Source organism: Lentzea xerophila (assembly GCF_051094245.1).
In the GTDB taxonomy this organism is placed as follows: Bacteria; Actinomycetota; Actinomycetes; order Mycobacteriales; family Pseudonocardiaceae; genus Lentzea; species Lentzea xerophila.
The window spans coordinates 4160298-4217968 of sequence record NZ_CP194934.1; the positions used below are offsets into that span (position 1 = coordinate 4160298).

General features: G+C 69.8%; 50 protein-coding genes (1 of these 50 only partly in view). 20 read left to right on the forward strand and 30 right to left on the reverse strand.

The annotated features are described in order from the left end of the window. Positions 1–388: the 3' portion of a MarR family winged helix-turn-helix transcriptional regulator gene (locus tag ACRSBM_RS19810; RefSeq protein WP_434445099.1), read on the forward strand. The gene continues 56 nt to the left of window position 1, outside the view; only the last 388 of its 444 coding nucleotides appear in the window; its start codon lies beyond the left edge, outside the window; it ends in the stop codon at positions 386–388. Here the strand turns inward: ACRSBM_RS19810 and ACRSBM_RS19815 are convergent. Further along, a complete protein-coding gene (locus ACRSBM_RS19815; protein WP_434445100.1) occupies positions 381–995 on the reverse strand; it encodes a maleylpyruvate isomerase family mycothiol-dependent enzyme in 615 nt (204 codons plus the stop codon). The genes ACRSBM_RS19810 and ACRSBM_RS19815 overlap by 8 nt on opposite strands. A gap of 35 nt (positions 996–1030) precedes the next feature. Here ACRSBM_RS19815 and ACRSBM_RS19820 point away from each other — a divergent pair, with 35 nt between their 5' ends. The 3 genes from ACRSBM_RS19820 to ACRSBM_RS19830 are packed head-to-tail and all read left to right on the forward strand — an operon-like array spanning position 1031 to position 2946. Then, complete coding sequence (locus tag ACRSBM_RS19820) at positions 1031–1969, forward strand: RNA polymerase subunit sigma-70 (protein ID WP_434445101.1); 939 nt, start codon at positions 1031–1033, stop codon at positions 1967–1969. A gap of 9 nt (positions 1970–1978) precedes the next feature. Beyond that, positions 1979–2332, forward strand: a complete 354-nt coding sequence (locus ACRSBM_RS19825) for a VOC family protein (RefSeq protein WP_434445102.1) — start codon at positions 1979–1981, stop codon at positions 2330–2332. A 47-nt stretch (positions 2333–2379) separates the two neighbouring features. Then, entirely contained in the window at positions 2380–2946 is a 567-nt protein-coding gene (locus ACRSBM_RS19830) for a GNAT family N-acetyltransferase (protein WP_434445103.1), read from the forward strand. A 162-nt stretch (positions 2947–3108) separates the two neighbouring features. Here ACRSBM_RS19830 and ACRSBM_RS19835 read toward each other — a convergent pair whose 3' ends face one another. Beyond that, a complete protein-coding gene (locus tag ACRSBM_RS19835; RefSeq protein ID WP_434445104.1) occupies positions 3109–3648 on the reverse strand; it encodes a hypothetical protein in 540 nt (179 codons plus the stop codon). 140 nt (positions 3649–3788) lie between these two features. After that, positions 3789–4400: a TetR/AcrR family transcriptional regulator gene (locus ACRSBM_RS19840; protein WP_434445105.1), complete on the reverse strand. Its 612-nt coding sequence runs from the start codon at positions 4398–4400 to the stop codon at positions 3789–3791. 58 nt (positions 4401–4458) lie between these two features. Here ACRSBM_RS19840 and ACRSBM_RS19845 point away from each other — a divergent pair, with 58 nt between their 5' ends. Continuing rightward, the gene (locus ACRSBM_RS19845; protein ID WP_434445106.1) at positions 4459–5415 is read left to right on the forward strand and encodes an NADP-dependent oxidoreductase; all 957 of its coding nucleotides are present in this window, start codon (positions 4459–4461) and stop codon (positions 5413–5415) included. A gap of 61 nt (positions 5416–5476) precedes the next feature. Here ACRSBM_RS19845 and ACRSBM_RS19850 read toward each other — a convergent pair whose 3' ends face one another. From ACRSBM_RS19850 to ACRSBM_RS19880, 7 genes are all read right to left on the reverse strand, one after another. Then, a complete protein-coding gene (locus tag ACRSBM_RS19850; protein WP_434445107.1) occupies positions 5477–7096 on the reverse strand; it encodes an IS1634 family transposase in 1620 nt (539 codons plus the stop codon). A gap of 401 nt (positions 7097–7497) precedes the next feature. After that, positions 7498–8145, reverse strand: a complete 648-nt coding sequence (locus ACRSBM_RS19855; protein WP_434445108.1) for a response regulator — start codon at positions 8143–8145, stop codon at positions 7498–7500. Then, positions 8142–9404, reverse strand: a complete 1263-nt coding sequence (locus ACRSBM_RS19860) for a sensor histidine kinase (protein WP_434445109.1) — start codon at positions 9402–9404, stop codon at positions 8142–8144. The genes ACRSBM_RS19855 and ACRSBM_RS19860 overlap by 4 nt, the downstream gene beginning before the upstream one ends. A 165-nt stretch (positions 9405–9569) precedes the next feature. Next, positions 9570–9992, reverse strand: a complete 423-nt coding sequence (locus tag ACRSBM_RS19865) for a VOC family protein (RefSeq protein WP_434445110.1) — start codon at positions 9990–9992, stop codon at positions 9570–9572. A gap of 10 nt (positions 9993–10002) precedes the next feature. Then, a complete protein-coding gene (locus ACRSBM_RS19870) occupies positions 10003–10437 on the reverse strand; it encodes a helix-turn-helix transcriptional regulator (RefSeq protein WP_434445111.1) in 435 nt (144 codons plus the stop codon). 163 nt (positions 10438–10600) lie between these two features. Then, on the reverse strand, positions 10601–12865 hold the full coding sequence (locus ACRSBM_RS19875; protein WP_434453136.1) for a glycosyl hydrolase family 18 protein: 2265 nt from the start codon (positions 12863–12865) through the stop codon (positions 10601–10603). Positions 12866–13169: 304 nt separating this feature from the next. Further along, entirely contained in the window at positions 13170–13622 is a 453-nt protein-coding gene (locus tag ACRSBM_RS19880) for a DUF4396 domain-containing protein (RefSeq protein ID WP_434445112.1), read from the reverse strand. 82 nt (positions 13623–13704) lie between these two features. On the opposite strand from ACRSBM_RS19880, the gene ACRSBM_RS19885 reads away from it, so the two are divergent. Together ACRSBM_RS19885 and ACRSBM_RS19890 are read left to right on the forward strand one after the other, a co-directional pair. Then, positions 13705–14037: a hypothetical protein gene (locus ACRSBM_RS19885; RefSeq protein ID WP_434445113.1), complete on the forward strand. Its 333-nt coding sequence runs from the start codon at positions 13705–13707 to the stop codon at positions 14035–14037. Positions 14038–14089: 52 nt separating this feature from the next. Then, positions 14090–14605, forward strand: a complete 516-nt coding sequence (locus ACRSBM_RS19890) for a DUF305 domain-containing protein (protein ID WP_434445114.1) — start codon at positions 14090–14092, stop codon at positions 14603–14605. A 19-nt stretch (positions 14606–14624) separates the two neighbouring features. On the opposite strand, the gene ACRSBM_RS19895 is transcribed toward ACRSBM_RS19890, so the two are convergent. Genes ACRSBM_RS19895 through ACRSBM_RS19910 form a run of 4 tightly spaced genes read right to left on the reverse strand, consistent with a single transcriptional unit; the run spans position 14625 to position 16739 of the window. Continuing rightward, positions 14625–15620 carry a YdcF family protein gene (locus ACRSBM_RS19895; RefSeq protein ID WP_434445115.1) on the reverse strand — a complete coding sequence of 332 codons (996 nt, stop codon included), beginning with the start codon at positions 15618–15620 and terminating at the stop codon, positions 14625–14627. Positions 15621–15642: 22 nt separating this feature from the next. After that, on the reverse strand, positions 15643–15810 hold the full coding sequence (locus tag ACRSBM_RS19900) for a hypothetical protein (RefSeq protein ID WP_434445116.1): 168 nt from the start codon (positions 15808–15810) through the stop codon (positions 15643–15645). Between the two features lie 16 nt (positions 15811–15826). Beyond that, positions 15827–15979 (reverse strand): hypothetical protein, encoded by a 153-nt coding sequence (locus tag ACRSBM_RS19905; protein ID WP_434445117.1) that lies wholly within the window; start codon positions 15977–15979, stop codon positions 15827–15829. Between the two features lie 22 nt (positions 15980–16001). Beyond that, positions 16002–16739: a phosphotransferase gene (locus ACRSBM_RS19910; RefSeq protein ID WP_434445118.1), complete on the reverse strand. Its 738-nt coding sequence runs from the start codon at positions 16737–16739 to the stop codon at positions 16002–16004. Positions 16740–16838: 99 nt separating this feature from the next. On the opposite strand from ACRSBM_RS19910, the gene ACRSBM_RS19915 reads away from it, so the two are divergent. Both ACRSBM_RS19915 and ACRSBM_RS19920 read left to right on the forward strand, forming a co-directional pair. After that, positions 16839–17600: an IclR family transcriptional regulator gene (locus ACRSBM_RS19915; protein ID WP_434445119.1), complete on the forward strand. Its 762-nt coding sequence runs from the start codon at positions 16839–16841 to the stop codon at positions 17598–17600. A 30-nt stretch (positions 17601–17630) separates the two neighbouring features. After that, entirely contained in the window at positions 17631–19076 is a 1446-nt protein-coding gene (locus ACRSBM_RS19920; RefSeq protein ID WP_434445120.1) for an aldehyde dehydrogenase family protein, read from the forward strand. A 70-nt stretch (positions 19077–19146) separates the two neighbouring features. Here the strand turns inward: ACRSBM_RS19920 and ACRSBM_RS19925 are convergent, their stop codons facing one another. The 7 genes from ACRSBM_RS19925 to ACRSBM_RS19955 all read right to left on the reverse strand — a co-directional run bounded on the left by ACRSBM_RS19925 (position 19147) and on the right by ACRSBM_RS19955 (position 25979). Then, positions 19147–19782 carry a response regulator gene (locus ACRSBM_RS19925; RefSeq protein ID WP_434445121.1) on the reverse strand — a complete coding sequence of 212 codons (636 nt, stop codon included), beginning with the start codon at positions 19780–19782 and terminating at the stop codon, positions 19147–19149. Then, complete coding sequence (locus ACRSBM_RS19930; protein ID WP_434445122.1) at positions 19779–20642, reverse strand: sensor histidine kinase; 864 nt, start codon at positions 20640–20642, stop codon at positions 19779–19781. Before ACRSBM_RS19930 ends, ACRSBM_RS19925 begins: the two co-directional genes overlap by 4 nt. Further along, positions 20639–21850: a serine hydrolase domain-containing protein gene (locus ACRSBM_RS19935; protein WP_434445123.1), complete on the reverse strand. Its 1212-nt coding sequence runs from the start codon at positions 21848–21850 to the stop codon at positions 20639–20641. The genes ACRSBM_RS19930 and ACRSBM_RS19935 overlap by 4 nt, the downstream gene beginning before the upstream one ends. Before the next feature lie 96 nt (positions 21851–21946). Continuing rightward, entirely contained in the window at positions 21947–23500 is a 1554-nt protein-coding gene (locus tag ACRSBM_RS19940) for an MDR family MFS transporter (protein ID WP_434445124.1), read from the reverse strand. Continuing rightward, entirely contained in the window at positions 23497–24126 is a 630-nt protein-coding gene (locus ACRSBM_RS19945; RefSeq protein WP_434445125.1) for a TetR/AcrR family transcriptional regulator, read from the reverse strand. The genes ACRSBM_RS19940 and ACRSBM_RS19945 overlap by 4 nt, the downstream gene beginning before the upstream one ends. A gap of 73 nt (positions 24127–24199) precedes the next feature. Continuing rightward, the gene (locus ACRSBM_RS19950) at positions 24200–24952 is read right to left on the reverse strand and encodes a DUF427 domain-containing protein (protein ID WP_434445126.1); all 753 of its coding nucleotides are present in this window, start codon (positions 24950–24952) and stop codon (positions 24200–24202) included. A 43-nt stretch (positions 24953–24995) separates the two neighbouring features. After that, positions 24996–25979 carry a ribose-phosphate diphosphokinase gene (locus ACRSBM_RS19955; protein ID WP_434453139.1) on the reverse strand — a complete coding sequence of 328 codons (984 nt, stop codon included), beginning with the start codon at positions 25977–25979 and terminating at the stop codon, positions 24996–24998. A 422-nt stretch (positions 25980–26401) separates the two neighbouring features. On the opposite strand from ACRSBM_RS19955, the gene ACRSBM_RS19960 reads away from it, so the two are divergent. Then, the gene (locus ACRSBM_RS19960; protein WP_434445127.1) at positions 26402–27889 is read left to right on the forward strand and encodes an alpha/beta hydrolase; all 1488 of its coding nucleotides are present in this window, start codon (positions 26402–26404) and stop codon (positions 27887–27889) included. Positions 27890–27926: 37 nt separating this feature from the next. Beyond that, a complete protein-coding gene (locus ACRSBM_RS19965) occupies positions 27927–29417 on the forward strand; it encodes an alpha/beta hydrolase (RefSeq protein ID WP_434453142.1) in 1491 nt (496 codons plus the stop codon). Positions 29418–29550: 133 nt separating this feature from the next. Here the strand turns inward: ACRSBM_RS19965 and ACRSBM_RS19970 are convergent, their stop codons facing one another. The 4 genes from ACRSBM_RS19970 to ACRSBM_RS19985 all read right to left on the reverse strand — a co-directional run bounded on the left by ACRSBM_RS19970 (position 29551) and on the right by ACRSBM_RS19985 (position 36676). Then, positions 29551–32331, reverse strand: a complete 2781-nt coding sequence (locus ACRSBM_RS19970) for an AAA domain-containing protein (RefSeq protein WP_434445129.1) — start codon at positions 32329–32331, stop codon at positions 29551–29553. A gap of 55 nt (positions 32332–32386) precedes the next feature. Further along, entirely contained in the window at positions 32387–34201 is a 1815-nt protein-coding gene (locus ACRSBM_RS19975) for a S8 family peptidase (protein WP_434445130.1), read from the reverse strand. Positions 34202–34362: 161 nt separating this feature from the next. Further along, positions 34363–35301 carry a sigma-70 family RNA polymerase sigma factor gene (locus tag ACRSBM_RS19980; protein WP_434445131.1) on the reverse strand — a complete coding sequence of 313 codons (939 nt, stop codon included), beginning with the start codon at positions 35299–35301 and terminating at the stop codon, positions 34363–34365. Positions 35302–35380: 79 nt separating this feature from the next. Then, positions 35381–36676, reverse strand: a complete 1296-nt coding sequence (locus ACRSBM_RS19985) for a hemolysin family protein (protein ID WP_434445132.1) — start codon at positions 36674–36676, stop codon at positions 35381–35383. Positions 36677–36767: 91 nt separating this feature from the next. Here ACRSBM_RS19985 and ACRSBM_RS19990 point away from each other — a divergent pair, with 91 nt between their 5' ends. From ACRSBM_RS19990 to ACRSBM_RS20005, 4 genes are all read left to right on the forward strand, one after another. Next, complete coding sequence (locus ACRSBM_RS19990; RefSeq protein WP_434445133.1) at positions 36768–37163, forward strand: ATP-binding protein; 396 nt, start codon at positions 36768–36770, stop codon at positions 37161–37163. A gap of 79 nt (positions 37164–37242) precedes the next feature. Further along, positions 37243–37983 (forward strand): hypothetical protein, encoded by a 741-nt coding sequence (locus ACRSBM_RS19995; RefSeq protein ID WP_434445134.1) that lies wholly within the window; start codon positions 37243–37245, stop codon positions 37981–37983. 10 nt (positions 37984–37993) lie between these two features. Then, the gene (locus ACRSBM_RS20000; RefSeq protein WP_434445135.1) at positions 37994–39055 is read left to right on the forward strand and encodes a sensor histidine kinase; all 1062 of its coding nucleotides are present in this window, start codon (positions 37994–37996) and stop codon (positions 39053–39055) included. Then, positions 39052–39657, forward strand: a complete 606-nt coding sequence (locus ACRSBM_RS20005) for a response regulator (RefSeq protein WP_434445136.1) — start codon at positions 39052–39054, stop codon at positions 39655–39657. The genes ACRSBM_RS20000 and ACRSBM_RS20005 overlap by 4 nt, the downstream gene beginning before the upstream one ends. A 59-nt stretch (positions 39658–39716) precedes the next feature. On the opposite strand, the gene ACRSBM_RS20010 is transcribed toward ACRSBM_RS20005, so the two are convergent. Together ACRSBM_RS20010 and ACRSBM_RS20015 are read right to left on the reverse strand one after the other, a co-directional pair. Beyond that, positions 39717–40799, reverse strand: coding sequence for an oxygenase MpaB family protein (locus ACRSBM_RS20010; protein ID WP_434445137.1), 1083 nt, complete (start codon positions 40797–40799; stop codon positions 39717–39719). Positions 40800–41081: 282 nt separating this feature from the next. Further along, entirely contained in the window at positions 41082–41723 is a 642-nt protein-coding gene (locus tag ACRSBM_RS20015; protein ID WP_434445138.1) for a GntR family transcriptional regulator, read from the reverse strand. A 50-nt stretch (positions 41724–41773) separates the two neighbouring features. Here ACRSBM_RS20015 and ACRSBM_RS20020 point away from each other — a divergent pair, with 50 nt between their 5' ends. Further along, positions 41774–42190, forward strand: a complete 417-nt coding sequence (locus tag ACRSBM_RS20020; RefSeq protein ID WP_434445139.1) for a VOC family protein — start codon at positions 41774–41776, stop codon at positions 42188–42190. 97 nt (positions 42191–42287) lie between these two features. Continuing rightward, a complete protein-coding gene (locus tag ACRSBM_RS20025; RefSeq protein ID WP_434445140.1) occupies positions 42288–43529 on the forward strand; it encodes a cytochrome P450 in 1242 nt (413 codons plus the stop codon). A 6-nt stretch (positions 43530–43535) separates the two neighbouring features. On the opposite strand, the gene ACRSBM_RS20030 is transcribed toward ACRSBM_RS20025, so the two are convergent. Continuing rightward, complete coding sequence (locus tag ACRSBM_RS20030) at positions 43536–44126, reverse strand: TetR/AcrR family transcriptional regulator (protein ID WP_434445142.1); 591 nt, start codon at positions 44124–44126, stop codon at positions 43536–43538. Positions 44127–44230: 104 nt separating this feature from the next. Here ACRSBM_RS20030 and ACRSBM_RS20035 point away from each other — a divergent pair, with 104 nt between their 5' ends. Then, the gene (locus tag ACRSBM_RS20035) at positions 44231–47311 is read left to right on the forward strand and encodes a S8 family peptidase (RefSeq protein WP_434445143.1); all 3081 of its coding nucleotides are present in this window, start codon (positions 44231–44233) and stop codon (positions 47309–47311) included. Here ACRSBM_RS20035 and ACRSBM_RS20040 read toward each other — a convergent pair. Next, positions 47289–48119 carry an NmrA family NAD(P)-binding protein gene (locus tag ACRSBM_RS20040; RefSeq protein WP_434445144.1) on the reverse strand — a complete coding sequence of 277 codons (831 nt, stop codon included), beginning with the start codon at positions 48117–48119 and terminating at the stop codon, positions 47289–47291. The genes ACRSBM_RS20035 and ACRSBM_RS20040 overlap by 23 nt on opposite strands. A 745-nt stretch (positions 48120–48864) precedes the next feature. On the opposite strand from ACRSBM_RS20040, the gene ACRSBM_RS20045 reads away from it, so the two are divergent. Both ACRSBM_RS20045 and ACRSBM_RS20050 read left to right on the forward strand, forming a co-directional pair. After that, positions 48865–52635, forward strand: coding sequence for a discoidin domain-containing protein (locus ACRSBM_RS20045; protein ID WP_434445145.1), 3771 nt, complete (start codon positions 48865–48867; stop codon positions 52633–52635). Between the two features lie 24 nt (positions 52636–52659). Further along, positions 52660–55989 (forward strand): CARDB domain-containing protein, encoded by a 3330-nt coding sequence (locus ACRSBM_RS20050; RefSeq protein ID WP_434445146.1) that lies wholly within the window; start codon positions 52660–52662, stop codon positions 55987–55989. A 376-nt stretch (positions 55990–56365) separates the two neighbouring features. Here ACRSBM_RS20050 and ACRSBM_RS20055 read toward each other — a convergent pair whose 3' ends face one another. Beyond that, positions 56366–57625 (reverse strand): IS701 family transposase, encoded by a 1260-nt coding sequence (locus tag ACRSBM_RS20055; protein WP_434445147.1) that lies wholly within the window; start codon positions 57623–57625, stop codon positions 56366–56368. Positions 57626–57671: the final 46 nt, after the last annotated feature.

Here is a 57671-nt window from a genome sequence, read left to right on the forward strand (position 1 = left end):
GTCGAACCGGTTCCTGGAGATCTTCAGCGCCGCCCACGAGTTGCATCCCACGGACATGACCGCGCTAAACCTGATCATGACGACCCCGATGACGCCGGGTTCGCTCGCGAAGGCCCTGAACCTCAGCGCGTCGGCCACGACGTCCGTGCTGGACCGCCTGGAGAAGGCCGGTCACGTGGTCCGCGACCGCGACCCCGGCGACCGCCGCCGGGTCGAGCTCCGGGTGCTCGACAAGGCGACGGCATTGGCCGCGACGTTCTTCCAGCCGCTCGCGCGTGGCTACGCCGCCGCGTGGGGGCGGATGAGTGCCGAGGAGCGTCAGGTCGTCGCGCGGTTCCTCACCTCGACGATCGAGGCGACGACCCGCGTGCGTGAAGAGGTCAGCTGAGCCGACCCGGTGGCAACCGCCGCCCGCACACGAGCAGCAGCAGGTCCTGCGCCTCGCCTCTGACCGGCGTGCCCTCGCCGAACGTCCAGTCCAGGTCGGTGGCCTCCAGCCGCTTGCCCTTCAGGTCCGCTCCGAAATACCTGATGTGGCCGGGCTTCACGCCCCCGAGCACGATGCTCAGCCGGTCCGCCGGGACCTTGCGGTCCAGGCCGAGCGCGACCGTGATGTCGAGGCCGTGGATGACGTCGTGCGAGAGCGCGCCCTCCGGCCCGCCGCCGGGTGGCGTCCACGGGTGGTCGATGTTGGCTTTGAGTGCGTCGAGCAGGTCGCTGGTCGAGCACGTCCGGGCGTCCGCGCGAGCCATGCGGTCGGAGGCGTGGTTGAACCGGCCCGCCGACTTCAGCGTCTCGACCAGGACGCGTTTGACCGACGAGCGGAACGGCAGCGTCGTGTGGGCGACGACGTGCTTCACGCTCCAGCCCTCACACAGGCTCGGCGCGTCCCACTGTTGGTGCGTGAGGCCGCTCAGGAGCTCGGCCTGGTCACGTCGTTCGGCCGCCACCGCGGCCCGGATGTCCAGCGTCATGCTCTGGTGTACGGATCGCACGGTCCGTACTCATCGGTCGGCGTAGGGTCCGGTGCATGATCGAGGCGCTGGAGGCGTTCCGGATCGAGCTGACCGGCTATTGCTACCGCATGCTCGGTTCCGGCTACGAGGCCGAGGACGCCGTGCAGGAAACACTTGTGCGCGCATGGAAGTCGTTCGACAGCTACGACTCGTCGCGTGCGTCTCTGCGGACTTGGCTCTACCGCATCGCCACCAACATCTGCATCGACATGCTGCGGTCCGCTCAGCGCCGCGCCCTGGCCGTCGACCTGGGACCTTCCGGCGGTGATCTCGGTGAGCCGCTGCCCGGCCTCGCGTTCGTGCAGCCCGTACCGGACGCGCTGGTGCTGCCCGAGGACCAGGCGATCCGCCGCGAGACCGTGCGGCTGGCGTTCGTGGCCGCTCTGCAGCACCTGCCGGCTCGGCAGCGCGCGGTGCTGATCCTGCGCGACGTGCTGGCGTGGCAGGCCTCCGAGGTCGCCGCGCTGCTGTCCGTGTCGGTCGCGGCGGTGAACAGCGCTCTGCAACGCGCGCGGGCGTCGATGCGGGCCGTCGACCCCGGCGAGCCGTTGAACCCGGCGGATCCCGTGCAGCAGTCGCTGCTCAGCCGCTACTGCGAGGCGTTCGACCGGCATGACATGCGGACCCTGGTGGCGCTGTTGCACGAGGACGCCACGATGTCGATGCCGCCGTTCAGCTGGTGGCTGCGCGGGCGTGGACCGATCTCGGTGGTGCTGAACTCCCCCAACGCCGCGTGCGAGAACGCTTGGCTGGTACCGGTGCGGGCGAATGCCTCGCCGGCGTACTGGCAGCTGCGGCCGGGGATGGAACAGCCGTTCGGGCTGGTGTTCCTCGACGTGCGGAACGGGCTGGTCACGGGCACCACGACATTCCTCAACGTGGACGAGCTGCTGCCGATCTTCGGCTCACCGATGAGTTCCGGGCGGCCGGCCCGTATCTCCGTGGACGACTAGGAGGAATCCATGGCGATCCAGCCCATCATCGTGACGCCCAACCTCGAGGCGGTGCAGGCGTTCTACGAGCAGGTCTTCGGCGCGACCGAGGTGTTCCGGCACCCGGCGGAGGGGCCGGTGTTCTACCAGGCCCTCAAGATCGACGACTCCGAGCTGGGCCTCGTCGCGCAGGACACCGACCTCTCGGCGGCTCCGCGGGTCCTGCTGAGCATCGGGGTGGCCGACGTCGACGCGGTGCTGACGCTCGTCGAGCCCGCGGGCGGGCGGGTGCGGGGGCCGTCGAACGACATGCCGTGGGGGCAGCGCGTGGCGCACGTGTTCGATCCGGACGGAAACCCGGTCAACCTCACCCAGGAGCTCTAGCAGGGCGGTGACCTGCTAGAGCCCGGGTCCACCCTAGGCTGGTCGTCGTGATCCGGATCGTGCCGTCGGACGAGGTGCCGTGGGAGGACGTCGAGGCGATCTTCGACGGCTCCGAGCCCGGCAAGTGCCACTGCCAGCGCTACAAGGTCAAGGGCTGGATGTGGCGCGACTCGACGTTCGACGAGCGTTACGCCGCGCACGAGGAGCAGTCCGCGCGGGGCAGTGGGCTGGTGGCCTATGTGGACGACGAGCCCGCCGGATGGGTGGCGGTCGAGCCGCGGTGCGACTACGCGAAGCTCCTCGACCTGCCCATTCCGTGGAAGGGCCGCGCCGAGGACAAGGACGACGACGGCGTGTGGGCCGTGACGTGTTTCGTGGTGCGCAAGGGATTCCGGCGGCAGGGGCTCACGTACGAGCTGGCGGCGGCCACCGTCGGCCACGCTCGCAAGCAGGGTGCTCGTGCCGTCGAGGCGTACCCGATGATCGCCGTGCCCGGTCAGAACGTCACGTGGGGCGAGATGCACGTCGGTGCGCGGCAGGTGTTCGAGGAGGCCGGGTTCGTGCAGGTCACGCACCCGACCAAGCGGCGTTTCGTGATGAGGGTGGACTTCTGACGCGGTTCGGCGAGATCGCGGCCTGACCGAGCGTCTTCCCGCGCCGGCCGCGGATGACGGGGACCTACTTGTCGCGGCAGTGTCACGCCCGAGACGACGCCGGCGCCGCCACGGTCTCGCCCCGGAGTCGCGGGGCGAGACCGTGGCGGGCACTTCCTGCGGCTAGACCGCCCCGACGAGGTCGCGGCGCCTGGCCGGCTCGGCTGACCTGCGGATGCGGCCCCACGGCTTGAACACCGACAGGAAGTAGGCGATCAGCAGCAACGTCGGCGCGACCACGACCGGGTACATCATGTCGGACGGCGCCACCGCGGCCGGGTCGCCCGCCAGCATCCGTTCGCCGATCCGCGCGGCTTCCTCGACGCCGGGCCTGAGCGAGAACGCGATCAGCAGCGACATGCCGACGTTCAGGACCAGCTTGATCGCGACCCACCAGTACCGCACAAGCCCGTACTTACTGCCGAGGCCGAGCACGACGCCGGAGATCATGCACACGACGCTGGCACCGAGCATCGGCCAGATCGCGAACAGGCCGATCGCCTGGATCGCCACGCCCGCGGTGCCGACGTCCTCTGTGGACAGTGCGACCACGACGAGGATCCCGAGTGCGAGGTCGATGCCGAGCCACGCCGCCGCCGACAGGATGTGCATGAGCAGCACGCCTTTGCGGGCAGGACCGCTGAGCTTGCGGGTGGTAGTCATCGCGGTGCACTCCTTCTCTCGTGGTGTCGCGTCCTACTCTCGCCACCACCAACCCGCGCTTCATCCGCTCATGCTCTGATCTCGCGTACGTCAGTTTGCGTACGCGTCTGCGCGCCGGCCATCGAACGTCAGCAGGCGGCTCAGCCGGGCAGCGGCCGGAGGCCGTCGATCAGGAGGTTCAGCAGGCGACCGGCCTGGGCTTCCTGCTCGGGCCGGGGGGCCACGGTGAAGATGCCGATGAGGGCGGCGGCGATGTCCTCGGCGGTGACGTCGGAGCGGAGGTCGCCCGCCGCGTGTCCGGCGTCGAGAATCGTGGTGATGGCGCCCAGCAGGTCGGTGCGGGTCTGGGCGTGGGCGATCTCCCCCGACTCGATCATCGCGAGCAGCGTGTCGAGCATGCCGTTCTTGGTCGCGATCCAGTCCCCGAACAGGTCCATCCAGCGCCGCATCGCCGCGGCCGGAGGCAGCCGGCTGAGCAGCTCACGAGCGCCGGTCGTCAGTCGCACGACCTGGTCCCGGTAGACCGCGTCGACCAGCGACTCGCGGGTCGGGAAGTGCCGGTAGAGCGTGGCGATGCCAACCCCGGCCTCGCGGGCGATCGCACGCATCGACGGCTCGGCGTCGGCCGACCCGAACATCCGCGTCGCCACCGCGAGCAGCTGGTCGCGGTTACGCGTCGCGTCCGCCCGTGGTCCGCGTACACCCGTCTCAGCTAAAACGGATCGCGCTCCGGTTGTGTTAGAGTCGTCCATGTAAACGGAGCATAGTCCGTTTCTCTGCGTGACCTTCATTCCAAGGAGACAGGCGCACATGCAGCGACAGAGCGATCACCCGCGGACGGACACGAGCAGGGCGGTCCAGCTCGACTCGTTCGGCGGCCCCGAAGTCCTCGTCCTCCGCGAGGTTCCCGCTCCGCAGGCCGGCCAGGGCCAGGTCCGCGTGCGGGTCACCGCGGCCGGTCTCAACCCGATGGACTGGATCATGACCGCCGACGCGGACACCGCCGCCCGGTTCGGCCTGAGCCTCCCGGCCGGGTTCGGAACCGACTACGCGGGAGTGGTCGACCAGGTCGGCGACGGCGTGACCGGCTTCGCGCCGGGCGACCGGGTGTTCGGGGGCGCCCTGTCCCGCGCGGTAAGCGACTTCGTGGTGGTCGACGCGGCCGGGGAGACCGCGGCGAACGAGGTCCATCACACCCCCGGCGGCGTCGACGACCGCACCGCCGCCGCCCTCACGATCGCCGGCCGCACGGCCTCCGCCGCCCTCGCCGTGGTCGGCCCCGGCCCGGACGACACGGTGCTGATCGGCGGCGCGGGCGGCGGGGTCGGGGTGTTCGCCGTCCAGCTGGCCCGGATCGCGGGAGCGCGCGTGATCGGGACGGGATCGGCGACATCGGCCGACTTCCTGCGCGATCTCGGAGCCGAGCCGGTCACTTACGGCGACGGCCTGGCCGACCGGGTCCGAGCCCTCGCTCCCGGCGGTGTCACCGCCGCCATCGACCTGCACGGGACGGAGACGGTGCACACCGCGAGGGAACTCGGCATTCCGGACGGCCGCATCTGCACCGTCGCCGCGCAGGTCGACGGCGTGCGCGCGGCCAACGGCGCCAATGCCGCTCCCGGCGCCCTGGAAGAGATCGCTCGCCTGGTCGCGGCGGGCCGGCTGCGGGTGCCTGTCGGGGCGAGCTTCCCGGTCGAGCAGATCCGCCGCGCGGTCGAGCTCCAGGCCGCCCGGCACGTGCAGGGCAAGGTCGTCATCGGCCTCTAGACCCGCGTTCCGCACATGGGGGTTGATCAACTTTGGTGATCATTTCCGAGGTGGGATTTGATCATCTTCGCCTGGTTGGATCAACCTCTAGCAGGGCCAGGAGTGTGGCCTGTAGTGGTGGTGGTTGCGGGATGCCGGGAGGTTCGTTCGCGGTGGCAGGGATGAGCCGGAGCCGGGCCAGCGCCTCGAAGATCAGCCGGCCGGTGGGTTTGGCGGGGCGTCCGACGTAGAGTCCGTCGAGTGTGGTGTGCGGGGCGATCGCGAGTCGTGTCTGACGTTCGATCAGGCAGAAGATCAGCAGTGCCAGGCAGATCACGGTGATCAGCGCGGCGATGCGCCGGTTGTTCTTGAGGAACAGCGGCACCACCGCGAGTGGTCCCTTGAACGCGCCGTAGCGGCGTTCGACGGTTTCCTGGCCCTTGTAGCGGCGCAGCACTTCGGCCGTGTCGGCGTCGGCGGGATGAAGGTTGGTCAGCAGCGCGTGCCAGCCGTCGAGGGCGGCCTCGGCGGCCAGGGCCTGGTCGTCGAACTCCCAGGCCAGGGCGGGTTTGCTGGTGGCGGGGTCGGTGCTCACCGTGGCGCGCAGCAAGGCGCTGACCCGGCGGGCCTTGCTGATCGTGGCGATCCGGGCGGTGACTGACGCGGCGTCGGGATAGTGCCGGCTGCCCAGCCCGCGTGCCAGCCGCCCCAGGTCGGCGCGGGCCTGGGCGAGTTTGCGTTCTCGTGCGGTGACGGCGGCCTGGGCGCGGGCGGTGGAGTGCACGAACACCCGGCGCAGCGTGAGCACGGGGTCCTTCTTGCGGGGCCCGGTCAGCGTCATAGTGTCCTCGAGCACCCGCCACCGGCCCTGCTCGGCGGTAGGCTTTCCCAGGTCTCGTTCGGCCACGTGGTCGACCTCGACTGCGGCGTGGATGTCCAGCGTGGCAAGGACAGCGGCCGGGACGTAGGTCTTGGACGCGGGCGCCAGGAACGCGACACCGGCATCAGCCATCGCCACAAGGTTGCTGTAGGACACCAGTTTGGAATCCCCGACCAGCAAGAAGTCCCGCGGCGCGGCCATTTTCGTCAGCGCGGTCATCGCCGCGACGACCTGAGTCACCTCGCCGGCGTTGCCGTCGTAGGCGCGGTGGAACACCGGGACCGCGCCGTCGGAGGTGACCGCCAGCCCGGCCTGGATCTGTTTGAGGTCGTGGCGGCGGTCTTTGGGGTGGCCGTACTTCGGGGCCGGGTAGTCCTCGTCGTTGCCGGCGAAGTCCCCGTGCAGGGAGATCGAGGTCATGTCCCAGTGCAGCCGGGACACCTCCAGCCCGAACGCCGAGATCGCCTGGGCCCCAACGGATCCGATGATCCCGTCCAGCTCGGGCGCGATCGCGTCCAGCGCCCGGCCGATCCGGTCGTCGTTGAGCAGCTCGGCGGCGATGCCGAAAACCTCCTCGACCGCCCACTGGCCGGCCCATTCCGATACCCGGACCAGCGGCGCGGGCGAGGTGAGCCGGTTCGCGATCAGCGCCTCGATCACCTGGCCGTGGCTCAGATGCGCGAGATCACGCACCGGACACGCCCGGTCGATGATCCCGGCCAGGTCCAGGCGGCGGCAGTAGTCGGCCACGACCGGCAACGCGCCCAGCGACTTCTCCAGCCTCGCCGTCACATACCGGGCCCGCTGTCCACGTTGATCCACGACCGGACACCCTGGCAGAACTCCCTGATCAGGCAGCCACTGGGCCGCCTGATCAAGTCACTCACTTCTATGTGCGGAAGACGGGTCTAGATCACGGCCGTCGCGATGACGAAGGCGATGTCATCGGCACTGGCCGGGCGCGACGGCCTCTCGCCCACCGAGAGGCCGGGGCCAGGCCCTTCTCGTTGCAGGCGTGGATGACGGCGCGGCCGGGTGACCTCATCCGCTCGACCAACCGCGTGATCGCCGGCATCGGCGTTCCCGATGCCGGGGCCGTACCGGGGTGACGCGACCGCGTCCGACCACCTGCGTTACCCGTAGGCGTTCGTGGCCAGGTCAACCGGCCTGCTCTGCCCGCCTCGGCGGCCGCCGCCCAAGCGGCCGGTGAGCTGGACAACGCACTAGCCACCGGGCGTGACGATGCCCCTCTCGTAGGCGAACACGACGGCGTGCGTGCGGTCGCGCAGGCCGAGTTTGGTCAGCACGCGCGAGACGTGCGTCTTGACCGTCGTCTCCCCCAGGAACAACGTGGCGGCGATCTCGGCGTTGGACGCGCCCTTGGCAAGTTCCACCAGCACCTCGAACTCGCGGTCGGTCAGCTCGGGCGGCCTGGTCCGTTCGCGGGCCGCGGTGCTGAACCGGGCGATCACCCGGCGCGTCACCTCGGGCGAGAGCAACGCGTCGCCGCGCGCGACGACCCGCACCGACTCGACGAGGTCTTCGGGTGAGGCGTTCTTCAGCAGGAAGCCGCTGGCGCCGGCCTGCAGCGCCTCGAACAGGTAGTCCTCGCGGTCGAAGGTCGTGAGGATGACGACGCGGGTGCCCTGGCCCGTGGAAAGGATCTGGCGGGTGGCTTCCAGGCCGTCCATGCGGGGCATCTGGACGTCCATCAGCACGACGTCCGGCCGCAGCGACGCGACGAGTTCCACGGCCTGCGCACCGTCGCCCGCCTCACCGATCACCTCGATGCCCGGCTCGGTGCCGAGGATGACGCGGAAGCCCGCCCGGACCAGGTCCTGGTCGTCGGCCAGCACGACTCGCAGACTCACGCCTTCTCCTCCAACGCCGTCGGCAGCGACGCACGGATCAGATAGCCCGCGTCACGCCGTGGTCCTGCCTGCAGCGAACCGCCGTGCACGGCAAGGCGTTCCCGCATGCCGACAAGTCCGAAGCCGGTACCGGTGGTGGCCGGGCGGCCGCGGCCGTCGTCGGCGATCTCCAGCTCCAGAGCACTGTCCAGGAAGCGCATCCGGACGTCGACGTGCTGGGCGTCCGCGTGTTTCACCACGTTCGTGAGTGCTTCCTGAACGACGCGATAAGCCGATAACGCGACGCCGGACGGCACCTCTCTCGGTGCGCCGTACACGCCGTGCGAGACCTCCAGGCCGGCGGCGCGGGCGTTCTCCAACAACTCCGGCAGGTCGTCCAGGCCAGGAGCGGCCTTGAGGTCGGTGTCCGCGTCGGCACGCAGGACCCCGAGCAGGCCGCGCAGCTCGCTGATCGCGGTCCGGGCGGTCTGCTCGACGGTCTGCAACGCGTCACGGGCGAGGGCCGGATCGGAGTCGAGGACACGGCGGGCGGCACCGGCCTGGATACCCATCACGGACACGTGGTGCGCCACGACGTCGTGCAGGTCGCGGGCGATCCGCATCCGCTCGGCCGCGATGGCGCCGCGGGTGTTCTGCTCCTGCGACCGCCGCAGTTCCTCGGCCTGGAACTCGAGCTGCGCCCGGCGCCGGGCACCCGACCACGCCATCTCCCCCACCACGTAGGCGAACAGGAAGAAGAAGATGTTGAACTCCAGTCCGTAAAGGACGGAGGCGAGCACCGGATCCAACGGCCCGGCGGCGTCCTCGAACTCACCCTTCGGCCCGATGAGGGCGCGGACGAGGTTGAACCCGAGCCACAGGAACATCGCGCCGATGACACCGATGCGGGACCAGCGCGCGACGAGACGGTTCTGCTCCCACGCGCCGACGGTGAAGATCGCGAGGAAGAGGATCGCGGACGGCACCATGTTGTCGCCGACCTGGTTCCACTGCGCGGCGATGAACAGCGTGGACACCACGAGCATCACGGCCAGCGGGTACCGGCGGCGCACCACGAGCGGCAGGGACAGGGCGAGCATCCACGCGAGCTGCACCGGCAGTTCCGGCGCGGTCTTGAAGGCGAAGGCGCCCATGCTGTTGACCAGCGTGGTGACCTCGACCGCGCACAGCAGCACGATCACGGCGATGCCGATGTCGCGCCGCCGTTGCACCGGCGTCGGGCCGGGCCGCCGCCACTCGTTCCACACTGGCTCTTCCACCGGCTCAAGGTACCTGCCACGCGTTTCGCCGCGGGCAGCGTTCCGCCGGCCTGTGGACAACTCGCGATCAAGGTGGGCGGGTGGTCCACACCGGACGCCGTGCGGACGACATGCCGGGCGGACCACCCGCGGTCCGGAACCCGCACGAGGCCCCGGACGCCACGCTCAGAGCTGGTTGACGCGGACCAGGTTGCCGGCCGGGTCACGGAACGCGCAGTCCCGCACTCCCCAGGGCTGGTCCTCTGGCTCCTGCAACACCTCGCCCACGCCCGTCTCCTCGACCCAGGCCCGCGCCCGGTCGAACGTGCCCTGCAGGTCCTTCGACGCGAGCGACAGTGCCGTGTAGACACCCTTCGCCATCAGGACGGCGATCGTGCGGCGCTCCTCGTCGCTCACGCCGGGGTCGGCGGCGGGCGGGTGCAGCACGATGCCGGTCTCCGGCTGGTCGGGCGGGCCGACGGTGATCCAGCGCATGGTGCCCTGGCCGACGTCCTGGCGGACCTCGAAGCCGAGCGCGTCGCGGAAGAAGCCGAGGGACTTCTCTGGGTCGTCTGCCGGCAGGAACGCCGCGGCGATGATGACTGACATGACGATGAACCTAATCTGGCGAACCGGTCGCCGCTTCTCGATTCCTGATCGGCCGCATCACGGCCTTGGCCAGACAGTTCGGGATGCCCTGCCCGTCGGTGGCCGCGACCTTCCGGTACTGGCTCGGCGACATGCCGACGAGTTCGGAGAAGCGCGTGCTGAACGTGCCGAGCGAGGTGCAGCCGACCTCGAAGCAGACGTCGGTGACCGACATGTCGCCGCGGCGCAGCAGGGTCATGGCGCGCTCGATGCGGCGGGTCATCAGGTAGCTGTAGGGCGACTCGCCGAACGCGGCGCGGAACGCGCGGGAGAGGTGGCCCGCGGACAGGTGCACGCCGCGGGCCAGCGCCGCGACGTCAAGGGGTTCGCGGTACTCGCGGTCGATCCGGTCGCGGACCTTGCGAAGCAGGAGCAGTTCCTGCAGGCGCGGGTCTTGGGCGGTCACGACGGACAGCCTAAGCCCCGCGCCTGACAGATCGCTGACGAACGGGAACCAGCGACCTCGTGGTGGGGCTCGGACCGTCGCCGGGCGAACTCGCGGGTCAGACTGGTGCCGCGAGGCGCCCTGCTGAGCGCGAGTCACCCAGCCAACGGTCCGAGCCGCGCCGCTAGCAGGCGCCCTGGTCGCGCCAGACGCCCCACTCACCCGTGGTGCCGGGCTCCTCGTTCTGCGTCCACCACTGGGCCCGCCACTTGCGGCCCTTGTGCGACACCTCGTTGCCACCGGTGTAGACCTTGCCGCTCTCCCACGCGGGCAGAGCGCAGACCGGCGGGTTCGACGTGGTCGTCGTCGTGCTGGTCGTGGTCGAGGTCGGCGAGGTGCCGCCGCCGATGCGCGGGTAGTCCGCCGAGATCGCGTACGACTGGCCGCCGAAGGTGAACACGAAGTTCGACGGCGTCGAGATCGGCAGCTGGTAGCTGACGGTCATCTCGATCGACGCGCCCGGCGCGAGCGACTGCCACGACGGCAGCGTGAGCTCCGCCTTCTGGAAGTCTCCCTTCAGGCCACCGACGTTGGGCCCGCTGTGCCCCTTGGACACGACCTTGAGCCCGAACCCGGACTGGTCGGCCATGCTGCCGGGGGCGCTGGTGCCGTAGTCGAACGCGATCTTCGTGCCACCGGGGATCGTCACCTGCGAACGGTTGGTGAACTTGATCTTCGGCGTGATCGGGTAGTTGTTGTCGCCCAACGCGAAGCCGTGGATGTCCACGTCGACCGCGAGGGACTGCGTCTGCTGCGTCGTGGCCTTCGAGGCACCGTAGGGCGCGGCGCCGTTGAGGCCCGTGTTGATGGTCGACAGCAGCGTGTCACCCATGAAGTACTCGTTCTTGGCGGAGTCGAACCGGTAGTCGCCGGCGAGCTCCCAGATCATGATGCCGCCGAGACCCTTGTCCCGCACGTACTTGGCCTTCTCGGCGATCGACTGCTCGGTCTCCGTGGAGAGGAACACCTTCTTGTCGTTGTTCCACAGCCACGGCGACTTCAGCGTCGAGTCGTAGTGCGGCGTGTACGTGCCGGTCAGGCGGTCGGCCGGGTCGTTGGCCGGGTCGAGGCCGTACTGCGAGGAGTACGAACCGGTGATCTTGGCTTCCAGGTTCTTGGTGTGCCACAACGGGTTCACGCCGGACGGGACCTCGGCGCCACCGGCGGTGACGTCGTGCCAGAGGTTGTCGACACCGGTCGCGCCGTTGCCGCACGGCGTGGTCGAGCCGACCGAGGAACCGGTGCCGGGCGGGCACTGTGACTGGTTCGGCAGCGCCGCCTTGCCCCACAACCCGTTCGTGCCACCGGTGACGCCCTGCCAGCCGCGCGAGTAGAACGGCACGCCGATGTTGATGCGTCCGGCCTGCATGGCGCCGCGGTAGTAGTGGTACGCCCAGTCGGTGTTGAGGTAGCCCATGCCCTCGTACTGCGGGGCCGTGTACACGCCACCGGCCGAGAGCTCGCCGTCCTTGCCGTCGTCGTAGAGAGCGGCGTTCGGGCCGACGAAGTGGTTCCAGGAGCCGTGCAGGTCGTAGCTCATGACGTTGAGGTAGTCGAGGTACTTGACGACCTGGTGCGTCTCCTGGCCGCGCAGCAGCCAGCCCGAGGCGGGCACGGCGGCGGTCAGCAGGTAGTGCTTGCCGTCGGCGGCACCGGCGCGGTCGAGCTTCTCCCGCAGGGTCTTCATGATCGCCTGGTAGCCGGCCCACAGCGTGCCGCGGTTGGCGTTGGAGATCCAGAAGTCGTCCGGGTTGCCGGCGTGGTTGTTCGACGTCGCGTACTCGTAGTCGATGTCAGCGCCGTTGAAACCGTACTGGCGAAGGAAGGAGACGACGCTGTCGGCGAAGGTGTCGATCGCTGCCTGGCTCTGGCCGAGCTTGTAGAAGCCGCCCGAAGCGTTGCGCGTGCCGTCGGCGTTGAAGAAGCCACCGGTCTCCGCCCAGCCGCCGACCGAGATCAGCGTCTTGACGTCCGGGTACTGCTTCTTGAACTTGGTGAGCTGGTTGAAGTGCCCCTTGTAGGACAGTGACGGGTCCATCTCGGCGCCCGCGACGCCCGGCCACTCCATGCCGATGGACGAGTTGGTCGCGCTGTTGGCACCGACCGAGATCTTGTTCTGGGCGTCGATGTGCGCGAACGCGTAGTTCAGGTGCGTGACCTTGTTCCAGGGGATGTCCTTGGCGAGGTACCCGGGCTGGCCGTTCTTGCCGGTGCGCCAGCTCGTGAAGTACCCGATCACGCGACGGGACTTGTCGCCCATCTTCTCGCGGCCGGCGGTGTCGTAGACCGTGCAGTACGGCGCTTCGACACCCGGCGTCTTGTACAGGCCGTCCGGCCGGCAGTCCTCGTGGGCTGCGGCTGCGGTCGGCGCGTTGGTCACAGCTATCACGGTCCCGGCTAACAGGGCTAGCACCGGGACCACTCTGGCAAGCAGTCGCAAGGGAAGGACCTCCTGGCTAGGGCGGCGGCCACTGCCGGAACGGTAAAATGGTCCAGACCTTTGCGTCAATAGACGATCACTGACAATGAGTGTCAGTGAATCGGTTTAGCTCTCACTTCTCGATCCGTCACGGCGCTGCCGCGCGCAGAGCCACCGACGGCGCCTGCCCGGCGGCAGCGGTTGTCCCACGGCGGCGGCGAGACGCGGGAGGCGAACTTGCGCACGCGCTACTCCCGCGCCCGGTCCCAGCCGGTCAGTGGTGGTGCTGGTGGACGACCGCGTGGCCCTTGCCGCGCGCGATCATCCAGCGGTTCACCGGCACCGTCACCACGAACGCGACGGCCAGCGAGAACGCCAGCGCGGCCCAGAACACCCAGTTCGCGAGGCCCGAGTCCATGGCGCCGGGCACGAGCAGCATCACCGCGTTGTCGACGACCTCCATCACCGCGATCGACACGGTGTCCGCCGCGAGCGCGACGCCGAGGGCCGCCTTGAAGGCGAGGCCCGAGCGCAGCACCGGACGGATCGTCAGCGAGTAGCCGAACACGAACGCGAGCGCCACGGCGAGCGCGATCGTCGCGAGGTTGCCCCAGCCCAGCGCCGTGCCGATGACCATGCCGAGCACCTCGCCGATCGCGCAGCCGGTGAGGCAGTGCAGCGTCGCGGAGATCGCCTGCCTGGTCAGGCTCGCGGGAGCGTGGTCCATCTCGTCCTCCTCCATCAGGGTCGAGCCGACCGTACCCCTAGGGGGTATCGGTATCAAGACATGCCCTCGTAGGGTGTGTCCCATGACGAGGCGCCGGGTCACCCAGTGGGTGCTGCTCTGCACGCTCGTCTTCGCCGTCGTCGGAATGCACCATGTCGCGGCGGCGGAAACTCCGCACGCCGGGCACACGGTCTCCCACCACCAGGCACCTGAACAGCCGCACGACCACGACCTGCTGCACCTGTGCCTCGCGGTGCTGGTCGCCACGGCCCTCGTGCTGCTGGGCTGGTTCCTGGTCCGGACGGCGCCCACCCGGCTCGCGGCGCACCGGACCGAGACGCCGCCGAGCACTCCCCCACGTCCGCCACCGGGCGGAAGACAGCTCCTCACGACTCTCTGCGTGCTGCGGAACTGAGTTCGCCAGTCCACTCGGCACTGTCCACACACGCAGAGAGAAGAAGACAACCGTGAAGAAGTCCCTCATCGGGGCTGTCGTCGGCATGCTCGTTCTGAGCGCCTGCGGCGGTCCCGCGAACTCGGCTGCCGACGTGACGTTCGCGCAGAGCATGGTCCCCCACCACGAGCAGGCGCTGGACATGGCGGAACTCGTGCCGTCCCGCAGCGGGAACGACAAGGTGCGCGACCTGGCCGCCCGCGTCGAGAAGGCGCAGGGCCCGGAGATCACTCAGCTGAACGAGTGGCTGAAGCAGTGGGGCGCGACGACTAAGAACGAGCACGAAGGCCACGACATGGCCGGGATGATGAGCCACGACGACATGGCGAAGCTGGAGCAGCTCACCGGCGCCGAGTTCGACCGGCTGTGGCTCGAGATGATGATCAAGCACCACGAGGGTGCCGTCGAGATGGCGAGGACCGAGGTCGGCCAGGGCAAGGACGAGAACGCCAGGAAACTCGCCCAAGCCATCATCGACGGGCAGCAGCAGGAGATCACCGAGATGAAGGATCTGCTGAAGACCCTGTGAGCTGACCGATCCGGGTGAGCTACCCGATCTGGGTCAGCGCGAGCCCGCCCGCCATCAGCACGGCGCACGCCAGGCCGTGCACGACGGGGTTGCGGACCAGCAGCGCCACGAACTCCCGCAGGAACGCGCTCGGCACGAAGTACCACGCCGTGGGCGCGCCGATGACCTGCAGCCGCAGGCCCTGGTTGCGCGAGAGCACGGCGGTGCGGAACACGTGGTAGTTGTTCGTGACGGCGACGACCCGGCCGTTGAGACCCCGCTCGGCGAGCAACGCCTTGCTGTAGCGGAGGTTCTCCTCGGTCGTGGTCGCCTGGTCCTCCAGCACCACGTCGTCGGCGGGCACCTCGCGTTCGAGCAGGTAGCTGCGCATCGCGAAGGCCTCGGACACGTCCTCGTCCGCGCCCTGCCCGCCCGACACGACGATCACGGGTGACCGCCCCGCCTCGCGGTCGCGCCGGTACAGCCGCAGTGCGCGGTCGAGCCGGTTCGCGAGCAGCGGCGGCACCCGTGATCCGATCAGGCCGGCGCCGAGCACGACGATGCCGTCGAACCCGTGGCGGCGGCCCGTGCGGCCATAGATCACCGAGTACAGCAACAGGCTCACGAACAGGAACGCGATGTACGCCGACACCAGGAACAGACCGATCGCGATGCCGCGGATCCAGTCGCTGGGCTGGGTGATGCCCCACGCGAAGTAGACCATCTCGCCGAGCAGGGCGAGGCCCGCGAGCAACGACAGCAGGTTGGCCAGCGACCTGCCCTCGCGGCGGAGCATCACCAGGCCGTTGGCCAGCAGCGCGAGCGGGAGCAGCAGCAGTCCCAGCACGGCCAGCGCGAACCCGAGCAGCAACGGCAGGCTCACCACCGGGTTGTCCTGCCCGGCCTCGGCGAGCAGCAACAACAGCATCACCAGCGAGATGCCGAGCCAGATCGCATTGCTCAGCCGGCGGCGGTCGCGCACCATCCCGTAGACGAAGAACGCGGCGGGGATGAGGAAGAGGACGCTGGCTAGCACCGGCCAAGGATAAGGCCGGTGATCACTCGCTGCTCTCGGGCTCCGCCGCAGGCTTCGGACGCGGCCTCAACGTCACCGCGCCCGCCGTGAGGTCGAGCGGACCGGTCTCCTCGTAGTCCTCGCCGGTGCCCGCGTCCGTCGCCTCACGACGGACCTTGGGTCCGGGGAACAACTCACCCAACTGTCCCATGCTCGCGAGGTTACCCTCAGAACAGAGCGATGAGCAGCACGATCAGCGCGATCGCGACGGCGATCGGGATCCACATCCCCCGCTGCGGCCTGCGGTAGTGGCTGCGGACCGTGGTGGTGCGGAAGAAGCTGTTCGGGGCGCTGCGGCGGTGGCGGCTGACCCAGGGCATCTCGTCCTCCTGACAGTGGCGGTCAGCCAGGGGGTACCCCGATCGCGAGCCGCTCCTGTACTCCAGCCAGCCCAATCCTCACCACCTCGGGATCTCCGATGTCGTTGCCGTGGAGGACCTCGTGCCACGGACCGAGCTGGTGCCAGATCAACGCCCGCTCGCGCAGTCGTGGAGTGACGCCGTAGGTCTCGGCGAGGGCGTTCGCGAACTCGGGTGGGGTGGAGTGCAGCGCCCACGCCAGGTCGATCGCCGCGTCGCCGACGTGCAGGTCGCCGAAGTCGATCACGCCGGTCAGCACACCGTCGCGGCCCAGCACGTGCTCGGGCCCGAGGTCACCGTGCACGAGCGTGTCCGCGGGCAGGCCGCCGATCTTGGCGAGGAGCCGTTCGCCGCCGGGGACCCGGACCTCCGCCCGGAAGCGCGCCATCGGCAACGACATCGGTCCGGCTCCCAGCCGGGAGGCCTCGGCGACGGGCGCCGCGTGCAGCGCTCGCAGGAACTCGCCCAGCTGCCGGCCCTGCACCGCGGTGAACTCCACGACCTCCTCACCGGGCACCAGCTCGTGCCGGACGACCAACGGCTCCTCGGACACGACCACGGGCACCGGAACGGGCAGCGGCAGCCTCGGCGCGAGCCACGGCATCACCACCGACTCGCGCACGAGCTGCGGCCCGATCCCGGGGCGGCGCGGCCGCCGTTCCACCCAGCGCCCGCCGACCAGGACGGCGATGCTGTCCCAGCCCTCACCGAGGTACGTCACGCGCCCAGTGTTACCAGGACGGACCGCGCGTCCGAAGCGACTTTCGCCCGTGCGCGCTCCTCCCCGGCTGACCTGGCGTGCACCGTGCAGAATCTCGCTGTGGCCGCCACCGTCTCCTCCAAGCTGCTGTCGTTGCTCGGCACCTTCGACAGCCGCCACCGCCGCCAGACCCTCAGCGGCATCGCGCGGCGCAGCGGGCTGCCGATCAGCACCACGCACCGGTTGCTGGCCGAGCTCGCGGAATGGGGTGCGGTGCGGCGCCTGGAGTCCGGTGAGTACGTGATCGGGCGGCGGATCTGGCGGCTCGGGCTGCTGGCTGCGGGCGAGGTCGACCTGAGCCGGGTCGCGGAGCCGTTCCTGCACGACATCCACGCCGCCACGCGGGCGGTGGTGCACCTCGCGGTCCGGGAGGGGACCGAGGTGCTCTACCTCGACCGGGTGTCCGGGCACGCGTCGGTGCCGATCGTGAGCACGACCGGCAGCCGGTTGCCGTTGCACTCGACCGGGGTCGGGAAGGTGTTGCTCGCGCACGCGCCGGCGGAGGTGCAGGAGGAGGTGCTGGCCCGCGGGCTGACCCGGATGACGGCGTTCACGGTCACGGAGCCGGGCCGGATGCGGGCACAGCTGCACCGGATCCGGCGCGACGGGTACGCGCAGACGTTCGAGGAGATGACGCTCGGGGCGTGCAGTGTCGCGGTGCCGGTGGAAGTGGAGGGGCACGTCATCGCGGCGCTCGGGATCGTGGTGCCGGACCTGCGCAACGTGCGGGCGCGGCTGGTGGCGGCGTTGCAGGTCGCGGCGCGCGGCATCGCGCGGATGTTGGAGCCCACTTTCCACCCACCGGAAGACGGGTCTGGATGATCCAGTCGCTTACCGCTTGAATCCTCCACCGTGGCAAGCGAAAAACGTGAGCTCTTCATCGGCGGCGAAAGCGTACCCGCGCTCGACGGCCGCACCACCGACGACCTCAACCCCTTCACCGGTGAGGTCCACGCCGTCGTCGCCGCCGCCGGGCCCGCGGACGTCACGCAGGCCGTCGACGCGGCGCAGGCGGCCTTCGCGGGCTGGGCGGCGACGTCGCCGTCGGCCAGACGCGGGATCCTGCTGCGCGCCGCCGACGGGCTGGAGGCCAGGACCGCCGAGATCGTCGCGCTGATGGCGGCCGAGGTCGGTGGTGCCGGTGGGTGGGCCGGGTTCAACGTCATGCTCGCGGCGAACATCCTGCGCGAGGCGGCCGCGGCGGTCACCCAGCCCGTCGGCGAGGTGCTGACGACGGAGACGCCCGGCCTGCTGTCGCTCGCGGTCAGGGAGCCGCTCGGGGTGGTCGCGGCGTTCGCGCCGTGGAGCGCGCCGATCATCCTCAGCGCGCGGGCCGTCGCCGCGCCGATCGCCGCCGGCAACACCGTGGTGCTCAAGCCGAGCGAGGACGCGCCGATCGCGGCCGGGTTGCTGATCGCGGACGTGCTGCACGAGGCCGGGCTGCCGGCGGGCGTGGTCAACGTCGTGACGAACGCGCCCGCGGACGCGGCCCCGGTCGCGGAGGCCCTCATCACCGACCGCCGCGTGCGCGCCGTGAACTTCACGGGCTCCACGGAGGTCGGTCGGATCGTCGGAACCCTTGCGGCACAACATCTCAAGCCGGCGGTGCTGGAGCTCGGCGGCAAGAACTCGTTGCTGGTCCTCGACGACGCCGACCTCGACCACGCGGTCGACGCGGCGACGTTCGGCGCCTTCAACAACGCCGGCCAGATCTGCATGTCGACCGACCGCGTCCTGGTGCACCGATCGGTCGCCGAGGAGTTCACCGCGAAGCTCGCCGCCAAGGTCGGTTCGCTGCCGCACGGCGACCCCGCCGACCCCGGCACCGTCATCGGCCCGGTGATCAACCCGCGCGCCGCCGGCCGCGTGGCCGCGCTGGTCGCCGAGGCGGTCGAGAACGGCGCTCGGGTCCGGGCGGGCGGCACCGGCGGCGCCACCGTGCTCGACCAGGTCACGCCGCGGATGCGCATCTTCCAGGAGGAGATCTTCGGCCCGGCCGTCATCGTCGTCCCCGTCACCGACGACGACGAGGCCGTGGCCATCGCGAACGACACCGAGCACGGCCTCGCCGCGGGCATCCTCACCGAGGACTCCCGGCGCGGCCTCGCCCTCGCGCGACGCATCCGCACCGGCATCGTGCACGTCGGCAACCAGACGGTGGACGACGAGCCGCAGGCGCCGTTCGGCGGGGTGAAGTCCAGCGGGTACGGCAGGTTCGGTGGCCGCTGGGGCATCGAGGCGTTCTCCGCGACCCGCTGGGTCACCGTCGCGAGCGAGCACGGCCACTTCCCGTTCTAGAACGACTTCGGGCCGCCGGTCACCCCCGTTCTCGAGTGGGTTGCCGGTGCCGGAGTTCCGGCGCGGGACGTCAGGCGGTCAGGCCTGCCTCGTGCGCCACGATCGCCGCCTGCACCCGGTTCTGCGCGCCGAGCCGGGTCAGGATGGCGCTCACGTGCCCCTTTACCGTGCCCTCGACCAGGTCGAGGCGCCGGGCGATCTGCGCGTTCGACAGGCCCTCGCCCAGCAACGCCAGCACGTCGCGTTCCCGCGCGGTCAGCGACTCGACCTGTGACCGCGCCTGTCCCACCCTGCCGCCGCGGAACCGGGTGATCATCCTGGCCGCCACCTTGGGCGCCAGGTAGGCGCCGCCGGACGCCAGCGCGTGCACTCCCGCGATCAGCTCGCGCGGATCGCCCGACTTCAGCAGGAACCCGCGCGCGCCGCCGTCCAGCGCCCGTTCCAGGTAGCCGTCGTCGTTGAACGTCGTCAGCATCGCCACGCCGAAGCCGAGCCGCGTCAGCTCACGAGCCGCCTCCAGCCCGTCCAGACGCGGCATCCTGATGTCGAGCAGCACGACGTCGGGCCGGTGCTTCAGCGCCAGGTCGACGGCCTCGCGACCGTCGGACGCCTCCGCCACGACCTCGATCCCCTGGTCGGAACCGAGGATGGCGCGCACACCCGCGCGCACCATCGCCTCGTCGTCGGCCAGCAGAACGCGAATCACAACTCCCCCAGGTGCGGCACCGTCGCCACCAGCTCGAACCTGCCGTCGCTCCGGCCGACCCGGAGGGTACCTCCCGCGAGCCGCACCCGTTCCCGCAACGCGATCAGCCCCAACCGGCTGCCGGTGCCCCGGCGCAACCCGGCGTCGTTGCCCGCCTCCACCACGGTGCTGCCCTCGGCCGACGTCACCCTCAACGACACCACGGACTTCGGCGCGTGCTTGGCGGCGTTGGTCAACGCCTCCTGGACCACCCGGCGCACGGTGGGCTCCACAGAGGACGGAAGCGGACCCTCCACGGTGAACTCGACCCGCATCCCCGCCGCCACGGCACGGTCCACGAGGTCCCGCAGGTCGACCACCGAGGGCGGGTCACCGTCGCGCAGCAGGAACACCAGGTCCGCCAAGCGTTCCGTGGCGGCGGAGGCGGTCAGCCGGAGCTGGGCGACGGCCTCCTGGTGCTCCGGGGGCAGGGTCATCTCCAGTGCGCCCGCCTGCAGGGCGAGCAGACTGAGCTCGTGGCCCAGCGTGTCGTGGACCTCGTGCGCGATCCGAGTGCGTTCTCGCAGGTGCGCGGCTTCGACCTCGGCCGCGGCCAGTGCGGCCTGCTGACCGGCGACCCGGCCGAGGAACCACGGCAACGCCACCGCCAACCCCACGACGATGAGCTGGGTGAACCCGATGAAACCCGCCGCGGCGAACATGATCGCGGGCCAGCCCGGTGCCATCCTGCGGCCCAGCAGGAAGGCCGCGACGAACGTCACGACGCACACCGCGACCGTCCACGGCGGCACGGTTTCGGTCATGAAGTAGGACATGGCGAAAGCCGTCGCGACGCAGGCCGCCAGTGCGAAGATCCTCATCGCGTCCACCTCACGACCGCCACGCTGATGTTCATCACGCTGGACACGCCCAACCACACCACAAGCGGCAGCGAGTAATGCGCGAACTGGAGGAGAGTGATGTCACGCCCGCCGCCGTACAGCAGGCCTACCAACGTGGGCATTGCCAGCAGCACGCCCAGCGGCGCGAACCTCAGCACCTGCCACGCCTTGGCGAACCGGCGAGGCCGCCGCAGCGCCCGAACCCCCAGCGCCAGGGACACCAGTGTGAAACCGGCCAGCACGAGGTCGATCAGCAGCCGGTACGAGGAGAGTTCGCCGGGCTCCTTCCCGTCGAGGACGTCGGCGATCCCGTTCTCCAGCTCGTAGGTGCCTTCGTTGCCGAGCGTGACGCCGCTGTTCGACATGACCGCGATCCCGTGCCCGGACGCCGTCAGCAGCTGCCCGGCGGTGCTCGTGAACCAGATCCCGCTGTGCCGCAACCGTCCCTGCCGGTCGGCCTCCCAGCCCAGCCCGTCCAGCGGCTTCACCCTCTCCTGCGCCGCCAGCCACTTCGCCATGTCCGCGGCCGTGCTGATCACCCCGTCCGATCCCGCGACGAACCGGTCCGGTTCGGTCAGCGGGACCGAGAACCCGTAGGCGTAGCCGTGGCCCTTGCGGTAGTCGGGCGGCAGGTCGCGCGGTGTCACGTCGATCGCGACGGTGTCCCGCATGCCGAGCGGCACGAAGACGTGCTCGCGCAGGTAGGAGTTGAAGTTCTCGCCCGAAGCCAGCTCGACCAGCCGTGCCGCCAGGTGGTAGTTGGTGTTGGTGTAGCGGAACTGGCCGTCGGGCACGGCGTCCCGCAGGACCTCCGCCGCGCGCTCCACCGCCTCCGCCGGACTACCCGGCTGCGGCAGGCTCTTCTCCGGCAACGTGCGGTCGCTGATGCCCGACATGTGGCTGAGCAGCTGCCGCGGCGTGACGCGCGAGCCGAGGACCGGGCGGTCCAGGTCGATCTTGCCGGCGTCGGCGAGCTGCCGGACCGCCAGCGCGGTGAACGACTTGCTGACCGAGGCGATCGCCATCTTCGAGTCCCCGGTGATCGGCGCGCCGGTCGAGTCGTGCCCGAACCCCTGGACGGCGATCACCTGGTCCCCCTGGGTGATCGCCACCGCGACGCCAGGATACGAAGCCTCGCCCAGATAAGCCGACACCAGCAGCGTGAGTGCTGCGCCCCAGATGCTCATGGGAGAGAACGTAAGGATCAACGGGCGAGGAAACCCGACCCGAAAGACAGAGCGGACCCCCGACGAAAGTCAGGGGTCCGCTCCGCACCAGGACGATCAGTGACCCGCGGCCATCTCCGCCGCCAGCCGGTCGTCGCCGCTCGTCTCCTTCAGCGGCTTCTCCTTGATGAACACGACCGCCAGCAGCGCCAGCACCGCGAACGGCACGCCCACGAGGAAGATCTCCGCCGTCGCCGTCGCGTAGATCTCGGCGATCACGGCCTTGACCTCCGGCGGCAGCACCGAGATGTCCGGCACCTGGTGGCCACCACCGTCGCCACCACCCATCGCGCCGAACTTCTCGGCGGTGAGCGACGAGACCTTGTTGGCGAGCACGGCGCCCAGCGCCGAGACACCGATCGCGCCACCCAGCGAACGGAAGAACGTCAGCGTCGACGTGGTCGCGCCGAGGTCCTTGGCCGGCACGTCGTTCTGCGCCGCCAGCACCAGGTTCTGCATCATCAGGCCGACGCCGACGCCGAGCACGAACATGTGCACGGACACCATGAACACGGTCGTCTGGGCGGTGATCGTGGACAGCAGCAGCATGCCGCCGACCATGACCACACCACCGGACACCAGGAACGCCTTCCACCTGCCGAACTTCGTGATCAGCTGTCCGGCCACGGTGGACGAGATCAGCAGACCGAAGATCAGCGGCAGACCCAGCAGACCGGCCTGGGTCGGCGTCTTGCCGAGTGAGAGCTGGAAGTACTGCGAGAGGAACACCGTGCCGCCGAACATCGCGACACCCACCAGGGCGCTGGCGACGGTCGTCAGCGAGACGGTGCGGTTGCGGAAGATCGACAGAGGCACGATCGGGTCGTGCGCGGTGGCCTCGACGCGGACGGCCGCGACCAGCAGCAGGACGCCCAGCGACACCAGGCCCGCGGTCCAGCCGGACCACCAGTCGAACTTCTGACCGGCGAGCGAGGACCAGATCAGCAGCGTCGAGACACCGGACACGATCAGGAACGCGCCCAGGTAGTCGATCTTCGTCTCCTCCTTGCGCACGACCGGCAGCTTCAGGGTGCGCTGGAGCATGTAGATCGCGGCGAGGGTGAACGGGATGCCGATGAAGAAGCACCAGCGCCAGCCCAGCCAGGAGGTGTCGACGAGGACGCCGCCGATCAGCGGTCCCGCGACGGTGCCGACGCCGAACACGGCGCCGAACATGCCGGAGTACTTGCCGAGCTCGCGCGGCGGGATCATCGCCGCCATCACGATCGTCGCGAGCGCCGTGACACCACCGGCGCCCAGGCCCTGCACCACGCGGCTGACGATGAGCATCTCGATGTTCTGCGAGAAGCCCGCGATCAGTGACCCCACCACGAACAGGCTGAGCGACGCCTGGATCAGCAGCTTGCGGCTGTAGATGTCGGCGAGCTTGCCCCACAACGGCACGGTCGCCGTCATCGCGAGCAGCTCGGCCGTCACGATCCACGCGAAGATCGACTGCGAGCCCTTCAGCTCGGAGACGATCCGCGGCAGCGCGTTCGACACGATGGTGCTGGCGAGGATCGAGACGAACATGCCGAGCATCAGGCCCCACATGGCCTGGACGACTTCTTGTTTGCTGTGGACCGGTCTTACTTCCGCTTCGGTGGTCATGAGGTTCCCCCTTCGTGGTGGTGCGGCGGCACGTGAGCCAGCCCGGTGCCGAACAGGTCGAGTGCCTCGCCGACGAGCTCACCCAGCGCGACGCTGTCGTCCTGGGCCCAGCGCGTGACCGCACAGCGGAACGCGGCGCTCCCGGCGGCGACCACCAGACGCGGGTACAGGTGGGACTCGGGAAGTCCCGCCTGCCGCGCCACCGCGTTCGCGAGCCGCTGCTCGGACTCCACGTTGTACGCGAACGCGCGGACCAGCAGGTCCGGCCGCTGCATCAGGACTTCCTTGCGCAGCAGCCACAGGTCACGGGCGTTGTTCAGCTCGTCGGTGATCTCGGCGAGCACGGAAGACCGGTACGCCTCGAACGGCGAGACCTCGTCCGGAGCGGACACGATGCGCTCGATCATGCGCGGACCCGCCTCGGGGTCCGCGCCGATGAGCGCCTCGTCCTTGCTCGCGAAGTAGTTGAAGAACGTGCGCACCGAGACGTCGGCCTCGGCGGCGATCTCCTCCACGGTGACGTGGTCGTAGCCCTTCTCGGCGGCGAGACGCACGGTCGCCCGCTCGAGCGCGGCACGCGTGCGGCGCTTCTTGCGGTCGCGCAGGCTCTCCTCCGGCTGGTTCACCAGCAAAGAATACAGGCTCGTTTTGCAGCGACTGCAACTTTGCAGTGTGAGAAAAATGACTCGCCGACGACGGCTATGACCAGGGTGTCTGCGACTTCTCCTGGAGCTCACCGTCCAGGAAGAGATCGACCTTCTCACTGAAGAAGCACGCCATGCCAGTGATTTTCTGGCTTTCCGGCAGCGGGGAACGGTAGATCCACACGAGGTCCTCGTGCACCGTCCCGTTCACCTGGACCGACCAGTACGTGGCGGTGCCCTTGTAGGGGCACTGCGTCTGCGTGTCCGAGGGCCTGAGCAGATCGAACCGAACGTCGCTCAACGGCAGGTAGTACCGCGGTGGAAGGCTCGTCTCGAACAGGATCCGCGGCTGCGCCGACGCCGCCAGCGTCACGCCGTCCAACGCCACCCGCACGTGCCGCGAGCTGTTCAGGACGTCGACCCGCTTGTACGGGTCGCGTGGGTGGACGTAGATCGGCTCGTCCTCCTCGAGCCACTCGTCCATGGCCGCGAACTCGAACCGGACCAGGTCGCGCAGCTCCTCGAACGGCGAGCCGGGAAACGTCACCGCCGCGGCCGGAGCCGTGCCCCCGGCCGTGATGACGTCGTGGACCACGCCGTCACCCCGGCTCGGTGAGCGCCTGGTCTCCCCCGTCGGCTTCAGCTCGGCGCGCACGGAGGACAGCGGCAGGTAGTAGGCCGGGTAGTGCGGGATCTCCCAGACCAGCCGCGGCGAGGTCGTGTCCGCGACCAGCTCACCGCCGAAGTACGCACGCACCCGCTTCGCCGAGTTCTCGACCCGCACCCGGCCACGCTCGTTCTCGCCCATGCCCCATACCAACACGGACCGGCCGGGCAGGCTTCCCGAAACGTCAGGCGTTGCCGTCGAACAGGCTCGTCACCGAGCCGTCCTCGAAGACCTCCTGGATCGCCCGCGCCAGCAGCGAGGCGATGCTGAGCACGGTCATGCCGGGGAAGCGCTTCTCGTGCGGGATCGGCAGGGTGTCGGTGAGGATCACCTCGCGCGCCTTGCTCGCGATGAGCCGCTCGTAGGCGTCGCCGGACAGCACACCGTGCGTGGCCACCAGGACGACGTCCTTCGCGCCCTGTTCCAGCAGCTGCCGCGCGGCCGTCGTACTCGTCATCGCCGTGTCGATCATGTCGTCGACCACCACGCACGTGCGGCCTTCGACGTCACCTACGACGCGGCTGGCCATGACCTCGTTGGGACGCAACGGGTCGCGCGTCTTGTGGATGAACGCGATCGGGCAGCCGCCCAGCAGGTCGGCCCACTTCTCCGCGAGCCTGGTGCGGCCGGCGTCCGGCGAGACGATCGTGAGGTCCTCGCCCTGGTAGCGGCCGCGGACGTGGTCGCAGAGCAGCCACATCGCGTGCAGGTGGTCGACCGGGCCGTCGAAGAAGCCCTGGGCCTGCGCGGTGTGCAGGTCGACCGTCACGATCCGGTCCGCCCCGGCGGTGGAGAGCATGTCCGCGACCAGCCGCGCCGACACCGGTTCACGACCGGCGTACTTGCGGTCCTGGCGCGCGTACGGATAGGACGGCACGACCGCCGTGATGCGCTTGGCCGAGGCGCGCTTGAGCGCGTCGACCATCAGCAGCTGCTCCATCAGCCAGTCGTTGATGGGCGCGCTGTGGCTCTGCATGACGAACGCGTCCGCGCCGCGCACCGACTCCTCGAAGCGGACGAAGATCTCGCCGTTCGCGAAGTCGTAGGCGGCCTGCGGGGTGATGGCGACGCCGAGGTCCTTGGCCACGGCCTCCGCCAGCTCCGGGTGCGCCCTGCCCGTGAGCAGGATGAGCTGCCGCTTGGCGACCCCCGACTTGCCGCTGACCATCGCCACGCTCCTGGATCGTCCTGCTGGAGAACCCGATCGTTCAGCATCGCCGCGAGATCACGCAATCACCGCGTCCGGCCGATGAGATTCCACGTTGCTGGGCAAGTCCCGTTAACCCATCGGGAACCCCTGAGGTGGCCCGATAGCGGGTGCGGGACCGCACGCTGGGTATAGATCGGTGGGGCCGCGTTCACCTCTCGGGGTATGTCTGGAGTGATTTCCCGCTTGGCGTGCTTGAAGGCCGAATAGCGTCCCTAGGCTCCTCCGCATGCCGGAAAACCAGGACCCACCTGGCGCAGCAGCACAGGCTCCACCGCCGAACCCGGTCGTGGTGGGCACGCCCATCCACGACCAGATCGCCGACAGCCTGGGAGTTCGCCAAAAGGATCGACGGCAGGACTGAGCGCGGTTATGAACACCCCATGCGTCTCTTCGTGCTCGGCGCCGTGGCGGCACTCGTGGTGCCCCTCGTGCCGGTGGCCCATGCCGCGCCCGCACCGATCGGATGGGTCGCGTGCGGCCCCGAACACCCCGGCTTCGAGTGCGCCTCGGTGCAGGTGCCGCTCGACCACGACGACCCGCACGGCCCGAAGACCTCGGTGGCGCTGACGCGCAAGCCCGCCACCGACCAGGCACGGCGCATCGGGTCGCTGCTGTTCAACCCCGGCGGGCCGGGCGCGTCGGGGATCGAGTACGTCTGGGCGTGGGGCGAGAAGATGTCGGCCGGGGTCCAGGGCCGGTTCGACGTCGTCGGCTTCGACCCGCGCGGCATCGGCCGGTCGAACCCGTTGCGCTGCTTCGGCTCCTCGCGGGAACAGGCGGAGTTCCTGGCCGCCGGGCCGATCTTCCCGTACGAGCGGGCGCAGGAACGGCCGTTCTTCGACCGCTACCGCTCGCTGGCGGCCCGGTGCGACCAGCCGATCGCCCGGCACATGAGCACCGCCGACGTCGTGCGCGACCTCGACCTGCTGCGGCGTGCCCTCGGCGACCGCCGGCTCACCTACTTCGGCACCTCGTACGGCTCCTACATCGGCACGACCTACGCGAACATGTTCCCCGGCAACATCCGGGCGCTCGCGATCGACGGCGTGCTCGACCCCGAACTGTGGTCGAGCGGCCGGCAGATCTCCTCGGACCGCGTCGCCACCGCCGCGGTCCTCGACGAGTTCTTCCGGCTCTGCGACGAGGCCGCGTGCGCGTTCGGCCCGGACTCGAAGCAGCGCTGGCAGGCGTTGCTGGCCTCGGTGCGAGTCCGGCCGATCACGCTCGGGACCCAGGTGTGGACCTACGACATGGTGGTCGCGCACGCGCTGCTCGCCGGGTTCGCCTCGGAGAGGTGGACCGACATCGCGACGGTGCTGGACCAGCTGTCGGACGCCTCCGCCGGACTGTCGGTGGCGGCGGCGCCGGACTACGACAACTTCTTCGACGCCAACCTGGGCACCATGTGCGCGGACATCGAGTTCCCGCGCACCTTCGGCGCGTACCGGGCGGTGGCCCGGTACGCGGAGGCGGGTTCGGAGTTCGGCCCCTACTGGTGGTGGAGCAGCAGCGCGTGCGCGGACTGGCCCGTCAACCCCGACCGGTACACCGGACCGTGGCGCGCCCGCACATCCGCGCCGGTTCTGGTGGTGGGCAACCACTTCGACGGCTCCACGGACTTCCAGGGCGCGCAGGCCGTCGCCCGGCAGCTGCCGAACAGCCGGCTGCTCGCCTATGCGGGCTGGGGGCACATCGCGTACCGGCGCAGTCAGTGCGCCATCGACCACATCCACTCGTATCTGCTCAACGGCGCGTTGCCTGAGGTCGGGACGGTGTGCCCGGCGAACCCGAACCCGTTCCTCGACACGGCGTCCCAACTGGCCGGTCACGACTTTCGGCGGTCGACGGCACCGGCCGCGAGCCGGTAGGAAGAGCGTTTCCGCGGACAAGGAGGGGAGCTTGTCGATGCGTCTCACCGTGCTGGCCGCCGCGGCCGCGCTGATGATCACCGGCACACCCGCTGTACAGGCCTCGGGATCTCCCGCGGTCCCGAAGATCGACTGGGTGGCCTGCGGGCCCGACCACCCCGGCTTCGAGTGCGCCTCGGTCAGGGTGCCGCTCGACTACGACAACCCGCGCGGCGCCACCACGTCGGTGGCGCTGGCGCGCAAACCCGCGACGGACAAGGCGCGCCGGATCGGGTCGCTGTTCCTCAACCCCGGCGGACCGGGCGGGTCGGGCGTGAACTTCGCGTTCGGCGCCGGCGAAACCCTGTCGGCGAACCTGCAGGGCCGCTTCGACATCGTCGGGTTCGACCCGCGCGGCGTCGGCAGGTCCGATCCGCTGCACTGCTTCGCGAGCGAGGAGGACCTCGGCAAGTTCTTCGAGGGCATGCCCGCCTTCCCGTACCAGACGGCGCAGGAACGGCCGTTCTTCGACCGGTACCGCTCGCTCGGCCCGGAGTGCCGTGACGACCAGACGATCGCGCGGCACATGAGCACCGCAGACGTGGCACGGGACATGGACCTGCTGCGCCGCGCCGTCGGCGACCGCAAGCTCAGCTATCTCGGCTTCTCGTACGGCTCGTTCCTCGGCGCGACCTACGCGAACCTGTTCCCCGACAACATCCGCGCGCTCGTGATCGACGGTGTGCTCAACCCCGAACTGTGGTCGAGCGGCCGGCAGATCGAGTCCGACCGGATCGCGACCAAGGAGGAGTTCCGGGAGTTCCTGCGCAACTGCGACGAGGCCCAGTGCGTCTTCGGGCCGCAGTCGGAGAAGCGCTGGGACGCGTTGCTGAAGTCGGTGCGCGCCAAGCCGATCGAGCTCGACGGCCAGGTGTTCACCTACGACGCGGTGATCAGCTTCGCGCTCGGCGCGATGTACTCGCCGAGCGGCTGGCCGGAGGCCGCGGCGTTCCTCGACCAGCTGTCCGACGCGTCCACCGGCGCGCTCTCCGTTGCGGCGGAACCGGATTACCCGAACGGGTTCGACTCCTACAACGGCAACGCGTGCGCGGACATCGAGTACCCGCGCGACTTCGGCACGTATCGAGCGGTTTCCCGTTACGCCGAAGCGGGGTCGGAGTTCGGGCCGGCGTGGTGGTGGGGCAACGCGGCGTGCGCGAACTGGCCGACCAACCCCGACCGCTACACCGGACCGTGGCACACCCGCACCAACGCCCCGGTGCTGGTGGTGGGCAACCACTTCGACGGTGTCACGGACTTCCGCGGCGCACAGGCCGTGAACCGGCAGCTCGCCGGCAGCCGGTTGCTCGCCTACGCGGGTTGGGGACACACGGCGTACGGGGTGAGCAAGTGCGCGACCGACCACACCAACGCCTACCTGCTCGACGGCACGTTGCCGCCGGCCGGCACGGTGTGCCCGGCGAACCCGAACCCGTTCCTGCCTTCGGTGGCGGCCGCTGAGCCGCTGTTCAAGCCGGCGCGGCGGTAGCTGCCGGGTTCGAGGTCGACGGCGGGACCGGGCGGAGCGTGGCTTGAGCGGCGCGCCCCGCCCGGTCCCGCTTCGGCCAACGCGGTCGCCAGCCACCCGGCCACCACGACGGCGAAGTGGGCGGCGTGCGGCATCAACGGCGCCGTTCCACCCCGCCCGACCCCAGTTCCTGCGCCAGCTCCACGGCCGCACGCGCCGGATCGTCGCCGAACCGGCTGGCGAACGCGTCGTGCACCCGCCAGCCCGCGTGGCTGAGCGCGCGCCATCGGGCGAGATGCGCCTGCACCCCCTCCGGGTGCGGGCGCGTCTCCACCGCGACGGCGTCCTCCTTCTCCCCCACCACCAGGTCCACCCGCCATTGCCCCACCGGATAGCCCGTGCGCACGGTCAGTCCGGCGGTCCGCAGCTCCGCGGCGAGACTCGCTGTCCAGGAGTCCGGCGGGTCGATGCCCGCGGTCTCGGTCGGCGCGATGTCGGCGTGCCGCAGGTACTCGCCGATCAGGCCGGGCGGTTCGGGCGCCGACGTGATCACGTGCACCTGCCGCCGGGCGCGGGTGGTCAGGACGGCCAGGAGGTTGCGGTCGTTCACGAACCGCCAGGCGCCGGGCTTGGCGTCCGCGGCGAGGCTGATCACCACCTCGTCGAACTCGCTGCCCTGCACGCCGTGCACCGTGCCGACGCGGACGCCACCGGTCGTGATCTCGTCCAGCGTCAGCTCGCTGAGCAGCGCTTCCTCCAGCACGTCGGCCTGCGCGCGGAACGGTGTCACGACGCCGATCGACCGCACGCCCGCGGCGACCCGTTTGCGCACGTGGGTGAGCACGGCGTCCACCTCGGCCTGGTTGACGCCCTTCGAGGTGCGTTCGCCGTCGACGCGTTCGGTGTCGATGCAGTCGACGTCCGCGATGGACGGGTGCGTGGTCAGCAGCGCGATCTTGCCGTCGTAGAACCTGGTGGCCGCGAACCCGATCAGGTGCGGCGCGCAGCGGTGGTGCTCGTCGAGCCAGTGCACGCCCGCCGTCGCCGCGCCCGCGTCGAACAGGCTGACCTTCGGCACGTCCAGCCGGTCGCGCAGGGCCTGCGTGCCCTCGGCGTCGACCGCCGCCTGCACCGCCTGGTCGCCGACGAACGACACGTGGCGCAGCTGCCGCGGGTCGCCGCCGATGACCGCGGACCGTCCCCGCAGCAACGCGGGCGCGGCCAGCGGCTGGTCGACGTGGCTCGCCTCGTCGATGATCACCAGGTCGAACATGCCCGGCACCGGCGGGAGGATGTCCTCCACATCGGACAGCGTGCCGACCCACAACGGCAGTGCCGCCACCAGGTCCGCACTGTCGATCTCGGCGAGGCCGCGCCGTCGTGCCGCCCGGCCCGACCGCAACGCCTTCGCCAGCGCCGCCACCGCCCGGCGTGCGCCCGCTCCCCTGCGGCTGACCGCGTACTCCTTGAGCCACGCGGCCGTGGCCGTCCGGCTCACAATGTCCTGCTCTGCCAGCAACGGTCTCAACGAGGCGAACGTGGTGCCGCCGTTCGCACCGATCCTGACGGAGGCCGCGGTCTGCTCAGCCGCCGTGATCGCGGCCGCCAGGTCCTCCGCCGACGCCTCGTCCGCGCCGGTCAGTCCGCGGGCCTTCTTCAACGCCCACCCGGTGCGCAGTCCACTGAGGAATCCGGTGCGCGGCCTCAGCAGTCCGCGCAGTTCAGCGAAGTCGACGTTGGCACCGAAGGCTTTGGGTGCGACGGCCCGGTGCGAGGGCATCAACGCCTGGTGTTTCCGGGCTTCGGCCGCGAGTTGCTCGTCCGTGAGCGACCCACCGGCCGTGCGTTCGACACGGGCGACGGCAGCGGCGGCGGCGCGCCGGGCGCGGTCGAGTTCGTTCAGCTGGCCGGGATCGCTGGTGGCGGTCAGTCCGTCACTGAGCTCCCGCGCCATCTCGTGCCGCAGCTCGGAGTCGCCGAAGAGCACGGGCACCGGCCCGCCTGCTTTGCGCAGCGCGGCACCGAGGACGTCGGCGGCGTTGCGCGTGCGGCTCGCGAGCAGTACCGACTTGCCCGCCGCCACGGCGTCGAGCGCCAACGCGGCCAGCGTGTGGGTCTTGCCGGCACCGGGCGGCCCGCCGACGACCGTGATCCGCGCACGGCGGGCATGTTCGACCGCACGCATCTGGCTGTGGCTGAGCGGCAACGCCGAACTGATCGGCTCGTCGCGGTCGTCCGGTTCGATGCCGGCCCCGTAGAGCGCGGCGAACGCCGTGCCGTCGATGCCCTTCTTGCCCGACCAGTCGAAGAGCGCGGTGCCCTGTTCGGTCTTCACGACGGGCTCGCCCGCGTGCAGCCCTGCACCCATCGCCACGACGAGCTCGCTGCCGGAGATCAGCTTCCTGGGGTCGTCGTGCACGATCGGCACGTTCTCGAACCCGGCCTGGCGGAGCGTCTCGGTGATCCACGCCCTGGTCGGGGCGAGTGAGGCCTCCCGTTCGGCCGTCCTGGCCCAGTCGTCGATCAGCGGGAAGACCCCGGCGTCACCGGCGACGTGGTAGGCGTAGCCGAGCCCGATCCCGTGGTGCAGCCGCACCGGCCGGGACACCAGCGGCAGGCAGACCCGCCGCCGCTGCCCGCCGATCTGCGCGGGCCCGGCCAGGAACGCCCAGCCCAGCCGCAGCAACCGGTCCTCCTGGTGCAGCGCGTCGAACGCGGCCAGGCGCGCGACCTCGTCGCGGGACCGCTTCGGCGCGGTCCACGGGACCGGCGTCCAATGCGGACCCTCCTGCACGAGCGTGATCGCCCGCCACGACGGCTCGTGGTCGCCGAGCCACAGCAGACCGGCGGCCTTCGTCAGGTCGAGCTGGACCTTCTGCGGCTGCTCGGCGGCACTCAACCGGGCGAGGGTGCGCAGGACGGCGGGAACGTTCACGGCGTAGATGGTGCCATCACGATCGATGCCACCGTCTACGCCGCTTCGAACAGAGTTAGAGCGTCAGGCTCCACGTGTCGATGGTGCCGACATCGGCGGTAGCGGCGTCACGGACCCGGAGCGTCCAGGTGCCGTTGCGCGTCTCCGACGACAGGTTGGCCGTGTAGGTCTGGGCGATGTTGTCGGCGCTGCCGCCCGCACGGTTGTGCAGGTTGTAGGCGGTACCGTCCGGCGCCACCAGGTCGACCACGAGGTCACCCTTGTAGGTGTGCTTGATGTGCACCTCGACCTTGCTGCTGGCCGACGCCGTGCCGGTGCAGCCGCTGAAGGTGATCGCCGAGGACACCGTCGCGTTGTCGCGGATCGCGACGTCCGTGCCGTTGGTCTGCGTGGCGCAGGTGGCCGAGCCGACCGTCCAGGTGAACGACGTGCTGCCCGAACCGCCCGCGGACGCCGTCGCCGTGACGGTCACGTTGTACGTGCCGGCAACGGAAGCGGTACCCGAGACGACACCGGTGGACGACCCGATCGACAGACCGGTCGGCAGGCCGGACGCCGACCACGTGTACGGCGCGGTGCCGCCGGACGCGGACAGCTGCAGGTTCGCCGTGCCGTTCAGGGCCGTGGCCTGGTTGCCCGGGTTGGCCACGGAGACACCGGGAACGCCCCCGGTGTTGGTGCGCAGCAAGCGGTTCGCTGAGTTGGCACCGGGGTTGGTGACCTTGTTCGGGGTCGCCTGGGCGAGGATCGCCGCGTGCACCTCGGCCGGGGTCTTGGCCGGGTTGTCCGCCAGGTACAGCGCGGCCGCGCCGGCGACGTGCGGGGACGCCATCGAGGTGCCGCTCATCGTGGCCGAGCCGGAGTTGTTGCTGTAGGACGCGGAAACGATGTCCTGGCCGGGTGCGAACAGGTCGCTGCAGGTGCCGTAGGAGGAGAACGACGCACGGGCGTCGGTGCGGGCCGTCGCCATGACGTTGATCGTCTCGGTGACGCGCTGCGGTGAGTACTTGCAGGAGTCGTCGTTGAAGTTGCCCGCGGCCACGACGTAGGTGATGCCACGGCCGATCGACGCGCGGACGGCGTCGTCGAGCACACGGCTCGGCTCGTTCGCCGTGCCGGTGTAGAGGCTCATGTTCGCGACGGCCGGCAGGACGGCGTTCGCGGTGACCCAGTCGACACCCGCCGCCTCGGTCGACACGGAGCCGCCACCGGCGCAGTTGAGCACGCGGACGGCCTTGAGCTTGACGTTCTTCGCCACGCCGTAGGTCGTGCCGCCGACCGTGCCCGCCACGTGCGTGCCGTGGCCCTGGCAGTCCTTGCCGTTGCGGCCGTCGGTGAACGCGTCGAAGCCGAACGTCGCGCGCCCGCCGAAGTCGGCGTGGTCGTAGTTGATGCCGGTGTCGATCACGTACGCGGTGACGTTCGCGGCACCGGTGCTGTAGCTGTACTTGCTGTTGAGCGGGAGGTCCGCCTGGTCGACGCGGTCCAGGCCCCACGACGGCGGGTTGAGCTGGTCGGCCAGGACCTGCACGGTCCGGTCCTGCTCCACATAGGCCACCGACGGATCCGCGGCCAGGCGCTTGGCCTGCTGCTTCGACATCGTGGCCGAGAAGCCCTTGAACGCGGCCCGGTAGGTGAAGCCGACCTTGCCGCCGTAGCGCGACGCCAGGTCGCTGACGCGGCCGTTGACCTCCGAGCCCGTCGTGGTGTTCTTGAGCACCACGATGTAGCTGTCCTGAATCGTGTTCGGCGCGCTTTCCGCGACGATGGGCCCCTCCGGCTGTGCGGCCACAGCCTGTGGGAGCGCTAACACGGTTCCGGCGACGGCGATAGCCGCCACACCGAGCGTGCGCAGGGTGCGTTGTCTCATCACTGCTCCTTGATCGCAGGGAACCGCGTGCGAACGCGGGCCGGCCCTCGACGGCCCAAGATTGCGTTCACACGCGGTTGCGAAACAGCGTTAGTCCGTTATCGGACGTGATGAGTCTTTAGTTGCGACAACGATGAGAACAAGCGACTTTCGTACGGTTGTCAGCCGGCGAGCGCGAAAAGCTCGTCCCGGTCGCCCGACTGCTTGAGCTGGGCGAGCGACTGCTTCTCGAGCTGGCGGATCCGCTCACGGGTCAGGCCGAGCTCCTCCGCGACCTCCTGGAGGGTGCGGGACCGCCCGTCCTCCAGGCCGTAGCGCAGGCGCATGATCCGGCCCTGCCGTTCGGGCAGGACGTCCAGGAGGGACCGGACGCCCTCGGTGAACTCCTGCTGTTCCACGAGATCCGGCGCAGACACGCCGTCGGTGTCCTGGATCAGGTCTCCCAGCACCGAGTCGCCCTCGCCGCCCACGGGCGTCTCCAGCGAGACACAGGTGCGGGCGGCGTCGCGCATGTCCTGCACGCGCGACGGCGAACACTTGGCCTCGGCGGCGACCTCCTCGACCGTGGCCTCACGTCCGAGCGACGCGGACAGCTTGTGCGCGATCTTCTTGAGCTTGTTGACCTCTTCCACCACGTGCACCGGCAGGCGGACGGTGCGGGTCTGCTCGGCCAGACCCCTTTCGATCGCCTGGCGGATCCACCACATGGCGTAGGTGGAGAACTTGTAGCCCTTGGCGTAGTCGAACTTCTCGACCGCGCGGATCAGGCCGAGGTTGCCCTCCTGGACCACGTCCAGGAAAGGCAGGCCGCGGAACGAGTGCTTCTTCGCGACCGACACGACCAGGCGCAGGTTCGCGCGGATCATGTGGTCCTTGGCACGCTCGCCCTGGGCGACCAGTCGCCTGAGCGAACGGCGGTCACGCTTGGTGTCGCCGGTCTCCAGCAGGTGGGCGGCGTAGACACCGGCCTCGATGCGCCGGGACAGGTCGACCTCCTCGGCGGCGGTGAGCAGCGGCGTGCTGCCCACGTCGCGCAGGTACTGGCCGACCAGGTCCGCGTCCTGCTGTCCGGACGCGCGGTTCTTCAGATCTGCGGCCATGACAAATCCCCCCGTTTCCGTTGGCAGGAGTGGCAGCCAGAAGTGGCCGCACTTGTGTGTAACGGTTCAGAGGCCCACTTCATTCCGCGATTTCGCCTGTGACCTCAGCCTCATCCGGTTGGCGACGCTTCAGCCGCACCTGCGTGATCGCGTGGTGCTCGACCTCCAGCACCTCGATCTTCCAGCCCGACACCTCCACCACGTCACCCGGTTGTTCGGGAATACGGCCGAGGAGCAGCAGCACCAGTCCGGCGACCGTCGAATACGGACCGGATGGCGGGTCACGCAGTTCGACGCCGACGTCCACCAGGTCGTGCACCGGGAACGTGCCCTGCAGCTCGATCGAACCGTCCGCCTCGGCACGTACGGCGACCGCGTCCGAGTCGGTCTCGTCGTAGATCTCACCGACGATCTCCTCGAGCAGGTCCTCCAGCGTCACGATGCCGTCGACCGCGCCGTGCTCGTCGACCACCAGGGCCAGCTGTTCGTGCTCGGACTTCATGCGCCGCAGCGCGTCGGTGACACGCACGGAGTCCGGCAGCACCATCGGCGCACGCAGCACGTTCACGAGCGCTACCTCGTCGTCGAGCAGGTCGCGCAGGTGCACCACGCCGACCACGTCGTCCAGGTGACCCTCCTTGGTCACCGGCGCCCGCGAATGACCGGACTTCGCCAGGATTTCCCGCGCCACGGCGGTGTCCAAACCTGCTTCGAGGATCGTCACCTGACGGCGTGGCACCAGGACCTCGCGCAACCGTCGTTCGTGGATCTCCAGCGCGCCGGTCATGATCGTGCGTTGTTCGGGGTTCAGATGTTGTTGCACTGCAACGAGATCACGCAGTTCTTCGGTCGACATCTGCTCGTCGTCGACGTTCGGGTCGCCGCCGAAGATCCGCACCACGAGGTCGGTCGCCCTGCTGAGCAACCACACCACGGGCCTTGACACCGTCGAGAGCAGGTCGAGGGTGCGCGCGACGATCTTCGACCAGCGCACCGCGTACTGCATCGCGAGGCGCTTGGGCGCCAGTTCCCCGAACACCAGCGTGACGAACGTGAGCACCACCGTCACGAGCGCGATCGCGACACCGTTCGCGGCGCCGCCCAGGAAGCTCAGCAGCGGCACGACCGGAGCCGCGAGCGACACGGCCGCGGTCGCCGAGGCCAGGAAGCCCGACAACGTGATACCGATCTGGATGGTCGCGAAGTACCTGTTCGGATCGCGCGCCAGCCGCACGAGCGTGCGGTGTCCTTCGCGTTCCAACGAACGCAACTGGCCCTCGCGCAGCGACACCAAAGCCATCTCGCTGCCCGCGAACGCCGCGTTGAGCAGTACGAGCACCGCGACCAGCGCGAGGTTGAAGCCATAACCATCCACACGTTTGGGGTAGCACGCGTGGTGGTATTTCGCACCCTGACGGCCATCTTGAGCAGCCAGGAAGGCCTCAGCCGAACGAGGTGGGACGGAGATGGACTCCCCAAAGGTGCTGAGCGCCTCCCCGAGAACCGTGCACTCTCTGCCCGAGGATGCCCCTGACCTGGCCATGATGCGCGTGTGGGTCGGAACCCTGTTGAGGGACCTGTCCGAGGACATCACACTCGACGTCTTGCTCGTGTGCACGGAACTAGCCAGCAACGCCTATGAACACGCCGACGGACCCAGATCCCTCCGTGTCCAACGGCACACCGGCTTCGTCCGGGTGGAGGTCGACGACCACACCCCGGCCGCGCTTCCGCACCTGGGAGAGTCACGGCTCGGTGACTCACGGGGCCGCGGGCTGATCCTGATCGCCCAACTCGCCCGTTGCTGGGGCACTCGCGAATTCACCGGCGGCAAGACCGTCTGGGCAGAGGTGGACGCATAGTTCTTCTGTGCGTTTCGCACAGAGAAGTCATGACATCGCACGGATGGGTCTTGCCTGGCCTTCCGCCGATTCTCGATGCATGACAACTGCGATTTCGCCGGCCGTGAGGCCGCTGGTGCGCCACGGAGCCGAGATGCTCGTGGCGATGTTGATCGGGATGGAGCTGCTCGGGGCGTTGTGGGCGCCTGAGCGCGTCGAGGTCGCCGCCCTGTGGATGGCGGTGGCGATGTCCGTGCCGATGGCGTTGTGGATGCGCTACCGCGGCCACGGCCGGATCTTCGAGATGTGCGCGGCGATGTTCGTGCCGTATTTGGCGTTGCTGGTGCCGTACTGGTTCGGGCTGCTCGACGGCGGCGCGGTCGAGATGGGCGGGCACCTGCTGATGCTGCCCGCGATGGCCGCGGTGCTGATCCGCTACCGGCACGAGCACGGGACGCCGAGCACGAACCCGGTGGTCAGGGCGCTGGGCGACCGCTGGCCGGCCGTGATCGCGCTGACGGCGTCGTTCGACTTCTGGCAGGCCCCGCTCGTGCCCCCGGTGTGGACCCTGCTGCTGTGCCAGGCGGCGTACCTGTTCTGGGGCCGGAAGGCACCACGGGTGCAGCTCGTCGTGTTCGGCCTGTACGCGGTCCTGGCCTCGGCGGTGGTCGTGGTGTCGCCCCAGGCCGGGGTGTTGCTGATCGCACTCGGGTGGGGCGCGCACGCCGTGTGGGACCTCGTGCACCACGTCCGCAACGCCGTCGTGCCGCGCTGGTGGTCGGAGTTCTGCGGCGTGTTCGACCTGGTCATTGCCGTCACGATCCTGCTGATGTGGTTCTAGGCTGATGGCGATGAACGATCTTCCGCACACCGCGCTGCGAGGCACCCTGCACGTGCTGTGGGTGAGCTCGCTCGCCGTGCCGCTGATCGCGGTGTTGCGCGAGCCCTCGGCCACCCGCTGGCTCGGGGTGCTGGGCCTGCTGGTGCTGGCCGTGGCGTACGCGCTGACGCTGCGGGGCGGGCCGCTGTGGGTGCTCGTGGCCGCGACGCTGGCGACGATTCCGCTGGTCGCGCCGGTCGGCCCGGACGAGCTGTTCACGTGGGCGTGGATCGGCGGCGCGGCGGCCGGGTTCGCGCCGCTGCTGCTGACCGGCGTCTGGCGGTGGCTCGCGGCTATCGGCGCGGTCGTGCTGGCCGGGCTGGTCGGGTTCTTCGTCACCCGCGACCACACGACGTACCAGATGATCGCGGCCTCGCTCGGAGCGACGATCATCGCGATGGGCGGCCTGCCGATGTGGTTCGCGGGCCTGCTCGCCCAGGCCAGGGCCGGGCGCGAGGCGCAGGCGGAGCTCGCGGTGAGCGAGGAGCGGCTGCGGTTCGCCCGCGACGTGCACGACCTGCTGGGCCACCGGCTGACCGTGATCGCGCTGAAGTCCGAACTGGCGGGCCGGCTCGCCGCGAGTGACCCGGAGAGGTCGGCCGCGGAGGCGTTCGAGGCACAACGGCTCGCGTCGTCGGCACTGGAGGAAGTACGGGACGCGGTGCACGGCTACCGCGCGGTGAACCTGCCCGAACAGCTGGAGGCGGTGCGCGACGTGCTGCGGGAGGCCGGGATCCGCTGCACGATCTCCGACGTGCCGGTGCACGGCGAGCGCGCCACGCAACTCGCGCTGGCGTTGCGGGAGGCGTGCACGAACGTGTTGCGGCACAGCCACGCGACGTGGTGCATGATCGACGTCGCTGTCGCCGAGGAGGAGGTGCGGATGACCGTCACCAACGACGGCACCGGGAAACCCGCGGGCGAGGGCAACGGGCTCCGGGGCCTCCGTGAGCGGCTCGTGGCCGTGGGCGGCCGGGTGTCGGCGGAGAAGTCCGGCGACGTGTTCACCCTGCAGGTCGTGGTGCCCGCGTGATCAGGGTGCTGCTGGCCGACGACGAGGAGCTGATCCGCGACGCCCTCGCGGCACTGCTCGACCTCGAACCGGACCTCGAGGTGGTGGCCCGCGCCGGTGACGGCAGGGCCGCCGTCGAGGCCGCGCGGGCGCACCGCCCGGACGTGGCCGTGGTGGACCTGCAGATGCCCGAACTGGACGGCCTGGAGGTGACCGAGGAACTGGCGCGCGTGCTGCCGTCGTGCGCGGTCGTGGTCCTGACCGGGCGGGGCCGGCCGCCGCACCTGCAACAGGCCCTGCACGCGGGCGCGAAGGGCTTCCTGCCCAAGGGATCGCCCGGCGGGACGCTGGCCGACGTGATCCGCCGCGTCCACTCGGGCGGCCGCTGGGTGGACCCGGCCCTGGCCGCCGACGCCCTGGCCGCTCCCCCGTGCCCGCTGACGCGGCGCGAGCTGGAAGTGTTGCGGCTCAGCGAGTTCGGCACGCCGGTCGCCGAGATCGCCGCGCGCACCTCGTTGTCCGCCGGGACCGTGCGCAACCACCTGTCCGCCGCCGTCGCCAAGCTCGGTGTCGCCGGCCGCGCCGAGGCGTTCGGGCTGGCGCAGGAGCACGGCTGGCTCTAACGCCACTCAGGGCTCGTACTTGGCGAGTGAACACCTTTGCGACGGCGGCTTGCCGCGTCCTAACGCCTCAGACAGGCCGGCACGGTCAGTGTGGTCGACTGCCCGTCCGTGAGGGTGCGGACACTGGCGCCGAGCAGCAGGTCACCGGCCTTGTCCAGCACCGCGCGGGCGACCCGGCTGCCGTCCTCGCCACGTTCGAAGGCCCGCATGACCTTCGCACCGGCCCCGACCGCGCGCGTCCAGCCCTTCGAGTGCGGGACCTCCAGCCAGTCCGCGACCTCCGCGTCGACCACCTGGCGCACCATCGCCGCCACCACACCGTCGAAAGCCTTGCCAGGCACGAACTTCTCGTACAGCTCGACGAGGTTCCTGGTCAGCTCGACACCTTCCGCGGACGGCGCGTAGGACGCCCGCACCATGCTCCGGCTGAGCTCCTCGGCCTCGCCGAACGTCTCCGGCATGGCGTCCGCGCGGATGCCGAGCACCGCACCGGCGACGCGCCAGACGTGGTAGTAGTCCTCCGCCTCGACGTCGGTCACCGAGACGCCGATGCGCCGCATCCCCTCGACGACCTGCACGGAGAAGATCAGCATCGCGCCGAGCAGGTCCTGCTGGCACACCGGAACACCGTCCGCGTCGTGGTCCCACTCGGGTGAGCGGCCGACGAAGTAGCGTACCGCCGCGTGGATCAGCCGCGTCTTCTGGACCGTCGGGACGAACGAGCCGTTCAGACCAAAAGCGTTGGGCGCCATCATGTTCAGCACGAACTGCGACGTCTCCGACAGCCTGCGGTGCGGCTGGTTCAACCGGTGCGTCAGCGTGAGGACCTTGGAGGGCCGCGGTTGCGCGTAGCAGTTGACCATCGCGCCGAACGACAACACCGACGCCACGTGCACGCCGTCGTCGATGAAGAACTCGTGGGCGCGGGCGACGCGTTCCTCGTCCATCCACTCCGGCGGGGTGTCGGTGGCGATGAGGTAGTCGCGGACGATCGGGGGCAGGTTCTCCGGGATGGGCTCGTCGTTGCCGCGGAACTCCGCGAGCACCTGGTTCACCTCGTTGAGGCTGCCGGTCTCGATCAGGTGCGCGATCACGGCGTCGGCGAGCGGGTCGCCCTCGTACTTCAGTGCTTGCAGGTCCACGCCGCCGAGCGTAGGAGCGGTTGTGGGGCTTTGATCGTCGTCATCACCTCTTCGGCCCAGTGAATCCACGCGATCGTGCGGGGGTGCGGTATCGGCTGGGGTAGGAGAAGCCGGTGAACGAGCGCTCCGTGGGCTGGTCGAACTGCCGCTGATCGCCGCCGAGGCCTTGCGGCGCGCAGCCGTGAGCCGCACGTGAGCCGACGGCCGACACTCCGACGGCGTCGGCGGGTCGGCCTCCCCACGGTCAGGGGCCGTGAGTTGAGCAGGTCGAACGCGCGCCCGTCAGGAACCAGAACTCAGCAAGTCGAACGCGTGCCGGCGGTGCTCCGCGAACAACTTCAGCGCCCCCTCCACGTTGCCCAGCCGAAGCGCCGCCACCAGGTCCCGGTGCTCCTCCCGGATCTGCTCCAGGTAGCCGTCCGTGCTCACCTGGACCCGAGTGATCAGGAACAGGTGCACCTGCGACCGGATCGCCTCCCAGGCCTGCGCCAGCCGCGAGTGACCGGCGGCGGCGTACACGGCGTCGTGGAACGCGATGTCGCAGCGCACCATCTCGTGCGGCGTCGAGGCTCGCTCCATCTGGGCGGCGGCCGCCGCGATGGCGTCCAGGGACGCGTTCGTCGCCACGACGCGCTGGACGGCCAGGACCTCCAGGGCGCCGCGCAGGCTGTCCAGTTCGGCGACGTCCTGCACGGAGAGCACGGCCACGGTGGCGCCCCGGTGCCACTCGGCGCGCACGAGGCCCTCGCGTTCGAGTGAGCGCAATGCGTCGCGGACCGGCCCGCGGCTCACCTGCAGGGCCTCGGCCAGTTCCACCTCGCGCAGCGCACTGCCCGGCGGATAGCCGCCGTCGAAGATCGCCTCGCGGATCATGTCCGCGACCTCGTCGCCCAGACCTCGGCGCCGCGCCGGTCCCACTGTCATGTGACTTATGTTAACGAGATGACATCTTGTAGGAATGTTAACATTCCTACATGCCTTCCATCCCGCGTTTCCACCTCGCCATGCCCGTCGACGACCTTGCCGCCGCCCGCCGCTTCTACGGCGTGACGCTCGGCCTCGAGCAGGGCCGCAACTCCGACACCTGGATCGACTGGAACCTCCACGGCCACCAGTTCGTCACCCACCTGGCGCCGCGGACCGAGCGCGTGAGCAACCCCGTCGACGGCCACGACGTGCCGGTCCCCCACTTCGGCCTGGTCCTGACCGTCGACGAGTTCCAGGTGCTGGCGGAGAAGCTGACGAACGCCGGCACGAAGTTCGTCATCGAGCCGTACGTGCGGTTCAAGGGCGAGCCCGGCGAGCAGTGGACGATGTTCCTGCTGGACCCGGCGGGCAACGCGCTCGAGTTCAAGGCCTTCGCGGACGACGCCCAGGTGTTCGCGGTCTGAAGAACCGTTAAAAATCTTGCACGATGCGCAAGTTTCGGTAGCGTGGAGGTGACCCCGAGCAAGGACCTGGTCACACCAGGTCAGATAGGGAGAGGCCATGACCACGGCCGAGCGGCAGCGCAGCGTTCAGGAGCTCATCCGTCCACAGCTGCCCGCCGAACTCACCGCGCGCGACGGATGCCCGTTCGACCCGGCCACCCGGCTGACCGAGTTGAGCGGGCACGGGCAGATCCACAAGATCGAGCACAACGGTGACACCGTCTGGCTCGTCACCGGGCACGACGAGGCGCGGGCGGTGCTGGCCGCGCCGCAGATGAGCGCGGACCGGAACAACAGCCCGCGCGCCAGGGCCCTGATCTCTCCCGAGCTGCACGCCGAGCTGTTCCCGCCGGAGCGCCGGGCCGGGGCGTTCGTCTTCATGGACCCGCCCGAGCACACCCGCTACCGCCGGATGCTGACCGGCCAGTTCACCGTGCGGCGGATGCGCGACCTCACCCCGCGCGTGCACGAGATCGTCACCGCCCAGCTCGACGCGATGATCGAGAAGGGACCGCCGGCCGATCTCGTGCACGACTTCGCGCTGCCGGTGCCGTCGCTGGTGATCTGCGAGCTGCTGGGTGTCGACTACGGCGACCGCGACGAGTTCCAGCTCCGCACGTCCAAGCTGCTCAACCTCACCACCACGATCGACGAGCAGATCAAGTACGGCACCGAGCTGCGCCTGTTCATCCGGCAGCTCGTCCGTGAGAAGCAGCAGAACCCCGGCGGCGACCTGTTGTCCGGGCTCGTGCGCGACACCGACCTCAACACGGACGAGCTCGTCGGTATCGCGAACCTGCTGCTCGTCGCGGGCCACGAGACCACGGCGAACATGCTGGGACTCGGCACGTTCGCGCTGCTGGAGCACCCCGAGGAGTTCGAGAAGCTGCGGGCGGACCCGGAGCTGGCCGAGAACGCGGTCGAGGAGCTGATGCGCTACCTGTCGATCATCGGCATGGGCGTCTCACGGCATGCCACGAAGGACGTCGAGATCGGCGGCGTCACCATCCGCGTCGGCGAGACGGTCGTGGTGTCGGTGCCGGCGGTGAACCGCGACGAGCGCGAGTACGACGACCCGCACGCCCTGCTGCTCGACCGGCCGCGTGGCCACCACGTGGCGTTCGGGCACGGCATCCACCAGTGCCTGGGCCAGCAGCTGGCGCGGGTGGAGATGGCGATCGGCTTCACCGAGCTGCTGCGCAGGCTGCCGGCGCTCAAGCTCGCCGTGCCCGCGGACGAGGTGCCGCTGCGCACCGACATGGCGATCTACGGCGTGCACAAGCTCCCTGTCACGTGGTGAACGCGGTCACCTGGTGAACCCGGTGCCGAGCTGGTCGATCATCCGATTGACCAGCTCGGCCGCCGTGTACCGCTCCGAGGCCTGGGGTGTGTCCAGCCACCACTGCAGGACCGCGCGGATCGACGCGAGGATCGCCGACGCCGTCACCGCCGGATAGGGGTCCAGCTGGGGGTCGGCCCCGCAGCGCGCCGCGATCGCCGTGGCCAGCGCCTGCTCACGCGCGGAGTAGGCGGCGAGCACGTGCGGCAGCAGCGCCGGGTGCCTGCGCAGCTCGCGCAGCTGGCGGAGCCGTTCGAGGTCGACGTGCTGCGGGTGGATCGAGTGCAGCGCCTCCCGCAACGCGACGAGCACCGGTTCGCCGGGCGGCCGCGCGGCGAACTCGTCCACGAACGCGGTCGCCGTGGCCGTGTCGCCCGCGACGACCGCTTCCTCCTTGGACGAGAAGTAGTTGAAGAACGTCCGCAGCGACACGCCTGCCGCCCGCGCGATCTGGTCCACCGTCACCCGGTCGAGGCCGTGCTCCACGCACAGGCTGCGGGCGGCGTCACCCAGCGCCTCCCTGGTCGCCGCCTTCTTGCGTTCACGCAGGCCCGTCATGGCGGAAAGCGTAGAACGTACCGGAAATTGGTATAGACCTTGCCACTCCGCGAGCACCTCACTACGGTCCGTGAGAACGCTCTCACAGACCTACGGAGGACCGGGTGCGCGTACTCGGAGTCGTCGTACTGGCCGGTGCCCTGCTCACCGCCGGCCAGTCCCATGCCGCTGCGCCCAGAGCGACAGCGCCGCCGGCACCCACCGTCACGCTGATCACCGGGGACCAGGTGCTCACCGGGCAGCGGGCCGTCAAGCCGGCCCCCGGCCGCGAGCGCGTCCTGTTCTCGACCTACACCGCCCAGGGCCACGAGTACGTGGTGCCGCACGACGCCATTCCGATGATCGCGGACGGCCGCCTCGACGAGCGGCTCTTCGACGTCACCGAGCTCGCCACCTACGGCGGGGCACTGCCGGTGATCGTCACCTACCCCGAAGGCACCCTCGGCGCGCAGTCCGGCCTCCGGCTCCGCAGCATCAACGGTGTGGCGTTCGACGCCGCCAGGACGCCGCTCCTCGGCGGTCTGACCGCGTCCGGCGCCGAGAAGATCTGGCTCGACGCCAGGCGCCGGGCGAACCTCGACCGCAGCGTCGCCCAGATCAACGCCCCGGCCGCCCACAGCGCGGGCCTCACCGGCGAGGGCGTCACGGTCGCCGTCCTCGACACCGGCGTCGACCACACCCACCCGGACCTCGCGGACCGCGAGATCGGCGAGCGCAACTTCTCGAGCTCCCCCGACACCGCCGACCGTTACGGCCACGGCACGCACGTGGCGTCGATCATCGCTGGCACCGGCGCGAAGAGCGGCGGCAAGTACCGCGGGGTGGCGCCGGACGCGCGCATCCTCGACGTGAAGGTGCTGGGCGACAACGGTTCCGGTCAGGACAGCGGGATCATCGCCGGCATGGAGTGGGCCGTCGAGCAGGGCGCTCAGATCATCAACATGAGCCTCGGCGGCTACGACACGCCCGCCGTCGAGCCGCTCGAGGAGGCGGTCGGCCGCCTCAGCGCCGAGAAGGGCGCGCTGTTCGTCGTCGCCGCCGGCAACAGCGGGCCGAACGCGAGCACCGTCGGCTCACCGGGCTCCGCCGACGCGGCACTGACCGTCGGCGCGGTCGACGAGCAGAACCGGATCGCGGCGTTCTCGAGCCGCGGCCCGACGAAGTCCGGCACGCTCAAGCCGGACCTCACCGCGCCCGGCGTCGGCATCGTCGCCGCCCTGCACTCCGACGGCCGCATCGGCGCGCCGGTCGCCGACGGCTACACCTCGCTCGACGGCACCTCGATGGCCACCCCGCACGTCGCGGGCGCGGCGGCGCTCCTGCGCCAGCAGCAGCCGGGCCTGAACGGCACCCAGCTCAAGGCGCGGCTGACCGGCAGCACCACGCCGACCGAGGGGCTGACGCCGTTCGAACAGGGCTCCGGCCGCGTCGACGTCGCCAAGCTGATCAAGCAGAACGTCACGTCGAACCCGGCCAGCATCAGCTTCGGCACCCACCAGTGGCCGCACACCGGCGAACCCGCGCTGTCCAAGGAGATCACCTACTCCAACGCAGGCTCGGAGCCCGTCACGCTCGAGCTGTCCACCGAGACGACCGGCACCCTGTTCAGCGTCTCCCCCGCCAGGCTCACGGTCCCCGCGGGCGGCACCGCGACCGCCACGGTCACCGCGGACGTCGCGAAGCAGCCGGCCGGTGGTGTGGCCGGCGGCGCGGTCGTCGCGAGCGGCCTGCGCACGGCCGTCGTCGCCGACCTCGAGGTGGAGAGCTACGACGTCACGGTCAGCGGGACCGACAGGTCCGGCGCCAAGGCGGGTTCCACGTTCGCGTACCTGATCAACGTCGACACCGGTGCCCGCGCCTGGCCGAACAGCACGACCGGCGTCGCCCGAGTGGCCAAGGGCCGGTACCTCCTGTCCGGCAGCGTCCAGTCGTCGACCGGCGGCTACACCCACGACGTCATCAACTACCCGAACCTGACCGTCTCCGGCACGACGACGATCGACCTCGACGCGCGGAAAGCCGGGCCGATCCAGGTGCGGCTCCCGGTCGCCGCGCGGTTGTCGTTGCTGCAGACCGGTTTCGAACGGGTCGTCGGCGATACCTCCTACACGATCGGCAACTTCTCGGTCGGTGGTGCGATCGACCACCTCGGCATCGCGAGCCTCGGCCCCGACTCGCCCGAGGTCACCGGCAAGATCGCGACCTTCTGGACCGCTGGACCGGACTTCTACGGACTCGCCTGGTACCGCAAGGGATCCGCGCCGAACGGCCTGAGCAGGACGGTCGCGGCGAGGGACCTCGCGACGGTCAAGGTCGACATGCCGGCGTTGAAGCCGGGCCAGACCGCGTCGATCGGTCACACGTCGGCGCCCGAAGGCCGCGCCGACTGGGGTTACGGCTCGCTGGACAACCTGGCGCCCGGCCCGCGCACCGAGTACTACGGCGGCGAGGGTGGCGACTGGTCGCGCAGGTTCAACCTGTTCGACGAAAGCGGCAACATCGGCGCGCTGGCCGGCCCGCTCAAGCACTACCGGCCGGGCAAGTCCTACGTGGAACCGTTCAACCGTGCGGTATTCGGCCCGGCGCTGCCCGCGAGGCGGGACGTGCCGCACTCGTTCCGCACCGGCGACTTCGTCCGGGTCACCGTGCCGCTGTACGGCGACAGCGCGGGCAACGAGGGCTACGGCCCGGTGACCGAGGCCAAGACCACGCTGTACCGCAACAGGACCAAGGTGGCCGAGACGGCCGAGGCCGGCTGGGCGGCGGTCGACGTCGAGCCGGGCGCCGCGACCTACCGCCTGGAGACGTCCGCGACCCGCGACACCGCGCTGAGCTCCACGGTGTCCGGCGTCTGGACGTTCCGCAGCGACACCACGGCCGAGCGAACCGCGTTGCCGCTGTCGGTCATCCGCTTCACCCCGCGGCTGGACGACGACGGCTTCGGCCGCGCCGGCCAGATGCTCTCGGTGCCGATCTCCACCCAGTCGCAGGTGGACTCGGTGCGCGTGACGTCCGTCGAGGTGTCCTACGACGGCGGCACCACCTGGCGCCGCACGCCCATCACGAACGACCGCGTGCTGCTCGCCCACCCGCGCGACGCCAAGTCGGTCTCCTTGCGCGCCAAGGCGTCCGGCAGCGGCCAGACCGTGGAGCAGACGATCGTCAACGCGTACCTGCTCCGCTGAGAAAGGCGCCCGCGTGCTCGCGAGCCCACGAGGCGAACGAGCGCGCGGGCCTTCCCAGCACGTCCTCGACCGTCGACACCACCGTGTACCCCTCGGCGGGCATGTCCCGCTTCCACCCGAGCAGCAGGTCGGCCACCTCGGCAGGCCGCCCCGCCGCCAGCATCTCCTCGCGTGCCTCTGCTTCCGACTGCTCGACGTAGCGGATCTCGCGGCCGGTCGCCGCACTGATCGCCGCCACCTGCTCCGGTACGGACAGCGACTCCGGCCCCGTCAGCACGTACGCCCGGCCGCCGTGCCCACCTCCCACCAGCACGGCGGCCGCAACCGCGCCGATGTCACCTTCGTGCACGAGCGCACTCCGCGAGTACGCGAACGGCTCCCGCACCTCCCCCTTCGTGCGCACCGACTCGGCCCAGGCGAGCGAGTTCGACATGAAGTCCGTCGGCCGCAACACCGTCCACTCCAGCGAACTGGCCGTGACCGCCTCCTCCATCGGACTCCGCGACCCGCTCCACAGCACCGTGATCCGCCGGACGCCGGCGTCCTCCGCGCGGCGCACCAACTCCGGCCCGGTGAGCAGCTCGGCGTAGTCGTCGCCGGCGTTCGACAGCACGTGAACGCCGGTGACGCCGTCGAACGGGATCGTCTCCGGCCTGGTCAGGTCTCCCTCGACGACCTCCACCTGTGCCGGGAGGTCCGCCGCGGCCGCGTTCCTGGTGACAGCACGGACCCGCTGACCCGATGCGAGCAGTTCGGCCACCACGTGACGCCCGGCGTTCCCGGTCGCCCCTGTCACGAGAATCGTCATGGCGGCGACCGTAAGACCTGCAGTTAACTGGAGATCAAGCCAGGAGGTCCCGCGTGCGAGAACTGACAGACGAGGTGGTCGCCGGCCACGGTCGGCCACCCACCCGCACCCCGCCCGGCGACGCGGGAGGTCCGGTGTGGTGGGGCGACGAGGTCTGCTACCTGGCGCTGACGCCGCCGCACCTGCAGGGCGGCAACGCCGTCTTCGGCTGGCCTGGACACCGAGTTCCACCGCCTCGACGGGCTACTGGTCCTGCCGCGGGAGACCAGACGAGACGGACCGTTCGGCTCGTCACGCTCATCCACGGCGCCCTATGCCACTCGCCGACCCAGCGTGTGCACAGGCTGGATCTGCTGAACCGAACCAGAAGGTTGTTCGCGAAGCTGTGAATCTTGCGCAAGCCTTGCGGAAGGCCCGCAAGCCCGTAGCAAACCAGCGCAAGCAGAACAATCAAGATCGAATGAATTTGTGCAGGCCGTTCGGGGGCGAACCTCCTCGATCGCAGGACATCTCGTCGCTGGTGGCCGCACTCGCGTACTCTGCGAGGTCGTTCGGATAACCCGACGAACCGCCGTCTTTCCTGTTCTGACGGCTCTGTCGCAAATTTGCGCAATCACGTCGAGATATTGCGGTAATCTGCTAGTCACTTCTACGGTGAGGCGCGCCACACCCCCTCGCGTCCCCACCGAGAAGGGCCAAGCACGCCATGTCACCGACGACACGCGCTCGCTCCCTGCTAGCCCCGTTGACCGCACTGACCCTCGCGGCGGCAACGCTCGTCATCGCCCCTGCCGCCCAGGCCTCGCCCGTGAGCCTGGACCTGGCCAAGCAGACGAAGATCGACCAGGTCACCCTCACCGCCTCGAAGAACGGCACGGAGACCTTCGCCGTGCAGACGAGCCTCGACGGCAGAGGCTGGTCGACGCTGGTCGCGGAACGACCACACACCTTCTCCGGCGGCAGGGTGACGTTCCAGGTCGACCCGACACTGGTCCGGCACGTCCGCGCCACCAGGACCACGGCCAAGCTCGAAGTCCGCGAAGCGGCGGTGAGCGCGAACCTCCAGGCGACCTTCAGCGCCAGCAGCACCAACCAGAACTACGGTGCCGGCAACGCCGGTGACGGCAACCAGGGCACGTACTGGGAGAGCGCGAACAGCGCGTTCCCGCAGTGGATCCAGGCCGATCTCGGGTCCGCGGTCAAGGCCGACCGGGTCGTGCTGAAGCTCCCGACCGCGAACTGGGGCGCCCGCACCCAGACCCTCGCCGTCCAGGGCAGCACGGACGGCCAGAACTTCACGGACCTCGTGGCGAGCAGGGGTTACGAGTTCAACCCGGCCACGAACAGCACCGTCACCATCGACTTCACCGCGGCCACCACGCGGTACGTCCGGTTGCGGATCACCGCGAACACCGGCTGGCCCGCCGGTCAGCTCAGCGAGTTCGAGGTGCACGGCCCGACGGGCGGTGACTCGCAGGCCCCGTCCGCGCCGACGAACCTCGCGCTCACCCAGCCGCAGTCCGGGCAGATCCGGCTGACCTGGAACGGCAGCACCGACAACGTCGGCGTCACCGCCTACGACGTCTTCGCCAACGGCAGCCTGCGCACCACCGTCACCGGCACGACCTACACCGACAGCCAGCCCGACGGACTGCGCGTGACCTACCACGTCGTCGCGAAGGACGCGGCCGGCAACCAGTCCCCCGCCAGCGACTCCGTGACCCGCGAAGGCGCCACCGGCACGAACCTCGCCCAGGGCAGGCCCGTCACGGCGAACAACCACGTGCACGACTTCGTCGCCGCCAACGCCAACGACGCGAACCTGGGCACCTACTGGGAGTCCAACGGCCTCCCCGGCACGCTGACCGTCCAACTGGGATCGAACGCGGACGTCAGCTCGGTCGCGGTCAAGCTGAACCCCGACGCGATCTGGGGCGCCCGCACGCAGAACGTCGAGGTCCTCGGACGCGAGCAGAACGCCACCGGGTTCACGAGCCTCGTCGCGGGCCGCGACTACCGCTTCGACCCGGCGAGCGGCAACAGCATCACGATCAACGCCTCGGCGCGCGTCGCCGACGTCCAGCTGCGGTTCACGTCCAACACCGGCGCGCCCGGTGCGCAGGTGGCGGAGATCCAGGTGTTCGGCACCCCTGCCCCGAACCCCGACCTCACCGTCACCGCGACGTCGTTCACGCCGGCGAGCCCGGTCGAGACCGACCAGATCACGCTGAACGCCACCGTCCGCAACGCCGGTAGTGCCGCGAGCGTCGCCACCGACGTGACGTTCTTCCTCGGCACCACCAGCGTCGGCACGGCCCAGGTCGGCGCCCTCGCGGCCGGTGCGCAGGCGGACGTCGGCACGACGATCACGGCCCGTCCGGAGGGCTCCTACGAATACACCGCCAAGGTCGACGAGACCAAGAAGGTGGCGGAGCAGAACGAGACCAACAACGCGCGCCTGCACCCCGACCGGCTCGTGGTGAGCCCGGTCCCGAGCTCCGACCTGGTCGCCGTGCCGTCCTGGTCGCCGAGCAACCCCGCCAACGGCCAGAACACCACGTTCACCGTCGCCATCAAGAACCAGGGCGGCATCGCCTCGGCGGCCGGTGGCCACGGCATCACGGTCACGATTCTCGGCAGCAACGGCCAGACCGTCCGCACCCTGACCGGCAGCCACACCGGCACGATCGACGCGGGCGCGACGACCGCAGCGGTCAACGTCGGCACGTGGCAGGCCGCCGACGGCCGGTACACGGTCCGCACGACGATCGCCGACGACGGCAACGAGATCCCTGCCAAGCAGGGCAACAACACCAGCGAGCAGTCGCTGTTCATCGGCCGTGGCGCCAGCGTTCCGTGGCAGCACGTCGAGGCCGAGGACGCCGCCGTCGGCGGCGGCGCGCAGGTCCTGAGTCCGAACAGGACGATCGGCGACCTCGCCGGTGAGGCGTCCGGTCGCCGCGCCGTCACGCTGAACGCCACCGGGCAGTCGGTCGAGTTCACGACGTCCGGCCCGGCCAACACCCTCGTCACCCGGTTCTCCATTCCGGACAGCTCCGGTGGCGGCGGCATCACGTCGAACCTCAACGTCTACGTCAACGGCCAGTTCCACAAGGCCATCGACCTGACGTCGAAGTACATGTGGCTCTACGGCAACGAGTCCGGACCGGGCAACTCACCGGGAGCGGGCGGGCCGCGCCACATCTACGACGAGGCGAACGTGATGCTCGACTCGACGTTCCCGGCGGGCACGAAGATCAAGCTGCAGAAGGACGCGGCCAACACCACGAACTACGCGATCGACTTCGTGAACTTCGAACGGGTGACGGCCGCGGGCAACCCCGACCCGGCACGCTATGCCGTGCCCGCCGGGTTCTCCCACCAGGACGTGCAGAATGCGCTCGACCGCGTCCGGATGGACACGACGGGCAACCTGATCGGCGTCTACCTGCCCGCGGGCACCTACCCGACGCAGCAGAAGTTCACCGTCTACGGCAAGGCGATCCGCGTGGTCGGCGCCGGTCCCTGGTTCACCCGGTTCCAAGCCCCGCCCACGCAGGAGAACACCGACATCGGCTTCTCCGCGCAGTCGTCCGCGAGCGGGTCGACGTTCAGCGGGTTCGCCGTGTTCGGCAACTACACCGCGCGCATCGACGGGCCGGGCAAGGTGTTCGACCTCGCCGGCGTGCAGAACATGACCATCGAGAACATCTGGGTCGAGCACATGATGTGCCTGTTCTGGGGCAACAACGTCGACAACAACGTCATCAGGGACAGCCGCATCCGCGACATGTACGCGGACGGCCTCAACATGACCAACGGGTCGGCGGGCAACCGGATCGCGAACATCGAGGCCCGGTCGACCGGTGACGACGCGTTCGCGTTGTTCGCCGCCACCGACGGCGGTGGCAGCGGCCAGCAGAACAACGTCTTCGAGAACCTCTCGGTGCTGACCCCCTGGCGCGCGGCCGGACTCGCGGTCTACGGCGGCAAGCTCAACACCTTCCGCAACATCTACGTAGCGGACACGCTCACCTACTCCGCCGTGACGATCAGCTCGCTCGACTTCGGTTACCCGATGGAGGACTTCGGGCCGGAGCAGACGACGTTCAGCGGACTCACGCTGGTGCGTTCCGGCGGTCATTTCTGGGGCGCGCAGACGTTCGGCGCGATCTGGATGTTCTCCGCTTCCAAGAAGTACACCGGGATCCGGGTGAACGACGTCGAGATCATCGACCCGACGTACAGCGGCATCATGTTCCAGACCAAGTACAACGGTGCGGCCGAGAACATCTTCCAGGACACGGTGCTGTCCAACGTGAGCATCTCGGGCGCGCGCAAGAGCGGCGACGCCTTCGACGCCAAGTCCGGGTTCGGGTTGTGGGCCAACGAGATGCCGGAAGCGGGCCAGGGTCCGGCGGTCGGTGAGGTCACGTTCAACGGCCTGCGGTTCAGCAACAACTTCCAGGACATCAAGAACACGACGTCCACCTTCAAGATCAATATCAACAACTGATTCCCTGCCGCGAAGGACAATTCCATGAGAAACACGCTGTTGAGGCGTGCGGTGAGTACTGCCCTAGTCAGTGCTCTCGCCGTCTTCGGACTCACACCCGCGGCAGGAGCGGCGGTCGTCCGGCTGTCCGCGAACCTGACCGCGTCCAGCACGAACGGCCCGTTCGGTGCCGGGAACGCCGGTGACGGCAACCAGGGCAGCTACTGGGAGAGCACGAACAACGTGTTCCCGCAGTGGATCCAGGCCGACCTGGGTGCCGCGAGGGACGTCAGCAAGGTCGTCCTGCGGCTGCCCTCGAACTGGGAGCAGCGCACCCAGACCCTCGCGGTCCAGGGCAGCTCCGACGGCTCGCGGTTCAGCGACATCGTCGGTTCGCGCGGGCAGGTCTTCTCGCCCGGCTCGAACAACACGGTGACGCTGGGCTTCGGGGCCACGCCGGCGCGGTACGTGCGCGTCACGATCACCGCGAACACCGGCTGGGCCGCCGGTCAGCTCAGCGAGTTCGAGGTGCACGGCGAGTCGGGTCCTGTCGACCCGCCGCCGCCCGGTGACAACCTCGCGGCCGGCAAGCCGGTCGAGGAGTCCGGGCACGTGCACGACTTCGTCGCGGCCAACGCGGTCGACGGCAACGTCGGCACGTACTGGGAGTCCAACGGCTTCCCCGGTCACCTGACGGCGAAGCTGGGCTCGAACGCGGACGTCACCTCGGTCGTCGTGAAGCTCAACCCGGACCCGGTCTGGGGCGCGCGCACGCAGAACTTCGAGGTGCTGGGCCGCGAGGCGGGCGCTGCCGCGTTCGCGACCCTGAAGGCACGAGCCGACTACCGGTTCGACCCGGCCACCGGCAACAGCGTCACCATCCCGGTGAGCGGCCGGGCGTCGGACGTGCGGTTGCACTTCTACTCGAACACCGGCGCGCCCGGCGGCCAGGTCGCCGAGTTCCAGGTGTTCGGTGCCTCCGCTCCGGCTCCCGACCTGAGTGTCACGAACCTGACGTGGACCCCGCAGAGCCCGAGCGAGGCCGACGCGATCAAGCTCACCGGCACCGTCCGCAACGGCGGCACGGTGGCGTCCGGCGCGACCACGCTGAACGTCACGCTCGGCGGCACCGTCGCGGGCACCGCCCAGGTCGGCGGGCTCGCCCCGGGAGCCACCGCCGAGGTCACCGTCGACGCCGGCCGGCGAGGTGCCGGTTCGTACGCGGCCGCGGCCACCGTGGACCCGGCCAACCAGGTCGCGGAGACCAACGAGGGCAACAACACCTTCACCTCCGGCTCTCCCCTGGTCGTCGGCCAGGCACCGGGACCGGACCTGCGGATCACCGGCGTCACGCCGAACCCGTCGTCGCCGGCGGCGGGCCAGCAGGTCACGTTCGCCGTGCAGGTGCACAACCGCGGCACGTCGGCGGCGGGCGCCTCGGTGACCCGCGTGGCCGTGGGCAGCAGCACGTTGAACGCCAGCACCGGCGCGATCAACGCCGGTCAGACCGTCACGGTCAACGTCGGCTCGTGGACCGCCACCAACGGCGGCGCCACGGCCACCGCCACCGCCGACGCGACCGGTCAGGTGGCGGAGACCAACGAGAACAACAACACCGCGACCCAGTCCATTGTGGTCGGGCGCGGCGCGTCGGTGCCCTTCACCTCGTACGAGGCGGAAGCCGGCCGGTACCAGGGCCAGCTGCTGGAGGCCGACGCGAAGCGCACGTTCGGGCACACCAACTTCGGGTCGGAGTCCTCGGGCCGCAAGTCGGTGCGGCTCGACTCACAGGGCCAGTTCGTGGAGATCACCTCGACGGTCAGCACGAACTCGATCGTCGTGCGCAACTCCATCCCGGACGCGGCCGGTGGCGGCGGCCAGGAGGCGACGATCAGCCTCTACGCGAACGACCAGTTCGTGCAGAAGCTGACCCTGTCCTCGCGGCACAGCTGGCTCTACGGCACGACCGACGACCCGGAAGGCCTCACCAACCGTCCGGGTGGCGACGCCCGCAGGCTGTTCGACGAGACCTCCCAGCTGCTGGCGAGCAGCTACCCCGCGGGCACGAAGTTCAAGCTGCAGCGCGACGCCGGTGACAACGCGCAGTTCTACGTCATCGACCTGGTCGACCTGGAGCAGGTCGCGCCGGCCGCGCAGAAGCCCGCCGACTGCGTCTCGATCACGCAGTACGGTGCCACGGCGAACGACCAGACGGACGACGCGGACGCGTTGCAGCGCGCCGTGACGGCCGACCAGAACGGCGAGATCCCCTGCGTCTGGATCCCCGAGGGCAAGTTCCGGCAGGAGAAGAAGATCCTCACCGTGTTCCACAGCGGTGGGCACAACCAGGTCGGCATCCGCAACGTCACGATCCGCGGCGCCGGCATGTGGCACTCGCAGCTGTTCTCGCTCACGCAGCCGCAGGACGCCAACACGATCAACCACCCGCACGAGGGCAACTTCGGGTTCGACATCGACGACAACACGCAGATCTCCGACATCGCGATCTTCGGTTCCGGCCGGATCCGCGGCGGTGACGGCGGCGCGGAGGGCGGCGTCGGCCTGAACGGCCGGTTCGGCAAGAACACCAAGGTCACCAACGTCTGGATCGAGCACGCCAACGTCGGTGTCTGGGTCGGCCGCGACTACACCAACCTGCCCGACCGCTGGAACCCCGGCGACGGGCTGGAGTTCAGCGGCATGCGCATCCGCGACACCTACGCCGACGGCATCAACTTCACCAACGGCACCCGCAACTCCACGGTGTTCAACTCGTCGTTCCGCACCACGGGCGACGACGCGCTGGCGGTGTGGGCGTCGAAGTACGTGAAGGACCAGAACCTGGACGTCGGCAGCGGCAACGCGTTCCTCAACAACACGATCGCGTTGCCGTGGCGTGCCAACGGAATCGCGATCTACGGAGGTGCGAACAACCGCGCGGAGAACAACATCATCTCCGACACGGCCAACTACCCGGGCATCATGCTGGCGACCGACCACGACCCGTTGCCGTTCTCGGGCACGACGTTGCTCGCCAACAACGCCCTGCACCGCACCGGTGGCGCGTTCTGGGGTGAGGCGCAGGAGTTCGGCGCCATCACGCTGTTCTCGCAGAACCTGCCGATCCCCGGCGTCGTCATCCGCGACACCGAGATCCTCGACTCCACCTACGACGGGATCCAGTTCAAGGGTGGCGGCAGCGGGATGCCGGACGTGCAGATCACCAACGTGCGCATCGACAGGTCCAACAACGGCTCTGGCATCCTCGCGATGGCCCAGGCCCGCGGGTCGGCACGGCTGACGAACGTCACGATCACGAACTCGCGTGATGGCGACATCACCATCGAGCCGGGTTCGCAGTTCGTCATCAACTAGTGACCGGCGTCCTGTCGCGGCTGTGAGACGGGTGCGGCGAGACGCCCTGATGAACCGTCAGCCGCCGAACTAGGGCCTGTATCGAAGTCCCGTTCGATGAGAGTCGCGCCTGAGGTGGTTTCTGGTGGTGCGGCCGGACGGCCCGCATACCGGTGTTGTATGTGGGCCATCCGGCCGTGCCGCCAGGGGCCGCCTCAGGCCCGGCTATCGCGGACATGGACTTCGATACAGGCCCTAGTAGTGCTTTGTTAGGTGTTGCTGACCTGGGCTGTTGTTGTGTTGGGTGTTGGGGTCTGGACGGGTTGTCGGCAGGTGTGGCAGACGCCTGTCCAGACCGCGAGTAAGGCCTGGAGTTCGCGCAGGACCGCGTAGAGCGTCAGGCCTGCGCAGGGGCTTTTGGGGTGCGGCGGAGCTGGGTGCAGATGGCTTGGGCGACGGCGGCGAGGGTGACGTGGCGGTGCCAGCCCAGCCAGGAACGGCCTTCGAAGTGGTCCAGGCCGAGGCCGTCTTTGAGTTCGCGGTAGTCGTGCTCGATGCGCCAGCGGATCTTGGCCAGCCGCACCAGATCCCGCAGCCGGATGTCGGCGGGCAGGGTGGAAAGCCAGTAGTCGGTGGGCTCGGGTGCGCCGGGCGGCCACTCGGCCAGCAGCCAGCACTCGGGCAGGCTCCCGTCGGCGGCGCGGGGGATGTTGCGGTTGGCCGGCCGGACTCGCAGCGTGAGGAACCGTGACCGCATGCTCGCGGTCGGATTGCCCGGTGACTTCTTGGTTCCGTGGCGCCAGACCACGAACCTGCCGGCCGATCGGCCCGCGTTCATGACCAGAGTCTTCAGGTCGACAGGTTTGTCCTGGTAGCGCGGCCCCGGCGGGCGGCCGTTGCCGGCCCAGGCCGCGGTCGTCGGCATCGCCTCGGCGGGGTGGGCGGTCGCGGCCGGGCTGACGGCCAGCACGTAGGTCAGGCCGCGTTCGGTCAGGCCGAGCCGGAACTCGGTGGCATCGCCGTAACCGGCGTCGGCCACCACCGGCCGCTGCGGCAGGCCCCAGTCGCCGGTGACCTCGTCGAGCATGTCCAGCGCGAGGCGCCACTTCTCCCGATGCCGCACCTCGTCCGGGATCACACTGCGGGCCCGGCGCGTCCGGATCTCGGCGGCCGTTGTGTCATCGGCGGTTTTCTCGTCGTCCCACGATTCCGGCAGGAACAGTCGCCAGTCGATCGCGGCCGAGGCCCAGTCGGTGACCGCGTGCACGCTCACCCCGATCTGACAGTTCCCGGTCTTGCCCAGCGCGCCGCAATACATGCGTGCCACACCGGGGGAATCCTTGCCGTCCTTGGGAAAACCGGTGTCGTCGATGACCAGCGCGTCCGGGTCGACGAACTTGCCGGCCCAGGCCGCCAGGCGTCGCCGCACCTCGACGTGATCCCACGTCGAGGTGCTCACGAACTGCTGCAACTGCTGATGATCGACCCCGAGCCGCTCCGCCATCGGCTGCATCGACTTGCGCTTGCCGTCCAGCATCAACCCGCGCAGATACAGCTCGCCCTTCGCCCGCTGATCACGCCGCGCGAACCCGCCGAACATCGACGCGGCGAAGTCCTCGATCACCGGCCGAACCCGAGCCATCTCCTCCGGAGTCACCCGGCAAGAAGATCACACACGACAGCCACCCGAACATCCCACCTAA

What these genes read in the sequence shown, in the direction of transcription:
- ACRSBM_RS19980 (WP_434445131.1), bottom strand. Translation starts at nt 35,301, where the DNA reads ATGGCCGCAGATCTGAAGAACCGCGCGTCCGGACAGCAGGACGCGGAC.
- ACRSBM_RS19825 (WP_434445102.1), top strand. Translation starts at nt 1,979, where the DNA reads ATGGCGATCCAGCCCATCATCGTGACGCCCAACCTCGAGGCGGTGCAG.
- ACRSBM_RS19940 (WP_434445124.1), bottom strand. Translation starts at nt 23,500, where the DNA reads ATGACCACCGAAGCGGAAGTAAGACCGGTCCACAGCAAACAAGAAGTC.
- ACRSBM_RS19990 (WP_434445133.1), top strand. Translation starts at nt 36,768, where the DNA reads ATGGACTCCCCAAAGGTGCTGAGCGCCTCCCCGAGAACCGTGCACTCT.
- ACRSBM_RS19935 (WP_434445123.1), bottom strand. Translation starts at nt 21,850, where the DNA reads ATGAGCATCTGGGGCGCAGCACTCACGCTGCTGGTGTCGGCTTATCTG.
- ACRSBM_RS19995 (WP_434445134.1), top strand. Translation starts at nt 37,243, where the DNA reads ATGACAACTGCGATTTCGCCGGCCGTGAGGCCGCTGGTGCGCCACGGA.
- ACRSBM_RS19960 (WP_434445127.1), top strand. Translation starts at nt 26,402, where the DNA reads ATGCGTCTCTTCGTGCTCGGCGCCGTGGCGGCACTCGTGGTGCCCCTC.
- ACRSBM_RS20015 (WP_434445138.1), bottom strand. Translation starts at nt 41,723, where the DNA reads ATGACAGTGGGACCGGCGCGGCGCCGAGGTCTGGGCGACGAGGTCGCG.
- ACRSBM_RS20030 (WP_434445142.1), bottom strand. Translation starts at nt 44,126, where the DNA reads ATGACGGGCCTGCGTGAACGCAAGAAGGCGGCGACCAGGGAGGCGCTG.
- ACRSBM_RS20025 (WP_434445140.1), top strand. Translation starts at nt 42,288, where the DNA reads ATGACCACGGCCGAGCGGCAGCGCAGCGTTCAGGAGCTCATCCGTCCA.
- ACRSBM_RS19975 (WP_434445130.1), bottom strand. Translation starts at nt 34,201, where the DNA reads ATGAGACAACGCACCCTGCGCACGCTCGGTGTGGCGGCTATCGCCGTC.
- ACRSBM_RS20000 (WP_434445135.1), top strand. Translation starts at nt 37,994, where the DNA reads ATGAACGATCTTCCGCACACCGCGCTGCGAGGCACCCTGCACGTGCTG.
- ACRSBM_RS19905 (WP_434445117.1), bottom strand. Translation starts at nt 15,979, where the DNA reads ATGCCCTGGGTCAGCCGCCACCGCCGCAGCGCCCCGAACAGCTTCTTC.
- ACRSBM_RS20050 (WP_434445146.1), top strand. Translation starts at nt 52,660, where the DNA reads ATGAGAAACACGCTGTTGAGGCGTGCGGTGAGTACTGCCCTAGTCAGT.
- ACRSBM_RS20020 (WP_434445139.1), top strand. Translation starts at nt 41,774, where the DNA reads ATGCCTTCCATCCCGCGTTTCCACCTCGCCATGCCCGTCGACGACCTT.
- ACRSBM_RS19965 (WP_434453142.1), top strand. Translation starts at nt 27,927, where the DNA reads ATGCGTCTCACCGTGCTGGCCGCCGCGGCCGCGCTGATGATCACCGGC.
- ACRSBM_RS19835 (WP_434445104.1), bottom strand. Translation starts at nt 3,648, where the DNA reads ATGACTACCACCCGCAAGCTCAGCGGTCCTGCCCGCAAAGGCGTGCTG.
- ACRSBM_RS19840 (WP_434445105.1), bottom strand. Translation starts at nt 4,400, where the DNA reads ATGGACGACTCTAACACAACCGGAGCGCGATCCGTTTTAGCTGAGACG.
- ACRSBM_RS19885 (WP_434445113.1), top strand. Translation starts at nt 13,705, where the DNA reads ATGACGAGGCGCCGGGTCACCCAGTGGGTGCTGCTCTGCACGCTCGTC.
- ACRSBM_RS19820 (WP_434445101.1), top strand. Translation starts at nt 1,031, where the DNA reads ATGATCGAGGCGCTGGAGGCGTTCCGGATCGAGCTGACCGGCTATTGC.
- ACRSBM_RS19845 (WP_434445106.1), top strand. Translation starts at nt 4,459, where the DNA reads ATGCAGCGACAGAGCGATCACCCGCGGACGGACACGAGCAGGGCGGTC.
- ACRSBM_RS19930 (WP_434445122.1), bottom strand. Translation starts at nt 20,642, where the DNA reads ATGAGGATCTTCGCACTGGCGGCCTGCGTCGCGACGGCTTTCGCCATG.
- ACRSBM_RS20040 (WP_434445144.1), bottom strand. Translation starts at nt 48,119, where the DNA reads ATGACGATTCTCGTGACAGGGGCGACCGGGAACGCCGGGCGTCACGTG.
- ACRSBM_RS19950 (WP_434445126.1), bottom strand. Translation starts at nt 24,952, where the DNA reads ATGGGCGAGAACGAGCGTGGCCGGGTGCGGGTCGAGAACTCGGCGAAG.
- ACRSBM_RS19900 (WP_434445116.1), bottom strand. Translation starts at nt 15,810, where the DNA reads ATGGGACAGTTGGGTGAGTTGTTCCCCGGACCCAAGGTCCGTCGTGAG.
- ACRSBM_RS19955 (WP_434453139.1), bottom strand. Translation starts at nt 25,979, where the DNA reads ATGGTCAGCGGCAAGTCGGGGGTCGCCAAGCGGCAGCTCATCCTGCTC.
- ACRSBM_RS19865 (WP_434445110.1), bottom strand. Translation starts at nt 9,992, where the DNA reads ATGTCAGTCATCATCGCCGCGGCGTTCCTGCCGGCAGACGACCCAGAG.
- ACRSBM_RS19880 (WP_434445112.1), bottom strand. Translation starts at nt 13,622, where the DNA reads ATGGACCACGCTCCCGCGAGCCTGACCAGGCAGGCGATCTCCGCGACG.